Genomic DNA, 47929 nt, shown 5'->3' on the forward strand with positions numbered 1-47929 from the left:
GTATGGACGACATCATCACCTTCACCCAAGGCCCCGCCACCGCAGCCGACGTCATCGTCGCCCTGTCCACCGGCACCTCGTTCGGCCCACCCCAGAAATGGCACGACCTGTTCGCCGTCGGCACCGAACAACCCCGCGTCGCAGACATCAACGGCGACGGCCGCGACGACATCATCACCTTCACCTGCAACACCGACGCCGACGTCTACGCCGCCACCTCCACCGGCACCACCTTCACCGGCACCACCATCAAATGGCACGACTTCTTCTGCCTACCCGGCGAATTCCCCTACCTCGCCGACGCCAACGGCGACGGCAAACACGACCTCATCGTCTTCACCAAGAACACCACCAACGACGTCTACGTCGCCCTGTCCACCGGCACCACCTTCGCCCCCTCCACCAAATGGCACGACTACTTCGGCCTCACCGGCGAAACCACACTCTGACGGCCGACAGCGAGCGACGCCGGCCCGATCCGGGGGCCGGCGTCGCTCGTCGCCGTTCGCCTACCGCTTCACCAGGTTGCGCAGCGCCCCGAGGATCGACCGGTGGCTGACCTCGGCGTAGATCTTCTTGTCCTGGCCGTACAGGACCACGTACGGGCAATGCTGGTCGTCCCCGCCCATGGTCTTGTCCAGCAGCTGGCGACCGGTCGCCACCTCGTACACCCGCAGGCGGTAGGTGGCCTTCAGCAGCGTCAGCGTGTCCGGCTCCGGGTCGTCGTAGCGGCACTTGCGGATCGTCGCGCCGGTGCTCGTGCGATCCAGGCAGGCGACCATCTGCACGACCTTCGGGTCCTCCGACGCCCAGGTCCGCTCCACCCGCTTCGACAGGCCCTCGTCGTAGTAGTAGACCTGGTCGTGGCGGCGGCTGCCCGTGCCCAGGTCGGTGCCGACGAGCAGTGCCACCGGGTGCGGCGCCGCTCCGGTGCGCTTCGGCGACTGCGGGAAGTAGAGAACCCCGTCGCACACGTCGTTCAGATCGGAGATCTGCGCCGCCGGGAAGTCGCTCGGCTGCGGCCCGCGCGCCGACGGCTCCGCGCTCGCCGTCGCACCCGGCGTGGGCGTCGCGCCGGACGACCGCCAAGGCGCCGCCGGTGGCGCGGCCGGCTCCCGCTCGGCCACCTCGCGGGGCGAGGAACCCAGCAGGAACGCGCCGCCGATCAGGCCCGAGCACGCCACCAGCAGCAGCACGCTCAGCACCGCGACGGCGACGACCAGAGCGCGGCCGGATGACGGCGGGCCGGGTGGCGGGTACGGCCCGTACGGCGGACCAGCGGTGGGCGGCCCGTGACCCGGATCGGGCGACCCGTGACCCGGCCCGGTGGCGGGCGGTGGTGGCGGCCCGGGAACGCCGGGCGGCTCGCCGGCCGGCCGCATCCCGGCGGTCTCTCCCCGCTGCTCCGCGTCCCCCGCCGGTCCCTGCTCGGATCCGGCCCCCGTGTCGGACATGCGCATTCCCCCGTCGAACCCGTGCGGAGCGCGCAACCTATCAGCCTCGCCGGGCCGGAGGAGGCCCACTAGATGGTTGCGCTACCTAGATGGCGGCGCTACCGTCATCGCCGGATGTCGTCCGATCGGGACAGTGCGGAGCGGAATGAACCAGGAACGGCGGGCGCAGTGGTTGCGCGGGGTGCTCGACCTCTGCGTGCTCGCGCTGCTGAGCCGCGGCGAGTCCTACGGCTACGAGCTGTCCCAGGCGCTGCGGGCCCACGGGCTGGGCACCGTGCAGGGCGGCACCCTCTACCCGGTGCTGCTGCGGTTGCAGCGCTCCGGCCTGCTCACCGCGCACTGGCGGGAGGGCGGGACCGGGCCCGCGAGAAAGTACTACCGGATCAGCCCGGCCGGCAGCGCGGCGTTGCGGGCCGCCGCGATCGACTGGAGCGCCTTCGCGTCGAGCGTGGGCACGATACTGCGCGAGGAGCCGAAGCGGTGAACCACGAACCCTGGCTCGCCGCCCTGACCGGCGAGCTGCGCCGGCACGGGGTGGGGCCCGACCTGACCGGTCACGTCGTCGCCGAGGCGGCCACCCACCTGCTCGACAGCGGGGAATCGCCGCTGCGGGTCTTCGGCGCGCCGGAGACGTACGCCCGGGCGGTGGTCGACAGCCTCGGCGGCCCCGACGTGCGGCCGCCGCGCCGCCAGCCCGGACCGGTGCGGCTCGCCGCCCGGGGCGTCACCAAGCGCTACCGGGGACGCACCGTCCTGGACCGGGTCGACCTCACCGTCCGGGCCGGCCAGATCGCGGCGGTGGTCGGCGCCAACGGCGCCGGCAAGAGCACGTTCCTGCGGATCTGCGCCGGTCTGCTGAGCCCGGAGGCGGGCACCGTCGAGGTGCACGGCACGCTCGGATACTGCCCGCAGGACGGCGGCACCGCCGAGTTCCTCAGCCCGGACGAGCACTTCGTGCTGATCGGCGCCGGCCGAGGGCTGGGCCGGACGGCGGCGCGGCGGGCCGGGCGCGCGGAGGCGGCCGGGCTGGAGTGGACACCGCCGCGGCGCACCCAGGCCCGGCACCTCTCCGGCGGCACGCGACAGAAGCTCAACCTGGTGCTGGCCCGGCTCGGCGAGCCGGACGTGCTGCTGCTCGACGAGCCCTACCAGGGGTTCGACCGGGGCACCTACCTCGACTTCTGGCACGAGGTGTGGCGGTGGCGCGACGCCGGCAAGGCCGTCGTGGTCGTCACCCACCTGCTCAACCAGCTCGACCGGGTCGACGTCGTGCTTGATCTTTCCGGGGAGCGGAACGCATGAGCCGGACCCTCGTGGTGGCCGAGGCCGCCCTGCGCGAGCTGCTGCGCCGCCGTACCGTGCTGGTCATCCTGCTGCTGATGCCGCTGGCCTTCTACCTGAGCCGCCGCGGCGACTTTCTCGGGCAGTCGATCCGCTTCGTCTGTCTCGGCCTGGCCTGGGCGCTCAGCACCGCCGCGCTGTTCGCGGGCAGCGCGGCGCGGGGCATGGAACCCCGCCTGCGGCTCTCCGGCTACGGCAGCCGGCACCTGGTGCTCGGCCGGCTGCTCGCGCTCTGGACCGTCGGCGTGCTGCTCTCCACCCCGTACTTCCTGCTCGTCCTGGCCGACCAGCGCGACGTGCGGTACGGCGCGATCGCGCTGATCATGGCGCTGACCGTGTTCGTGTCGGTGCCGTTCGGCCTGCTGCTGAGCGCCGTGCTGCCGCGCGAGCTGGAGGGCACGCTGGTGCTGCTGACGGTGGTCGGTCTCCAGATGGTGATGGACCCGGCGGGCAGCGCCACCCGGGCGCTGCCGTTCTGGTTCAGCCGCGAGCTCGCCACGTACGCCGTGGACCACACTGACGGCGGCTACCTCGTCCGGGGCCTGACCCACGGGCTGGTCTTCGCTGTCGCGCTCACGGTGCTGGTCGTGGTGGCCGCAGCGGTGCGACTGCGGCAGCGCCGGCATCTGCGCCTGGCCACCTGACCGGCGGGGGCGGCGGACCGGACCGGGGCGCCGGCCGTGGCAGGATCGGCGCGTGCAGATCGGGTTGCTCGGGCCGTTCCAGGTCACCACGGACGGCGGCCTACCGGCCGACGTGCCGGGCGCACGGCTGCGCGGACTGCTGGCCGCCCTCGCGCTCCAGCCCGGCCGGGTGGTCCCGAAGGCGACGCTCGTCGACTGGATCTGGGGCGAGCAGCTGCCCGCCGACGCCGCGAACGCGCTGCAACGGCTGGTGTCCCGGCTGCGCAAGGCGCTGCCGGCGGGCGCCGTCGACGGGCTGCCGGACGGCTACCGGCTCGCCGTCGAGCCCGACGCCGTCGACGCCGTGCGGTTCGAACGTCTCGTCCGGCGGGCCCGCGACGGCGACGGGCCGCAGCGGGTACGGCTGCTGCGCGAGGCGCTGGGCCTGTGGCGCGGCGACGCGCTGCGCGACGTCGGCCTGCCCGACAGCCCCGCGCTCGACGCGGCGGCGACCCGGCTGGAACGGCTGCGCCTGACCGCGACGGAGGACCGGTACGACGCCGAGACCGGGCTCGGCGGGGAAGCGGACCTGATCCCGGAGCTGACCGACCTGGTGGCCGCCCATCCGGTACGCGAGCGGCTCGCCATGGCACTGATGCGTGCGCTCGTCGCGGCCGGCCGGGACACCGAGGCGCTGCTGGTCTACCAGCGCACCGCCGACGCGCTCGCCGACGCGCTGGGCGCCGACCCGTCGCCGGAACTGTCGGCGCTGCACGTCGCCCTGCTGCGGGGCGAGACGGCACGCCGCGACGACACCCGCCGGACCAACCTGCGCGCCGAGCTGACCAGCTTCGTCGGCCGGGACGCCGACCTCACCGCCGTCGGCGCGCTGGTGGCCGAGCACCGGCTCACCACGCTCACCGGCCCGGGTGGCTCCGGGAAGACCAGGCTGGCCACCGAGACCGGACGCCGGATGACGGGCGACCTGCCGGACGGTGTGTGGCTGGTGGAGTTCGCCGCGATCAGCGCCGACGGGGACGTGGCACAGGCGACGATCTCCGGGCTCGGCCTGCGCGACGCGCTGCTGGGCGACGCGGGCAGCGCGGAGCCGGACGACCGGCTCGTCGCGGCGATCCGGGACCGGGAGATGCTGCTGATCCTGGACAACTGCGAACACGTCGTGGAACAGGCGGCGGCGCTGGCGCACCGGCTGCTCGGCGAGTGCCGGCGGCTGCGGATCCTGGCCACCAGCCGGGAACCGCTCGGCATCACCGGGGAGGTGTTGTGGCCGGTCGCGCCGCTGGGCCTGCCGGACGGCGACGCCGCGGTCGCCGAGGTCGAGTCGTCGCCCGCCGTCCGCCTGCTGCGGGACCGGGCCGTCGCGGTCCGCCGGGACCTCGCGTCCGACGCCCGCACGGCGATGACGATGGCGCGGATCTGCCGCGCGCTCGACGGCATGCCGCTGGCGATCGAGCTGGCCGCGGCACGGCTGCGCGCCATGTCCGTCGACCAGCTCGCCACCCGGCTCGACGACCGGTTCCGGCTGCTCACCGGTGGCAGCCGGACCGCCCTGCCCCGGCACCGGACGTTGCGCGCGATGGTCGACTGGAGCTGGGAACTGCTCACCGACGCCGAACGCGCGGTGCTGCGCCGGCTGTCGGTGTTCTCCGGCGGGGCGGGCCTGGACGCGGCCGAGCGGGTCTGCGCCGGCGGCGCCGTCGAGCCGGGCGACGTGCTCGACCTGCTCACCGCGCTGACCGAGAAGTCGCTGCTGGTCGCCGCCGGCGACGTCGCGCCGCGCTACCGCATGCTCGGCACGATCAAGGAGTACGCCGCGCAGCGGCTCGCCGAGGCCGGGGAGGAGGACCTCGCCCGCCGCGCGCACCTGGCGTACTTCACCGAGCTGGCCGAGACCGCCGAGCCGCGGCTGCGCCGCGCCGACCAGCTCACCTGGCTCGCCCGGCTCGAAGCCGAGCACGACAACATCACCGCCGCGATGCGCGGTGCGCTCGCCGCGGGTGAGGGGCGCGAGGCGATGCGGCTCGCGGCCGGTGCCGGCTGGTACTGGTGGCTCGGCGGCCACCGGACCGAGGGCATGGAACTGATCATCGCGGCCACCGAGGCGCCCGGCGACGTGCCCGACCACATCCGCGCCGTGGTGTACGGACTCGTGGTGCTGTTCCTCAGCTCCGGCCCGGGCGACGCGCAGCACGCGGCCGAGTGGATCCACAAGGCGTACCGGTTGAGCGGGGAAGGCCGTGGCGGTCACCCGGAGCTGGCCCTGGTCGTGCCGATGGAGCGCATGCTGCGGGAGCCGGACGCGCTGCTGCCCGCCTGGGAGTCGCTGCTCGACCACGAGGACCCGTGGGTACGCGCGCTGGCCCGGCTGCACCTGGGCAAGCTGCGGGTCATCCTCGGCATCGAGGCGGCGCAGGCGGAGGCGTGCCTGCGGCATGCGCTCGCCGAGTTCCGGGAGGTGGGCGAACGCTTCGGGATCTCGTTCGCGCTCAGCGAGCTGGCCGAGCTGATCGCCGTACGCGGTGACGTCGCCGCCGCCTGCGCGTACTACGAGCAGGCCGTCGCGGCGGTCACCGAGGTCGGCGCCGTCGAGGACGTGATCCGGATGCGGGCGCGGCTGGCCTGGCTGTACCGGCTGGGCGGCGAGGAGGCCGCGAGCGCCGCCGCCGTGGCCGAGGCGCACCGGCTCGCCGCCCGGGTCGCCTGGCCGGGCGCGCTGGCCGAGCTGGCGCTGGTCCGGGCGTACCTGGCCCGCCACGACGGCGACGCGGACGAGGCGTACGCGCAACTGCGGTCCGTGTCGGCGCTGCTCGGCGACGAGGCGGACCTGGCCGGCGTCCGGGCGGGCACCCAGGATCTGCTGGGCTACCTGGCCGAGGACGTCGAGCAGGCCCGTACCCATCGGGCGGCGGCGTGCCGGGCGGCGCGCGAGGGCGGCTACGCGCCGCTGACCGCGCAGGTGCTCGTCGGTGTCGCCGACCTGGCGGTGCGGCTCGACCGGCCGGACCAGGCGGCGCGGCTGCTCGGTGCCGCCACCGCGGTACGCGGGCTGCCCGACCGCGCCCACCCCGACGTGCCCCGGATCGAGGCGGCAGCGCGCGACCGCCTCGGCGACGCGGGGTTCGCCGAGGCGGTCGCACAGGGCCGGGAGACCGGCTGGGAGCGGCTGGTCGAGGTCACGCTCGCTTCGTGAAGGTGGACCGCGCCCACAGGTAGCCGATCACCGCGATGCCGGCGCACCAGGCGATCGCGGGGACCACGTCGCCGGCCGACGGCGCGCCTTCGAGCAGGCCGCGCAGCGTCTCGATGATCGGCGTGAACGGCTGGTACTCGGCGAACTGCCGCAGTCCCGGCCCCATCTTGTCCGCCGGCACGATCGCGCTGCTGAAGAACGGCAGCAGGACCAGCGGCACGGCGGCCATGCCCGCCGACTCGGGTGACTTGGCGAACAGGCCCAGCGCGACGGTGAACCAGCTGACGGCGACGCTGAGCAGCACCACCATGCCGGCCGCACCGAGCCAGTGCAGGGGATCGGCGGCCGGGCGGAAGCCGAGCAGGAACGCCACCCCGACCAGGGCCGCGACCGCGAGGACGTTGGTGAGCACGGTGGCGACGACGTGGCCGGTCAGCACCGCGCCCCGGGAGACGTGCATGACCTTGAACCGGTTGATGATGCCCTTGGTCATGTCGGAGCTGACCGAGGTCGCGGTGCCGCCGAGGCCGTAGCAGACCGCCAGCAGCATCAGGCCCGGCGTCGCGTAGTCGACGTAGTCGACGCCGACGGAGAACGCGTCGCCGAGCATGTAGACGAACATCAGCATGACGATGATCGGCATCAGCACCGCGTTGAACACCGAGGTCGGGTTGCGGCGCAGGTGCGTCAGGTTGCGGCGCAGCATGACGACCGAGTGGTTCCTGCTCATTTCGCGGCCACCTCCGGGGCGCGGCCCGTCAGGGCCAGGAAGACGTCGTCGAGGTCGGGGGTCTGGACGGACAGGTCGCCGGCGCTGATCGCGTGCGCGTCGAGCCGGTCGAGCAGGGCGCGCAGCGCCGCGGTCCCGCCGTCGGTGGGCACACTCAGTGCCAGCGCCTCCTCGTCGCGTACCGCGTCGGGCAGCACGAGCGCCGCCGCGTCGAGTTCGGCGACGGTGCCGAACCGCAACCGCACGTGCGTGCCGGGGATCCGGCGCTTCAGTTCCTCCGGCGTGCCCTGGGCGACCAGCCGGCCCTGGTCGAGCACCGCGATCCGGTCGGCGAGGCGGTCGGCCTCGTCGAGGTACTGGGTGGTGAGGAAGACCGTCACGCCGCCGGCCACCAGCTCCCTGATGATCGACCACATGGTGCGCCGGCTGCGCGGGTCCAGCCCGGTCGTCGGCTCGTCCAGGAAGATGATCCGCGGCTCGCCGACCAGCGTCATCGCCAGGTCCAGCTTGCGGCGCATGCCCCCGGAGTACGTCGACACCAGCTTGTCGGCGGCCTCGACCAGGTCGAACCGTTCCAGCAACTCGGCGACGACCCGCTTGCCGGTAACGCGGTTGCGCGGGCCGAGGTCGAGCATGAGTTGCAGGTTCTCCCGCCCGGTCAGCAGTTCGTCCACCGCCGCGAACTGCCCGGTCACCCCGATCGCCGCGCGCACCGCCCTGGCCTCGGTGACCACGTCGTGCCCGGCGACACGTACCGACCCGGCGTCGGCGCGGATCAGGGTGGTCAGGATGTTTATGGCTGTCGTCTTGCCGGCCCCGTTCGGGCCGAGCAGCGAGAAGATCGTCCCGGCGGGGACGTCCAGGTCGATGCCGTCGAGCACCACCCGGTCCTTGTACGCCTTGCGCAGTCCGGAGACCGCTATCGCTGAACTCGTCATGCGCCCACCATGGGCGGCCGTACCGCCACCGCCCTGACACGGCGCTGACACGGCCGCTGACAGCTTGTCGGTGGGGCGGCGTACGGTCCCGCCGTGGATCGGGAGACGTTCTGGGACATCGTGGAGCGGGCGCGCCGTGCCGCGGGACGCGAGACGGTCACCGCCGAGGGGGCCGACGTCGTGGCCCGGCACCTGGTCGCGGAGCTGTCGGTGCTGAGTCCGGCGGCGATCGTGGGCTTCGAGCAGGCATACGACGACGTGACCGAGGAGGGGTGGCGCTGGGACCTGTGGGCGGCCGCCTACCTGATGCGCGGCGGCTGCTCGGACGACGGGTTCGACTACTTCCGCGGCTGGCTGGTCGCGCAGGGGCGGGCGGTCTGGGAGCGGGCCGTCGCCGATCCCGACTCACTCGCCGGGGCCGGCGTCGACCCGGACGACGACGCGGTCGAGTGCGAGGCGGTACTGAGCGCGGCGGGCGACGCCTACGCCCAGGCGACCGGCGGCGGCACCGACGCGTTCTGGGAGGCGCTCGACGCCGCCGACCGGGCTGCTCCCGTCCAGGCGCCGGCCGACCCGGCCGGTGAGGACTTCGACTTCGACGACGACGAGCAGATGCGCGCCCGCCTGCCGCGCCTGAGCGCGATCTACCGGCCGGTGGAATGAGGCGTCACGGCCCGCCGCCGAACCGATCCGGGTTAACCGCTGGTCCGCCGCGGGCCGGGTGGGCGAGCATGGTCGGCATGGCCGGGTCGACGGGTGCGAGGCTGCCGCTCCAGGGCGGGCTGCCACCCGGCGAGGCGCTGACCGGTGCGGTGCTGGAGATCGCCTGCGACGAGTCCGGCTTCTCCGGCACCAACCTGCTCGACCCGGCCACCCCGGTGATCGTCCACGCCAGCGTCGACCTGAGCCGTGACGAGGCGGCCGCGTTGATCGGTACGCTGCGGTCCGGGTTCCGGTTCTCGCCCGACGAGGTCAAGTCCCGGCAGTTCCTGCGCCGCCGCGAAGCCGCCGAGGCGGTGGAGTGGTTCCTGTCGGCGCTGCGCGGCCGGGCGCACGTGCACCTGGTCGACAAGGAGTTCTTCCTCGCCACCCGGGTCGTCGACCTGCTGCTGGCCGAACCGTCGTACGCGGCGGGCACCCGCCTCGCCGGTGACCGGCGTCCGGCCGCGACGGCGCTGCACCGGGCCGGGCGGGCGGCCGGACCCGACTGGGCGGTCTTCCTCGCCGCCGTGGTCGAGATGCTGCGCACCAAGCGGCGGGACCGGGCGGACGACCGGAGCGTGGCACGATTCTTCGCCGCGCGGGACGCGCTGCGGCGCCACGTCCGCGACGACGCGCAGGCCGGCGCGGTTCTCGACGCGCTCGACCCGGCCCGGGTGGCAGCCGTGCAGGCCCGGTTGTACGCGGGCGACCGGACGATCCCGCCGCCGCTGGAGCCGCTGCTGCCGGCGCTGGCCGAGACCGTCCTGCACTGGAGCGGCGGCCGCCGGCGGGTGCTGGTGATCCACGACGAGCAGAGCGCGCTCACCGAGGACCGGCTGCGCCGCCTGCAGGCGGCACTGGCGGCCGGCGATCCGGCCGGCCCGTCACCGCTGGCCGGGCTGGTGATGACCGATTCGCGCGACGACCCGCGCGTCCAGGCCGCCGACCTGCTCGCCGGGGTGGCCCGCCGGATGCCCGGCGTCCCCGGCGACGGGCCGCTGCGCCCGCTGCTCTCCCCGGCCCCCGGCCACGACCCGGGCGCCGCAGCCGTGGCGCACGACCCGAACGCCGTGACGGCGGAACAGGAGTCGACGTGATCCTCGACGACGTGACGCCGACCGGTGGGGCGCACTGCGAGACCACCACGCTCGGCGTGCTGACGCGGCACGCCGGCCTGGACCTGTCCGAGCCCATGCTGTTCGGCCTCGGCGAAGGGCTCGGCTTCGTCTACTGGGACGCCAAGAGCATGGACGTGCCGTTCCTCGGCGGGCGCACCAAGCCGCTGTGCGTGACCCGGGCCGCAGCCGGCCGCCTCGGCCTGGACCTGCGCGTCCGCGAGACGACGTCGGCGGCCAAGGCGTGGCGCGACGTCACCGACGCGCTGGACGCCGGGCATCCGGTCGGCCTGCAACTGGACTCGTACCACCTGGACTACTTCACGACGAAGGTCCACTTCGGTGGGCACACGGTGGCGATGTACGGCTACGACGACACCCACGCCCACCTGGTCGACACCGCCCAGCAGGGCGGTGCGGTGACCACCACGCTGGAGAGCCTGGCGCGGGCGCGCGCCGCGCGCGGACCGATGACCGCGCGCCACCTGTCGTACACGCTCACCGCGCCCGGCGCCCCGCCGGACCTGGACGCCGCCGTCCGCGCGGCGGTACGCGCCAACGCCGGGGCGTTCCTCGACCCGCCGATCGCCAACCTCGGCCACCGGGGGATCGCCACCGCCGCCGCCCGGGTGACCCGCTGGCTGGACCGCGCCGCCGATCCGGCCCGCGACCTTCCGCTCGCCGCGACGCTCATGGAACGTGGTGGCACCGGCGGCGCGCTGTTCCGTGCCGTGTACCGCGACTTCCTCGCCGAGGCCGCCGCCGTCACCGGCGACGCGCGGGTGCGGCGGGCACAGCGGATGTACGCCGACATCGCGCCGCTGTGGACCGCCGTCGCCGACCACGTCGCCACCGCCGGCCGGACCGGCGACGCCACCCACCTGACCCGCGCGTCGGCGGTCCTGGCCGACCTGGCCGTCCGTGAACGGGAGGCGATGACGGTGCTGGCCGCCGTGGACGCCGGGTAGCCGTCAGCCGAGCTGCTCGGCCAGCGCCACGATGACGCCCGCCGGGCCGCGCAGGTAGCAGAGCCGGTAGACGTCGCCGTAGTCCGCCACCTCACCGATCAGCTCGCCGCCGTGGGCCCGCAGCCGGGCCACCGTGTCGTCGACGTCGTCCACGGCGAACATGACCGATCGCAGGCCCAGCGTGTTCGGCGGCGCGTCCACCGGTTCGGCGGCGACCAGCGCCGGCGCCCGGAACCGCGTCAGTTCGAGCTTGCCGTGGCCGTCCGGCGTACGCATCATCGCGATGTCCACCCGTACGCCGTCCATGCCGTTGACCCGGTCCACCCAGGCGCCCTCGACCGGCATCTCGCCCTCCACCTCCATGCCGAGTTCGGTGAAGAAGGCGATCGCGGCCGGCAGGTCGTCCACCACGACGCTGACGTGGTCCATCCGCTGAAGCGTCACGCCCCGAGCATAGGGCGACGTCCGGCGTGGTCAGCTCATGTCGAGCGTGTACGCGGCCTCCCGCACGTCGGCGTCCGGGTGCCGCCGCAACCCGAGTAGCAGCTCCCGCCACGGCGTCTTCCAGCCGAACTCCGACCCGTGCGCGACGAGCGCCACCGCGAACAGCCCGCCGGCCAGGTCGCCGCGCCCGGCGAGGCGGGCCACCGTGCCGGCGAGGGCCGCCGGGTCGGGCCGCCGCCGCGTGGTGAGCAGGCGATCGCCGACGCGTTGCGCGGTGCGCACCGCGACCACGGGCCGGCCCGCGCAGAGCGCGGCGACCTCGTCCAGGTCGTCGAGGCGGCCGAGATCGACGAGCAGCCCGGTGGCCGTACCCAGGAAGGTGTCCCGGCCGGCGAGCCACCGCGCGGCCTCGACCAGCCCGGCCCGGTCGGCGGCGGCCGGGCGGCTGTCGGACCACAGGGCCGCGCCCTCCGCGAGCAGCTCGACGCGCCGCCGGGCGGGCCGGTCGGCGGCCGGACCGCCCGGGTCGTCGTCGGCGGCGTCCCGCTCCACCAGCCGGGTCAGCGCGGCCCGGAACGCGGCGTCGCCACCGGCCCGCAGCAGGTTCGCCACCCCGATGCCCGGCGTCGTCTCGTCCGGGTCGGTGAGCCGGTCCACGACCAGGTCGGTGACGCCGGTCAGCCACGGCCACCACTCGCCGAGCGCGTCGAACGCCGCGCGGCGGACCTCCCGGTCGTCGGCCCGGCACGCCTGCACCACGAGCGCGGCGTAGGTGCGGCGGTGGCGCTGCGAGATCCCGGACGGGTACGCGCCGAGCACCGCCCGCCGCTCCTCCCGGCCGGCGTGCACCGCCGCGCGCAGGACCGCCCAGCCCGCCTCGGAGCCCAGCCGCTGCCGGGCGGCGGAGACGATCGCCGCGCGCACGTCGCGGTGCGTGCCCGGATCGGCGTACGCCTCACCGAGCGCCGCCATCACGTCCACGTGCGCGTAGCGGGCCAGGAGCCGGGCGGCCTCCTTGCGGCTGGTGACCTTCGCGGCGCCGGTCAGCACCCCGCCCAGCAGCTCGGCCAGCCGGGCCGGTGGGACGTACCGGGCGGCCCGCCCGGCGGCGTACAGCGCGACGCGTGCCCGATCGCCGTCGGCGTACCCGAGCAGCACCGGGAACGCCTCGTCCGGCCGGTCGGTCCAGACCAGCGCGCCCAGCGCCGCCTCGGCGACCGGCACCTCGGACGCGTCGACGTGGCGCAGCACCAGCTCGCGTCCGGCCGGGCCGGCCCCGGCGGCGGCCTGGATCGCCGCCGCCCGCTGCCACACCCGGTGACCGGAGTCGGCGACGACGCGCGCCTGGAGCGCCACGAAGCGTTCCTGGTGGCGCGGGAGCCACCGTTGCGCGTGCCGCGCCGGGCCGGGGACCCACCGCTTCCCGTTCTCCACGAACCGGCCGCGCGGGGGCCGGTCCAGCACCCGGTCGAGCAGGTCGGTGCGGGACGTGCAGACGATCGCCCACACCTCGCCGATCGCGATCGCCGACGCGTCGATGTCGAGCACCTCGGCGACGCGCCGCGAGCGGGTACGCGGATCGGCGAGCCAGAGCCCGGCCGCCGTACGGGCCACCGAGGGCAGGGTGTCCGGCCCGATGGTCCGGCGCAGCATGTCCTGCAGGTCCGGCAGACGCCAGGCCCGCCGGCCGAGCGCGTGGGTGAACGCGAACAGCAACCCGTACCGGCCGCGCGCCATGCCGGCCTCGATCCGGCCGCGCAGCCGGTCGAACACCACCGCCTCCTGGCCGTGCCGCAGCACGGTGTCGAGCCGGCGCAGCACCGGCACCGTCGCGTCGCTGCTCACCACGTCGATCGTGAGCAGTGCCCACTCGACCAGCTCCGGCACGTCCACGTGATGCGTGAGGACGTCGACAGCGAGCCGGCTCAACGCGGTGGTGGTGGTCGCCGAGGTGTCCCGGGCGTCGACCGCGTCGGTGGTGAGCCCGGTCAGCCCACCGGCACTCGTGGCGGTGAGCAGCGGCGCCACAGTGGCGAGCGCGGTGAGCGCGGCCGCGCGTACCGGGTCCTGCTCGTTGCGCAGCCGGCCGAGCCGGACCACCACCTGGGCCACCGTGCGCGGGTCGCGGGAGCGTCGCGCGGCCGCCACCAGCAGCCGCCAGCCGTCCGCCCGTTCGTCCGCGTCACCCGAGCGCAGCGCCGCGCTCGCCGACGCGGACGCCTCCGGCCAGGGCAGGTACGCGCTCCAGAACCGCACCTGCTCCTCCCGCTCGCGGACCGACGGCAGGGTCAGCACCCGGGCCGCCTCGCGCGCCCGTACCGCCGCCGGCAGCACCTCCATCACCTGGGCGCCGGGCAGCGACGCCGTGGTGTCGGTGTCGGCCAGCGCCCCGTCGTACAGCTCGGCGCGGCGGCTCGGTGCGACGGCGCGCAGCAACGCGGCCAGCGCGCGATCGTGCTCCCGCAGCCGGGCGGCCAGCGGGACCAGTTCGCCCGTGGGCAGCGCGGCGAGGCGGTGCAGCAGCGCCCGGGGCAGCGTGGTCCGTGCCAGCCAGGCCGCGCGGGCGGGCGACGTGAGCAGGCGTACGACCCGGCGCGCGTCGTATGCGGCGAGCCGCCCGTACGCGACGAGCGGGCCGGGCAGCGACTCCTCGGGCGCGTACCCGTCGAGCAGGTCCAGCGCCCGCGCCGGATCGCCGCGCAGCACCGCGCCGGCGACCTCCGCCCAGATCCGCCCGCGCGACTCCGGCGGGGCCACGGCCATCCGCTCACCGGTGCGCGCCAGCACGATGTCGGAGTGCGACCGCATCAGCCGTTCGGCGTTCAGCGCGTGCTCCAGGTCGGGCAGCCAGGCCCGTACCGTCTCGGGGCCGCAGGCCGGCAGCAACGCGGCGGCCTCGTGGTCACCGAACCGCTCGCGTACCCCGATGATCAGCGCGTCGGCGACGGCCGGCGCCGGGTTGCGGCGCAGCGCCCGGTAGACGCACCGCCGCGCGTTCGCCGGCCGGTCGGTCAGGTCGGAGGGCGTTACGCCGGCCCGCACGGCGGCGCTCAGCGCGGTGGCGGCGATCGACGGATCCGGATCGAACGTCGCGGCCAGGACGGCCGCGGTGTCCCGGGTCGCCAGCGCGGCGAGCAGCGCGAGACGCCGCTCGTACGGTCCGTGCCGGCGCAGGTCGGCGCAGACCTGCGCCCGTTCGGGCGCGGTGCGTGCCCACGCCACGAGGTGCCGCGTCCGATCACGGTGGGGCAGCGGGTCGAGGGCGGTCAGCAGATCACGGGTGGCGGTGAGCACGGCGCTCATTGTGCCGGTGTGCGGGCGGGCGCTGCTGTCCCTCACGCTTATTCCGCAATTCCTATGGAAATTGTAGATTTTCAGCTTTCTCCCAGCTGTCCGGGATTGACATCAATCGGACCGTCGGGGATATTCCTAGCGGCGCGTCGGGGCGCGGGGCGGAGCAGGCGAGGTCTGCGGACTTCACCTGCGTGACGTGCGGAAAGGTGTTCGTGCTGCCCCTGCTCCGCGGGGTCCGGATGAGGTTGGGAAATGATTAATCGGGCCGTCGAATTCGCCAAGCACAATTCGCCGAATTCTCTGCGGGTCAAGGCCCGGCGGGCACAGATGGAAGCACGCAACGCCCGAATGCGACTCACCGTTCCGGTGGTGGAACGCAGCGAGTTCGACAACATCTTCCACTGCACCGTCCGCAAGACCGGCAGCCAGTGGATCAAGGCGCTGTTCAGCGACCCGGCCGTCTACCGCCACTGCGGGCTGCTGCCGTACGACCCGCGCTTCTACTCCGGCGGCGCGACCGCGCCGGTCCCGGCCGGGCGTGTGGGCCTGGCCATCTTCCTCTCCCACAAGCGGTTCGAGGCCGTCCCCAAGGCCGGCAGCTACCGCGCGTTCTTCGTGATCCGCGATCCGCGCGACGTGGTCGTGTCCAGCTACTTCTCGCTGCGCAACTCGCACGCCCCGATGGGCGACATCCCACAGGCGCGCAAGGCCCTCCAGGAACTGCCGAAGAAGGAGGGCATGCTCTACGTCATCGACCGGCTGCGCGACAAGAAGCAGTTCGCACAGATGCGGTCCTGGGGGGTCGCGCCGAGCGACGAGACGTTCCGGCTGTTCCGCTACGAGGACCTGACCGGCGAACGGCAGACCGAGGAGGTCGACCAGCTCATGCGGCACTGCGGCATCACCCTGCCGCCGGCCGAGCTGGAGGCGCTGCTGACCCGCTACAGCTTCACCAAGATGAAGAAGTCGAAGGAGACGCCCGGGCGGATCTCCCACTACCGCAAGGGCGCGTCCGGCGACTGGCGCAACCACTTCGACGACGACATCTACGCCGCGTACACGGCCGCCGCCGGCGACCTCGCCGAGATCCTCGGCTACCCCGCCCGGGACGAGGAGCGGAACGGGCAGGAGTCCGCCGCCCGGTAGTGCGGCCGACAGGGCTGGGTGAGAAGAATGCCGAACCGGGAGAGGATCATTGCTTCCCTGGATACCGCCGGGGTGGAGGTGGTCGACTTCCATTGGGACTCCGCCGGGCTGCCGGCCTCGGCGGCCTGGATGCTCTCCGCCTGCTCCACCGAGGACGGCAGGGAGGAGGTCGGATTCATGTTCGACGACTCGTCTCTGATCGAGGGCGCCAACGCGGCTTGGTGGGACTTCGCGTACACGGGCCGGTTGTTCGACGAAGAGGGGTGCTTTCTCGTCTCGGTCGGGCCGGTCGATGGAGAGCCGTCAGCGGGGCCGCACTGGGCCCGGGTACGGCTGCGCGACGCGTGGGATGTCATTGGCAAGGGAGTGGACTGGGGTGTACTGGGGGGCCCTCCTGGGCGACCTGGCTTCGTCATGATGGCGCTGGACGAGCGTGTGGTCATCGGCGCGACCACCTGGAGCGGATTCATCAGCGTCATGAGGCTGGCAGATCCGACGACGGCCGAGCCGATCCGCCGGGCGATGGGTTTGCACAGCTGAGTCGGAGAGTCAGACCGGCCGTTCCTCAGGCGCCCGGCTACTCGTACCCCGCGGCCGCCGTATGCTCCTGCCGTGGAGCTGCGGTTCACCACGCGGGCGTCCGACTCGGCCTGGATCGACACCGTGTGGACCTGCACCAGCGATCGGGTCGACGAGATGACCTCGGTGGCGACGCCGTGCTGGGGACTGGTGTTCTGGCAGCGCGACGGGCGCTCGTACGCGGCCGTGTCCGGCCCCGAGACCGCTACCGGCACCGCGCCGGTGCCCGAGGGCGCGACATTCGTCGGCATCGAGTTCGCGGTGGGCACCTCGCTGCGGGCCGTACCCACGCCCGCGCTGGTCGACGGCGGCGCCGAGCTGCCCGACGTGGGCCGCCGGACGTTCCGCCTCGACGGCGGCCGGTGGGCCACGCCCGGCCCGGACGACGCCGAGGCCCTGGTCGACCGGCTGGTCCGCGCCGGCGTGGTGGTCCGCGACCCGCTCGTCACCGAGACCCTGCGCGGCGGCCGCCCACCGGCCTCACCGCGGACCCTCGAACGCCGTTTTCGCGCGGCGACCGGGCTGACCCGGGGCGCGGTGCGGCAGATCGACCGCGTGCGCCGCGCCGCCGTGCTGCTGGCCGCCGGCGGCCAGCCCGCCGACGCGGTCACCACCTTCGGGTACGTGGACGAACCGCACCTGGCCCGCGCGCTGCGCCGGTACGTCGGGCGGACGGCCGGTGAGCTGCGCGCGGGCGCCGGTGGTGCGATAGCGCTGGACCCCGCTCAGCGGGTCACGTCGTAGATCAGCTTGACGACACCGTTGGGGTAGGCGGCGCAGTCGCGCAGCCGCAGCGCCTGCTTGTCCCGGTCGGCCTGGCTGAACAGGCTCTTGCCGGCGCCGAGCAGCACCGGGAAGACGAGCAGGTGGTACCTGTCGATCAGGTCCGCCTCGGCGAGACGGCGGGCGAGTTCCGCGCTGCCGTGGATGAAGATGTCGCCGCCGTCGCCCTGCTTGAGCGCGGCCACGTCGGCGGTGGAGCGCAGGACCGTCGTCGGCCCCCAGCCGTCGACCAGGGCGTCCTCGGGCAGGCTGGACGACACCACGTACTTCGGCAGGTCCCGGTAGGCGGCGTGGTCCTCGGAGTCGCGCCAGGTCGGCGCGAACACCTCGTAGCTGCGTCGGCCGAACATCAGCGCCGTGGTCTGTTCCAACTCCTCGCCCTTGAGCGAGAACGCCTCCGGCAGGAACTCGACGTCCTTGACGACCCAGCCGCCGCTGCGGTGCTCCTCGCCCGGCCCGCCGCCGGGGGAGTCCAGCACGCCGTCGAGCGACATGAATCCGGTGTAGACAAGATCACGCATGCGGCCATGCTAGGAACGGCCGTCGGCCGGCGTCTTGTACGGAACCGACACGCCTCAGCAGCCGCACGACGCGCCGGCCGGCGCGGTGAGGTCGTCGGCGGGCCGCCGCACGAGTCCTGCCTCGGTGCGTACCGGGAAGCCCTCCCGCACCCAGTACTCGTACCCGCCGATCATCTCCTTGACCGGGCGGCCGAGCCGGGCGAACTCCAGCGCCGCGCGGGTGGCGCCGTCGCAGCCCGGCCCCCAGCAGTAGGTGACCACTGTGGCGTCCGGCGGGACCAGCTCGCCCGCCCGGACGGCGATCTCAGCGGTGGGCAGGTGCACGGCGTCGGGGATGTGCCCCTGTCGCCACGCCGGAAGGGAGCGCGAGTCGACCACGACCAGGCCCGGGACGCCCGCCTCCAGGTCGGCGTGCACGTCGCTCACGTCGGCCTCGAACGAGAGCCGGGCCGCGAAGTGGGCGAGGGCGTCGGCGGGGCGGGCAGGGGGAGTACGCAGAACGTTCGCCATGGCACCCATCGTGGTGGCCGCCGCCGGGCCGCTCCAGTGGCGCGAGCGACACCCTTCGCTAAGATCCCGCCATGAACCGCACCACCGTGTCGGTGCTGGCGTACGAGGGCATGTCGGTGTTCGAGACCGGCATCGTCACCGAGGTCTTCGGCCTGCCCCGCCCGGAGTTCGACGTGCCCTGGTACGAGCTGACCGTCTGCGCGGAGACCCCCGGCGTGGTGCGGCTGGTGGGCGGCGCCACGCTGCACACCGGCCACGGCCTCGACGCGTTCGCCGCCGCCGGCACGCTGATCGTGCCCGGGGTCGCCGACGTGCACGCCGACCCGACACCGGCGCTCACCGGCGCGCTCCGTGCGGCCCACCGGCGCGGCGCCCGGATCGTGTCGATCTGCTCGGGCGCGTTCGCCCTGGCCGGCGCGGGCCTGCTCGACGGCCGCCGCGCCACCACCCACTGGCGGTACGCCGACCTGCTCGCCCGGCGCCACCCGACGGTACGCGTCGACCCGGACGTGCTCTACGTCGACGACGGCGACATCCTCACCAGCGCCGGCAGCGCGGCCGGTCTCGACCTCTGCGTCCACCTGGTACGCCGCGACCACGGCCCGACGATCGCCAACGCGGTGGCGCGCCGGCTGGTCGTACCGCCGCACCGCGAGGGCGGCCAGGCGCAGTTCATCGAGGCGCCGGTGCCCGGCGACCCGGAGGACGACCGGCTCGCCGCGAGCATGTCCTGGGCGCTGGCGAACCTCCATACCCCGATCACCGTCGACCGGCTGGCGAGGCAGGCCCACATGTCGGCCCGTACCTACCTGCGGCACTTCGCGCGGGCCACCGGCACCACACCGATCCGGTGGCTGATCGACCGGCGCGTGCAGGCCAGCCTGCCGCTGCTGGAGACGACCACCGCGCCGGTCGAGGAGGTCGCCACGACCGTCGGGTTCGAGACGGCGGTGACGTTCCGGCACCACTTCACCGCCGCGATGCGGACCTCGCCGTCGGCGTACCGCCGGGCCTTCACCCGGCCCGGCGTCCGCCGCTCTCAGGACCCGGCGGCCCCCAGCGGTACGACGTAGGAGTCGACGCGGGCGATGAGCCCGTCCCGGAACGTGAACAGGTCGTTGAAGGCGAAGCGGAACGGCCCGTGCTCGACGCTGACGCCCCGGCCCTCGCCGGTCACCACGACGACCGGCCCGTCCTCGTGCACGCGCTCGACGTCGAGCCGCGGGCTGCCGGTGAACGCCGGATTCTCGATCTCGCCGTCGAACTCCGCCCGGCCCCGCGTGGTCCGGTGGCCGTGGATGACCCACTCGACGTCGTCGGTGAGCGTGGCGAGGATGCGCTCGTGGTCGCCGGCCCGGAAGCCGGCGAAGTATTCGGCGACCAGGTCACGCTGGGTTGCTCGGGTCACTGTGGTCTCCATCGTCGTGGTGTCGGAGGTGGGCGGCGAGGGCGTCGAGGATCGAGGCGAGCCCGTCGGCGGCCTGGTCGGTGCGCAACTCGGGCGGGAGTTTGCGCTGGTGCACCGTCAGGTCGGTGCCGTCCCCGGCGGGCCGCAGCGTGACTGTCGTGCGCAGCCCGGTGACCGGCTCGTCGAACACCAGCTCACGTGGCCTGTCGATGCGTACATAGACGAACCGGAGCCGCCCGGTCCGGCCGTCCGGGGCGCGGGTGCCGAGCGCGAACTCCCCGCCCGGTCGCAGGTCGACAGTCACCGACGCCCGCGGCACCGTGGCGTGCGAGCCGCCCCAGAACGCGGCGATGCCCGCCGGCGAGGTGAAGGCGGTCCACACCCGATCCGGGCCGGCGGGCAGGTGGCGCCGGGCGATCAGCTCGTCCCCGTGCCGTTCGGTGCGCGCCCTCACCGGGTCGCCTCCGGATCGGCGAGGTGGGTTTCGAGTGCGTCGAGACGGTCGTCCCAGGCACGGCGCTGCTCGTCGATCCACGTACTCAGCTGCGCGAGCCGGTCGACGCGCAGCCGGCAGGGTCGCCGCGTGCCCTCCCGTCGCTGCTCGACCAGGCCGCACCGGCGCAGCACGCCGACGTGGTGGGAGATGGCCTGCGGCGTCAGGTCGAACGGCTCGCCCAGCTCGCCCACAGTGGCCTCACCCTGGGCCAGGCGGGTCACCAGGGCGCGGCGGACCGGGTCGCCGAGGGCGGCGAAGGCGAGGTCGAGGACCGGATCGGAGCGCATGCCCCGCACACTATCGCAAACACGCGCTTGCACAAACAATCCTTTGCGAATACCTGACCGGCGAGTGACCTCCGCGCCGGAACGTGGCAGGGGGTGTGGGCGTTGGGGAAGCAGGGGGACGGGAGGTGCCGTTTCGGGTGGCGTGGCATCGGGAACGTCGTCGGGACGGGCACGGGACGGAGGTCGACGTGAGGACACCGAGCCGCCGTAGGCGGATGCTTGGCGTACCCCTGCTCGTCACCGCGCTGCTGGCCGGCGCGTGTGGCGACGGCGGTGAGGACGACGGCGGCGGCGACGCGGGCCCGGGCGCGACCTCGGCGGCCGCGGCGCCCACGGCCGCCACGCCGTCGGCGTCGCAGTCGTCCGGCGGGCGCGTGACGATCCCGAAGTCCGCCTTCGCCGACCTGCCGCCGGAACTGCGCAAGTCCGACGCGCAGCCGATGGAGGTCACCGACGCGCTGCCCGGGTTGTGCGACCAGGAGTTCCGCAGCGGCGGACGGTCGGTCACCGCGAGCGCCGCCATGACGAGCGCCTACAAGCAGCCGAAGGACCCGCCGGAGAACGTCCCCTACGGCACGCTGCACCAGACCGTCTTCGCCTTCGAGGGCACCGGCGCGGCCGACTACCTGCGCCGGGTCCGCGGCGCGGTGGCGGACTGCCGGTCGTTCCAGGCCTCGGGCGGCACCGTCACCGTCCGGTCCCAGCCGATGGCCGGGACCGGGGACGAGGCACTGCTGGTCACAGTGAGCCGGCCGGCGACCGGCCTGGACGGCAGCCCGGCCGAGGGCCGGACCACCAGCCAGATCCTCGTGATCAGGGTCGCCGACGCGGTCACGGTCGTGCACGACCAGGGCTGGGAGGGCACCAGTAACGACCCCGGCCTGGCCGACGACGTCGCCCGGGCCGCGGTCCGCGGCCTCGACTCCTGGCAGCGTTAGCGACGGCGGCGCGCCACCCGGCGTACGAGCAGGAACGCGACGCCTCCGGCCAGCACCCAGGGCGCGGCGACCACGACCGGGTCGAGCGGGTGGTGCACCTTGTCGACCCGGTTGCCGCGCCGGGACGACAGCCCGTGGTGGGTGAACTCGCTGCGTACGCCCGTCTCGGCCACCGGGTTGTCCGGGTTACGGCTGAACAGCGACCCCAGCCTGCTCTCCGCGGTGTCGACCCGGTCGGCGGCGAGCAGCAGCAGCCAGTGCGCCGCACGGCCCTCGCTGAACCGGCGGTACGAGTAGCGGCGGATCACGCCGGAGAGCCCCTTGGGCGGGCACGAGGTGCCGAAGACCGGGGTGAGGAACTTGTGCTCGATCGACCGCTCGCGCGGCCACTTCTCCGGCTGCCGCTCGGGGAACTCCCAGTGCGCGCCGGTGATCTCCGGGGCGAAGCGCTCCTTCGGTACGGCGGGCCGGTCCGCCGGGTCGAGGTCGGCGCCCCACCCGGGGATACGGGCACGCAGCTCGTCCGGGGACTCGGCGAGTTTCGGCTTGTCCGGCGTGTACGGCATGGTCGGCACCCGGTCCTCTCAGGCGGCGTTCGGGACGATGAGCGGCTTGATGCAGCCGTCGAGCTTGGCGGAGAAGATGTGGTACGCCTCGGCGACGTGCTCCAGCGGGATCCGGTGGGTCACGATGTCGCTGGGCTTGAGGTAGCCGTTGCGGATGTGCTCGAACAGGCGCGGCCACTGCCGCTTCACCGGGCACTGGTTCGTCCGCAGCGTGAGCCCCTTGTTCATCGCGTCGCCGAACTTCACCGCGCTGAACATCGGCCCGTACGCGCCCATCACCGAGATCGTGCCGCCCTTGCGTACCGAGTCGATGGCCCAGTTCAGCGCCACCGGCGAGCCGCCCTGCAACTTCAGCTTCGCCGCGGTGACGTGCTGGAGCAGGTTGCCGTCCGCCTCCGCGCCGACCGCGTCGATCGCGACGTCCGCGCCCAGGTGATCGGTGATCTTCTTCATGTGTACGACGATGTCGTCGTACTCGGCGAAGTTGTACGTCTCGGCGTGGGCGAAGGAGGCGGCCTTCTCCAGCCGGTAGTCGAGGTGGTCGATGACGATGACCCGGCCGGCGCCCATCAGCCACGCCGACTTGGCCGCGTACAGGCCGACCGGCCCGGCGCCGAAGACCACCACCACGTCGCCCTCGGCGATGTCGCCGAGCTGCGCGCCGAAGTAGCCGGTGGCGAGCGCGTCGGTGAGCAGCACAGCGTCGTCGTCGTCCATCCACTCCGGAATCGGGCTCGGCCCGACGTCGGCGAACGGCACCCGGACGTACTCGGCCTGGCCGCCGTCGTAGCCGCCGCAGGTGTGCGAGTAGCCGTAGATGCCGCCCACCGCGGTGGCGTTCGGGTTCACGTTGTGGCAGTTGCTGTAGAGGCCCCGGGCGCAGAAGAAGCACGACCCGCAGTACACGTTGAAGGGCACCATCACCCGGTCGCCGGGCTTGAGGTTGCGCACCGACGGCCCGACCTCGTCGACCACGCCGACGAACTCGTGACCGAACGTCATCCCGACCCGGGTGTCCGGCATCATCCCGTGGTAGAGGTGCAGGTCGGAGCCGCAGATGGCGGCCCGTGTCACCCGTACGATCGCGTCGTTGGGGTGCTCCACGACCGGCCGGTCCTTCTCCTGCACCCGCACCCGGTACGGACCGCGGTAGACCATTGCTCGCACTCGACGCCTCCCGGATGCCCGTGCCGCTGTTCGACTCGCCCCGGATCGTCCGGCGCAAGAAAAGGCCTACCCGCGAGGATCGGGGACAAACAGGCGGGTCCGCCGGGTGCAGAAGGGGCCGGCGGCCACGATCGTCGAGCGGATGGAGCCCGCGATGACCACACGCCCGGACGTTCTCGTCATCGGCGCCGGGGTCAGCGGGCTGAGCACCGGTCCGGCTGCCACTGGTCGACATGCCGGTCTACCTCGCGTACCTCCTGGAGCGCTTCCGCGACGCCGGCGGCGAGGTGCGGGTCGCGCCGGTGGGCTCGCTCGACGAGGCGCCGACATGGGCGTCGATCTTCCCGCACGGCGACCACGTGGTGCTCGGCGGCGGGCAGCGGCGCAGCGACGACACGACTCCCGACCCGGCCGAGGAGGCTGACGTGATCGCCCGGTGCGCCGCGATCGAACCTTCCCTGGCCGGTGCCGAGGTCCTCGAACACCGCGTCGGGTTGCGTCCCGGCCGGGCAGCGCCACGCGTGGCGGCCGAGTGGCGTGGTGACGCGCTCGTCGTGCACAACTACGGCCACGCGGGCAACGGCGTGATGCTGTCCTGGGGCTGCGCCCGCGACGCCGCGGCGCTCGCCCTCGGCGCGGCGCCCGCCGCCTGACGGGGCCGCCGGTCCGGCGGCACGGTCAGGAGACGGCGGCCCGCACCAGCTCGGTGATCCTCTTCTCCACCTCCGGGCTCCACTTCACCAGCGCGAACGACGCCGGCCACATGTCGCCGTCGTCGAGCTTCGCCGCCTCCTGGAAGCCAAGCGTCGAGTAGCGGTACTTGAACTTCCCCGCGTCCTGGAAGAAGACGACGATCTTGCCGGCCGCGTCGGCGTACGCGGGCATGCCGTACCAGGTCTTCGGCGCCAGCTCCGGCGCGGCGGAGGTGATGGTCATGTGCACGCGCTCGGCCAGCTCGCGGTCCTCCGGCGCCATCTGCGCGATCCGGTCGAGCACCGCCTGGAGGTCGTCGGCCTTCTTCGCGCCCTTCTTGCCCTCGGCGCGCAGCTCGGCCGCACGCTCCTTCATCGCGGCGCGTTCCTCGGCGCTGAAACCGTCGGACATCTCGATCCCCCTCGTGGCTCGCGGTCCGCGTGGTGCCGACCGCCCGGGGACAACGCTATGGCGCGGCGGTGACGGTGCGCTTCTCGATTCCTGATCACCTGCCGGGCACACGCCGACGCGGCCAGGGTCCTAACATCGCGGCCATGGCAACCCGGCTCGTACAGATCAACATGAAGGCGCACGACGAGGTGGCGCTGGGTGACTTCTGGGCGAAGGTGCTCGGCTGGGAGATCTCCAGCGAGGCACCCGGCGTGACGAACCTCGAACCCGTGGGCTTCAACTACCCGGACCCCAGCGCGGTCTGCATCGACCTCGTCGTCTCCTCCGCACCGAAGACGGCGAAGAACCGCGTACACGTCGACCTCGCGACCACCTCGGCCGCGCACCACGCGGAGGTGGTCGCGCGCCTGACCGCGCTCGGCGCCACCCCCGCCGACGTGGGCCAGGGCGACGTGCCGTGGACGGTCCTGGCGGACCCGGAAGGCAACGAGTTCTGCGTACGGGAGCCGGACCCGCGGCACGCGGACACCGGGCCGATCGCCGAGGTGGTGGTCGACTGCGCCGAGCCGCGCGCCATGGCCGGCTTCTGGAGCCGGGCCACCGACTGGACCGTGCACGAGGTGACCGACCAGCAGGCCGTGCTGCGCTCCGCCAAGGGCGTCGGGCCGTACCTGCGGTTCGCCCGCAGCACCGACGCGAAGACCGGCTGGAACCGCGTCCACCTCGACGTCCGCCCCTACCCGGGCGACGACCTGGACGCCGAGGAGGCCCGGCTGCTGGCGCTCGGCGCCACCGCCGCCGACGTGGGTGGGGCCGACATCCACTGGCGGGTGCTCGTCGACCCGGAGGGCAACGAGTTCTGCCTGCTCACCCCGGGCTGACCCGCGGACCGCGGCGCCGGGCGGGTACGACCGCCCGCCCGGCGCCGGTCAGGCCGGCCGATTCTCCGCCCGGAACTCGTGGACCACCTCGATCGGCCCGACGATGTGCCGATTGAACTCGTCGAGCTCCTCGGCCGGCACCCACAGCTCCAGGATGTCCCGGCCACCCACCTGCCGGACCGGGTAGCGGGCGGCGAACGCGCGCTCGACGTGGAAGCGCGTCACGTAGCCGGCGCCGGACGCCGGCACGTTCCAGTCCCGGGCGATCATGACGGCGTACTGCTCGTTGAGCACCGGATAGAAGATCGGCTGGTCCGGCAGGCGCGGTGGCCAGGCCCGCCAGCCGGAGGCACGGACGAGGTCGAGTTCCCGTGGGCCGGTCGGGCGCCACAGCGTCGTCGTCTCCGTCATCACGTACCCCTCTCGCGTCCGTCCCGGGCACCGTACCGACGGACCGTCGCCGCCCCCCACGGATTTCGCCGGCTGCCTATGCTTCGGCGATGGACGACGCGACCACCGAGACCGAGGCCGAGGCGCTGCTGGCCGTCCTGGAACGCAACCGGCGGACCTTCGCCTGGAAGACCGACGGGCTCGACGAGGCGGGCCTGCGCGCCGTCACCGCCGCCAGCACCATGACGCTCGGTGGCCTGATCGCGCACATGGCCCTGGTCGAGACGGACTGGCTGGCCGTGAAGGTGGCCGGTCAGGGGTACGGACCGCCGTGGGAGGGCATCGACTTCGACGCCGAACCCGACTGGGAGTGGCGTTTCGGCGCGCAGGCCGCGCCGGACGACGTGTACGCGCTGTGGCGAGCCGCGGTGCAGCGGTCGCGCGGGCTGATGGATGCCGTCGTCGCCGAACGTGGACTGGCCGGGCCGTCGTCGTTTACCTGGCCCGACGGGCGTTCCCCCACCGTCCGCAAGATGCTCCTCGACGTGATCGAGGAGTACGCCCGGCACACCGGGCACGCGGACCTGCTCCGCGAGGCGGTCGACGGGCGGGTGGGCGAGGGCGCTCCGCCGGATTTCACGTTCTGACGCCGGTGACGTCGTCGCGGGTCGATGAGTTTGACACGGTGCGGCGGTCAACCCGTCGAACCCACTGACAAGGAGCACCGCGATGGCCAAAGTCATCTCCACGCTGTTCATCTCGGCCGACGGTGTCGCCGAGATCGACCCCGACTGGCACTTCCCGTACTTCGACGACAACATGGGCCGCGCCGTCACCGAGGACTACGACACCTCCGACGTGCTGCTGATCGGCCGGGAGACGTACGACAGCTTCGCCGGGGCCTGGCCCGACCGGGAGGCCGCCGGTGGCGAGGACGCCGGATTCGCCAAGCAGCTCGGCGACATGCGCAAGGTGGTCGTGTCGCGCCAGCCGCTGGAGTTCTCCTGGCGCAACTCCGAGCTGATCCAGGGCGACCTGACCGACGCCGTGCGCGCGCTCAAGGCGGACAGCGGCATCAAGGGCATCCTCATCCCCGGGTCGATCTCGGTGGTGCAGCAGTTGCTCGCCGCGGGTCTGGTGGACGAGCTGCGGCTGCTCGTGCACCCGGTCGCCGCCCGCAAGGGCCGCCGGCTGTTCGACGAGGGCGACGCGCCGTACCACCTGCGGGTGGCCGCGACCGAGGCGTACCCGACGGGCGTGATCCGGGTGATCTACACCCCCGCGCCGGCGCCGGGCGCTGTCGGCTACGACGACGTCAAGGATCAGGTGCCGGCCGGAAGCTGACGATCACGGGGCGGCGACGGGCCGGTGTGTCGTGAAAGGATCCGCCGGTGCGTCGCGCTCCGCTGCTGCTGATCCTCGCGGCGGTGTCCGCCGTCGCCCACGTCGTCGGCGTCCTGGTGGCCGCTCCGCTCTGGCGCGGCGCCGAGGTGCTGAGCCTGGCGCTGCTGCTCGGCTACGCCGTCGCCGCCGGACTGCCGGTCCCGCGCTGGGCGGTGCCGGCGGCGCTCGTACCGCTGCTCGTGGACGCGGTCCGCGCCATGCCGGCCGAGCCGGGCGCCGGGGACTTCGGCTGGACGGTGTACGGCAGCGGCGACAGCGGCTTCGACGTCACGGCCGGCTTCGACGCGGCGTTCGCCGGGAGCTGGGCGGCGCTGGTCGCGGTGGCGGTGCTGCTGGTCGCGTTCCGGGGCCGTGGACGGCGCCGGCACCTGATCGCCGCGACGGTCGCCGCCACGCCCGTCGTCGGGTATACGGCCGTCCGGGTCGCCGACGTCGGCGCCGCCGTGGCCGCCAGCACCCGGGTCGTGGAGGTCCGCTCCGAGACCACGCTGACCCGGGTGGGCGGCCCGGGGTACGACCGGGCCGAGGTCGTGCCCGCGCTCGTCCTCGCGGTGCTGCCGCCGCTGGCGCTCGCACTCGCCGCGCTGGTGCTCGCCGTGCTGCTGGCCGGGCGGGGCCGGCGGCTCGCCGCGACCGGCGCGGCACTGCTGGCGGTGCTCGCGTTGCCGCTGCTCGACGCGGCGCTGGCCGCGGTGCCGCATCCGTTCGAGGCCGACGGCACCGCCCTGTTCGCCTGGTACGCCATCACACCCACCGCGGCGATGCCACAGCCGGTGGCGGCGCTGACGGCGGCGGTGGAGCTGGCCGCGTACCTGCTGCTCGTCGCCGGCCTGACCGGTTCGCACCGCGCGGCGGTGCCCGCCCCGGCGGCGGCCGGTTGACGTCAGGCGGTCGACTCCAGCTCGTCGAAGGCCATGTTCCACCACGACTCCGGATCCGCGAACGCGGCCGGGTCGACCGGGCGCAGGTCGTCGCGGATCGCCGCGGCGCGCGCGGCCCGCTCCCGCCCGCCCGGGTCGGTGGCGATGAGCTGCCCGAGCCGGTAGAGGAACTCCACGAACGCGGCGAACGTGCTGTTCACCGTCTCCAGGTTCGGTGTCTCCAGGTCCAGCAGGATCACCGCGCCGGTGCCGGCGTCCAGGCAGAACAGCAGTGCCGGGTCCTCCGGGGAGGCGCCGAGCACGACGTACGGGCGAGGGCCCTGGTCGCCCAGCTCGATCGACAGCGTGGAGAACAGCTCGACGTCGGGGACCGAGACGTCGACAGTGAACAGGATCGGCACCTCGACCGGCAGCGCCCCGTCGGGCGGGAAGACCTCCGGCCCGAGCGGCCCGAGGATCGCGTCGAAACGCTGGTCGGGGAAGTAGATGACGCCCCGCTCACCCCAGAGTGCGGTGAGCTGCTCCCGGGTGACGGTCACGGCTGCGCCTCGTCCTCGTCCACGTCGTCCGACTCGTCGAGCAGACCCTGCCGGTCGAGGAACGCGTACCACCCGTCGTCGTCGGTGACCAGCTCGGCGTAGCCGGGGCCGAGCACGTAGTAGTGCACGAACGAGTCGAGGTCGGGCGCCAGCTCCTCGAACGCGTCGCCCATGAACCACTCGGTGCCGGTCGGCGGGAAGTACCAGACCGCGCCGGTCGCCCGCTCCAGGAAGATCGGCTCGTCGCTGCGGGTGCCGACGACCAGCCAGCCGGTCTTGTCCTGCGGGATGGGGGAGAAGTCGGGCGCGTAGTCGAGGAAGTACTGCACGCCCGCGAGCCGGCCTGCCGAGGCCAGCTCGAACGCGCCGGCCCGCAGGCCGTCGGCGGCGAGCAGCAGGTCGCGCAGGCTCGCCGGCAGCTCCGCCGGCACGTCACCGTCGTCGGCCGGGTCGCCGATCTGCGCGTACGCGAGACTGGCCGGCTCGTCGGCGGCCAGGTCGGCGCGGAGTTCGGCGAGAAGCTGCGCGAGATCGGAAGTCAATCCACTACCTCTATTCGGATCGGGGTTCCGTCCGGCAGATTCTGGATCTGGCCCCAGATCTGGGAGCCGATGTCCGTGTTGGTTCTACCATGCAGCAGCTTGAGGTTGTCGACGGTGTCCGGCCCGCCGAGCTGCAGTTCCCATACGTGGTCGGGATGGTAGTCGCTGAGCCGTTGACTGAGCCGGTTGGCGAGGTCCTTGTCGTGCGGCCAGTACTTGTCCCAGATCTTCTGCCGGATCCGGTCCTTGTACCCGTCGGTGATGCTCTTGTCGCGCTGCACCGGGTTGGTGGCCTTGTAGAGCTTGCCCTCGTCGCTGAGCTTCTTCAGCGCGGCCATCTTGCGCCGGAACTGGGCGGTGGCGTGGAAGTTCTTGCGCTCCACCCGCACGACCTTGGTGGGCAGGCTGTGGTTGGGCCCGGTGACCCGGACGATCGGCTTCTCCAGCTTCTCGACCGCCTTGCGGACGATCTTGCCGGCCGCCGGTTTCGCGGCGGCGCCCCGGCCGCGCTTCGGGCTAGGCATCGAGCAGTCTTCCGATGACCTGGTCGATCAGCGCGCCGACGATCTCCCGGGTGATGATCTGGAAGATCGGGATCTCGGCCAGCGAGGCGCCGAACGTGACCACGGCGGTGGCGATGGCCTGGGCGACCTCGAACGCGAGGATGGCGAGCTGCACGATCACCGCGATCTTCAGCGCCAGCACGATCGCCGCGCAGATGATCAGCCCGGCGCCGAGCAGCATGGCCGCGGGCATGCTGTCGTGCAGCACGAGCGGCCCGTTCTGCTCGCCGCCCCACCACTTCTGGAACGCCGCGATCGCCGGACCGACGTTCTGCGTCCAGACCTGTGCGGCCGCCGCGTCCACCTCACCGGCCGCCGACCCGATCCGGCCGCCGAACTCGAGCCACGCCTGGCCCATCTCGAAGAGCTTCTCCTCGTCGGCCTGCGGCCAGGTGTAGCCGATCCAGCCGAGCGCGGTGATCAGCTCACCGGGTAGTTGCAGTCCCACGGCTCACCCCAGCCCGCCGGCGAGCGAGCGCATGGTGCCCGCGCCGTCCTCGTCGACCCGCTCGTACGCGTCCGCCATCCCGGTGATGTCGGCGCCCGCCGAGGTGAACTCGTCGGCCGCCATGCCGACGCAGTCGAAGATGTAGTTCGCCACCTCCGTGTAGGCGATGCCGATCAGCGAGCCGATGTCGTCGGCGCCCCACGGTTCGCCGTAGCCCTGCATCCGTGCCTCGAACGCCTCCAGCTCGCCGTTGAACCGCTTGGCGAGGTCGGTGACGCCGCGCCCGGCGGCCCGGATCAGCGGCGGGTGCACCTCGAAGCCGTCGCCGCTCATCGCTGCCCGCCGCGCGCCAGCCGCTCCTGCGCCTCGGTGAGCGCGTCGAGGAACGACCCGAGCCGGGGTACGGCGGTGTCCCGTACCTCCTGCAACTGCTCCCGCAACTGCGACGTGTCCGCGACCTGCGGCGCCGGGCCGGTCCGCAGCCCGTCGATCGCAGCGTTGACGGCGGTGACGATGTGCGCGGTCAGCTCCTCGGAGCCGAGCCGCATCAGCCGCGGCTCGACGTGCAGCGACTGGAGCTTGCCGTCGCGCCCCATCTCGGCGCGTACCTGCCCGTCGGCGGCCTCGCCCACCGCCGGCGTCTCCGCCTCTTCCGCCGGCGGCGGACCGACCGTCCGAAGTGCCGCCATCGTCGCGTCGAGCATGCGGGTGAAGTCGCCGCTCATCGAAGGATCCGCACTCATGAGCCCTCCCCAAGGCCAAACGCCACGAGCGTAACCGAGAGGGACAAAGCGATTCCGCCCCTGTATTGCCCGACGGCGCCCGATCCGTCTTGGACACCGGGCACGTGGGCAGCGACGATCGGCGGGACGACTGCGGTACGGACGAGGGAGCGGATCATGACGAAGGCGGACGTGGTGGTGGTCGGCGGCGGGGTGATCGGGATGACGACCGCGCTCACGCTTCAGCGGCGAGGTGCCCGGGTCACCGTGCTGACCGCCCACGACCCCGCCGACACGGTGTCGACGGTGGCCGCGGCCGTCTGGTACCCGAGCCACACCGAGGAGGATCCCCGGGTGCTGCGCTGGGCTCGGGACACCCACGCCGAGCTGCGCCGCCAGGCGGCCGACGGCGTGCCGGGCGTGGTCGACCGGCCCACCCGGATGTGGCTGCGCCACCGCTACGCCGGGCCGCCCTGGTGGGCCGACGCCTGCGGGGACCTGGTGGCCGAGCCGGCGGAGCCGCCGTACACCGCGCTGCTGCGGTTCACCGCCCCGTCGGTGGAGATGACCAGCTATCTCACCTGGCTGCGGAAGCGCCTGGAGGCGGGCGGCGGCCGGATCGTCAGACGCGCGCTGGGCGCGCTCGCCGAGGCGTACGAGGTCGCGCCGGTCGTGGTGAACGCGACCGGCCTGGCCGCCGGCCGGCTCGCCGCCGACCCGGCCGTGTACCCGGCGCGCGGGCACGTCCTGCTGGTGGCGAACCCCGGCCTGACCGTCTCGGTCCGTGACGAGGACGACCCGGCCGGCATCACGTACGTGCACCCGCGCCGCCACGACGTGGTGCTCGGCGGCACCTACGAGGCCGGAGTGGGACACACCCGCCCCGACCAGGAGGAGTCGGCGGCGATCCGGCGCCGGTGCGTGGCGCTGGTGCCGCAGCTCGCGGACGCGCCGGTGCTGGGGGAGCGGATCGGGCTACGCCCGGCCCGGCACGGCGGCCCCCGGGTCGAGGTGGACGCGGCGGACCGGCGGCTGGTGCACGCGTACGGGCACGGCGGCGCGGGGGTGACGCTGTCCTGGGGCTGCGCCGCAGAGGTCGCCGATCTCGCCCTGAGTGTCTGACCGTCTCGGCGCAGGCAGGCCGGCGGCCCACCGCTGGAGCGCGCGGGCGGTAACCTCGGCCCGGTGTCCGCCCGCCGCGCCGCACTGTCCGCCCTCGTCGCCCTGATCGCCGTCCACATCGGCTGCACCCTGGTCGCGCTCGCGGCCTACAGCCACCGCATCGGCGTGGTGACCCACGACGGCGCCAGTTTCCCGGTGGAGCTGCTCGACGCCGTGGTGCCCCTCCGCGACCTGCTGCCCGCCGTGCTCTGGCTGCTGCCGGTCACGCTGCTCGTCACGTTCGCGGCCCTCGGCTCCTGGGCCGCCCGGCGGACCGTCCGTCCCGACGACGAGCGGCTGCCGAGGGCGGCGTGGACCGCCGGCATCGCCGCGGTGCTGCTCAACCCGCTCGCGGCCGTGCGCTACGCGTCCGCCACCGCGAACGGCGGCGAGTACATGCGTACGGTGCAGGTGGAGACCACCCTCCTGGTGCTCGCCGCCGCCGTGGCCACCACGATGAGCGCGCTCGCCGTCGCCGGGTTCGTGCGGCGCTCCGACACGGCGAGCCCGGCGTCGCGGCGGATGCGGGACTGGTCCGCGGACCCGGCGGAACGCGAGTGACCTGCCGCTCAGGCGCGCGGGCTGGCGGCTGACTGACCAGGAGCAGCGCGGCGTGGACCGGTCAGGAATCGAGAAGCATCGCGCGGGCGGGCGGACCTAGCGTTTCCGGCACGGGCCACCCGCCGGGGCGGCCACCGGGGAAAGGTCGCCGACCCATGGACGCACGCATCCGTCAGCTGCACCGCTGGTTCTCCGTCGCCTTCACCGTGACCGTCGTGGTCACGTTCGTGGCGCTGGCCCAGAAGGACCCGATCGTGTGGGTCTCCTACGTGCCGCTGCTCCCGCTCGCCCTGCTCCTGATCAGTGGCCTCTACCTGTTCGCGCTGCCGTACCTGCGGCGTCGCCGCGCCGCCGCACGCCCGCGCTGACCTGGGGGATTACCGGGGCCGGTCAGCGGGCAACACTGGCGGATGGACCAGAAGGTGATGGTGTTCGCCCCGGCCCCGCTGCTGACAGTGACCATCGAGCAGCAGGGGGAGGCGACCGAGCTGCATCTGCACCCGGGCGGGCAGGGGGTGTGGCAGACCCGGATGATCGCTGCGCTCGGTGTGCCGGTGACCATGTGCGTGGGCCTCGGCGGCGAGGTCGGCGACGCGGTCCGCAAGCTGCTCGACGACGAGGACGTCACGGTACGGGTGGTGCGGCGGGAGTCCGGCACCGGCTGGTACGTGCACGACCGGCGCGACGGTGAGCGGACCGAGATCGCCGAGCACCCGGGCGCGCCCATGGTGCGGCACGACATCGACGAGCTGTACACGGTGACGCTCACCGAAGGGCTGCGCGCGCCGGTCAGCGTGCTCAGCGGACCGGCCGATCCGCAGGTGGTGGATCCGGACATCTACCGCCGGCTCGCCGCCGACCTGAGCGCCAACGGCGGGACGGTGGTGGCCGACCTTTCCGGGCCGTACCTGGAAGCGGTGCTCGACGGCGGCGTGAGCGTGCTGAAGGTCAGCCACGAGGAACTGCTCGACGACGGCCTGGCCAAGGACGACAGCGTCGAGGCGCTGCGCGACGCCGGCCGCCGCTGCCAGGAACGGGGCGCGCGGACGGTGCTGATCAGCCGGGCGGGGGAGCCGGCGCTGGCGCTGCCGGAGGACGGCGAGGCGCTGCTGGTGCACGCCCCGCCGCTGGAGCTGGCCGACCACCGGGGCGCCGGTGACTCGATGACCGCCGGGGTCGCCGCCGTGCTGGCCCGGGGCGGGGACATGCGGGAGGCGCTGCACGTCGGCGCCGCCGCCGGCGCGCTGAACGTGACCCGGCACGGGCTCGGCACCGGCCGGGCCGAGGCGGTACGCGAACTGGCCGGCCGGGTGCGGTTGACCCCGCTGGACGGTGGCGACGATGACGGCTGACCGGCCACCCCGGGTGCTGGTGACCAACGACGACGGCGTGCACGCCCCCGGCATCCGCGCGCTGGCCCGGGCCGCGTACGAGCGTGGGCTGGACGTGGTGGTCGCCGCGCCGGAGGCCGAGGCGAGCGGGATGAGCGCGGCGCTGTCCGCGGTGACCGAGGACGGGCGGCTGGTGTTCCGCGAGACCGAGCTGGACGGCCTGCCCGACGTGCCCGCGTACGCGGTGGCCGCCTCACCGGCGTACATCGCGGTGCTGGCCGGCCTCGGGGTGTTCGGGCCGGTACCGGACCTGCTGCTGTCCGGCATCAACCGGGGCGCGAACGCGGGCCACGCGGTCCTGCACTCCGGCACCGTCGGCGCGGCGCTGACCGCCGGCAACAACGGCATCCGCGCGCTCGCCGTGTCGCTCGACGTGCTCACCCCGGCGGCGGCGAGCGCCGGCAGCGGTGGCGCGGCGATCGCGGTGCTGGACAGCGTGGACGACGAGTCCCGCCACTGGTCGACCGCCGCCGAGCTGGCCGCGACGCTGCTGCCCTGGCTGGCCGCCGCGGATCCGGGCACCGTGCTCAACCTCAACGTGCCCGACCTGCCGGCCGATCAGGTGGCCGGTCTGCGCCAGGCGACGCTGGCCCCGTTCGGTCAGGTACAGGTGTCGGTCGCCGAGCGCGGTGAGGGCTTCGTGCGTACGGCGGTGGAGGAGAATGCGGTCCGCGCGGTCCCCGGCACCGACATCGCGTGGCTGGCCGAAGGGTACGCCGCGGTCACAGCGATCCGGGCGCTCGGGCACCTGCCCGACGTGGAGCTGCCGGTCGACGGCTGAGGACGGCTCCGCCCCGCCACCGTGACACGGGTGGCGGGGCGGAACCGGTCGTTCACTCGCCGGCGGCGCGGCGGCGGTCGGCCTCGGCGTCGGCGGCGCCCACCGGGGTGCCGTCGCTGTCCCGGTCGGCCCGGGACAGATCCACGTCGGCGCCGGCCCGGGCGGCGTCGGCAGCCGCGTCGTCAGCGCCGACGACCTCACCGCCGCCGGTCTGCCCGTCGTCCGGGACCAGCTGCCCGGCAGTGGCCAGCCCGATCGGTGCGTACCTGGGGTCGGTCATCTCGTCCTCCTCACCGGTGCTCCTGGTGAAGCGGTACCCCGGGACGGGACGCGGCAACCGCGCGGGGCCGGCGTCAGCGGTCGAGGAAGGCCAGGGTGACCGCGGCGAACAGCGGCGACTGGTCGATGTCGTAGTGGGTCAGGCCGGGCAGGATCGCCAGCGCGTGCCCGCCCGCGGGCCGGCCCTCGCCCGCCCAGCCGCCGTCGCGCAGCCCGCCGTCGAGCAGCCCGAACACCTCGACGAAGTGGCTCGGCGGGGCCATGTCGGCGTCGGCGGCGACGACGAGCGTCGGCACCCGCAGGGCGCGTACCTGCTCGGTGAAGTCGAAGTCCTTCCGCATCGCCTCGCCGATCTTGTCGAGCAGCCGGGGAAAGTCCTCCGGGCGGGGCGCGACCCGCTGGTACAGCTCGTACATCGGGGTGTCCTTCATGTACTCGGCGGCCGCGGCGTTGACCTGGCCCTGCTGCGCCAGCAGCTCCGGGTAGACGGCGTCGCGGCGGATGTGCGCGGACGCCGCGACCAGCCGCCCGACCTTTTCCGGGTGCCGGAACCCGGTGTGCAGGGCGACGCCGCCGCCGAGGGAGAAGCCGACCACGTCCGGCCGGTCCAGGCCGAGGTGGTCGATCAGCGCGGCGACGTCGTCGGCCATCAGCGCCATGTCGAGCGGCCGGTCCACGTCGGCGGTGCGGCCGTGGCCCTGGAGGTCCACCAGGATCACCTGGTGCTTAGCGGTCAGCGCGGGCAGGATCGGCGCGAACATCTCGCCGGAGCAGAGCCCGCCGTGCAGCAGGATCATCGGCCGGCCCTCGCCGTGCGTCTCGTGGTAGAGATGAACGCCGTTTACGTCGGCGTACCGCCCCGGGGCGTGGGTCTCGTCGCGCTGCGCAGTGGTCATCGGTGCTCCTCGGACGTGGTGACCTGACGACTGTCGGACCGGGCGGGCGGGGCGTACTCATCGGCACGGGCTCGAACGTGCTCGCGTCGACGCAGCATGTGGGCTAGTTTCAGCCAGGTGAGCGAGGTGGCGAGCGTCCCCGTCGAGGCGCAACTCGAGGCGTACCGGTCGGAGCTGACCGGTTACTGCTACCGGATGCTGGGTTCGGCCTTCGAGGCCGAGGACGCGGTGCAGGACACGTTCGTCCGGGCCTGGCGCAACTTCGACAAGTTCGAGGGGCGGTCCGCGCTGCGGACCTGGCTCTACCGGATCGCCACGAACGTCTGCCTCACCATGTCCACCAGCGCGCAGCGCCGGGTCCGGCCGATGGACCTCGGCCCGGCGGGCATCGGCACCGCCACCCATCCCGGCGAGCCGCGCCCGGAGCAGATCTGGCTCGGCCCGGCGCCCGACGGCCGGGTGCTGCCCGAGGTCGCCGACCCGGCCGAGGTCGTCGCCGGCCGGGAGTCGGTCCGGCTGGCGTTCGTCGCGGCGTTGCAGCACCTGCCGCCGAAGCAGCGGGCCGTGCTGATCCTGCGCGAGGTGCTGGCCTGGTCGGCCCAGGAGGTCGCCGACCTGCTCGACACGTCGGTGGCGAGCGTCAACAGCGCGCTGCAACGGGCGCGCGCCACGATCGCCTCGGCCGACACCGGGGCCGACGTACGCCGGCCGCTGGACACCGAGCAGCAGGCGCTGCTCGCCCGCTACGTGCGCGCCTTCGAGGCGTACGACCTGGCGGCGCTCACCGCGCTGCTGCACGAGGACGCGACGCTGTCGATGCCGCCGCTGCCGCTGTGGCTGCGCGGACCCGAGCACATCGCCGCGTGGATGGCCGGCACCGGTAGCGGCTGCCGCGGCTCCCGCCTGGTGCCGACCGCCGCCAACGGGATGCCGGCGTTCGGGCACTACCGGCGCGACCCCGACGGCTCAGGCCACGTGCCCTGGGCGCTGATCGTGATCGGCGTCTCCGGCGGCCGGATCACGTCGCTCAACAACTTCCTCGACGTCGACCGCCTGTTCCCGCTGTTCGGGCTGCCCGCCCGGCTGGAGGAGGGCGCCGGCCAGCCCGAGCAGGCCCGCGAGCTCGCGTAGGTCGTCGCCCGCGCCGCGTACCTCCAGCCGCCAGCCGAACCGCCGGGCGGTCAGGCGCATCCGGGCCAGCACCTCGACCGTGACGAGGTCGGGCGCGGTCACCGCGGACACGTCGCACACCACCACGCCCCGGTCGCGGCCGCGCAGCGCCTCGGCCAGTTCGGCGCAGCGGGCCGCGATGTCCGCGCGGGTCGGCGTCCCGTCGCCCAGGCAGAGCATGTGGGTGATCACACGCATTGGACCGCCGTACGTCCCGGCTCTCATCGGTACGCGCGATGCCCGCGCAATTTGCCTCGAACACCTTGTTGCAGGCCGTTACATCGACGTTAACTGCTATACCAATCATCGGTGCTCGGCTATATGATCCCGGTAGTTCACCCCGAAGCCTCACGAAATCGCAGCTCCCGCACCCCTCGGGTCGAACTCCGCAAGCCAGGCGCCTCCGCATCGTCGTGCCTGGCGACCGCCCGGCGTTGTGGTTCGGCCTGCCGGAAAGGTGGGAACGGATGACAGGGCTCCCGTCCTTGGTCATCGGCATCGCGTCCTCGTCGGCCGAACGCCGGCAGCTCGCCCAACTGCTCGGCGGCACCGAGTCGTTCCTGATCGTGTCCAGCGCCCATCAGGCCCGCCGCTTCCTCGACCTGGTACGCCGGCCCGCGCTCGCCCCGGCGCCGCATCCGCCCGTGGCCGACGAGGCGCCGGCCGAGCCGCCCGGGCGGGGGCTGGCCGTCGACTCCGACCGGCGGGTGCTGCGCTGGCGGGAGCGGGAGATCGGGTTGACGCCGCTGGAGCACGACCTGCTCGTCTGTCTCACCGGTACGCCCGGCCAGGTGTGGACGTACGCCCGGCTGCACCGCGCCGTATGGGGCAACGACCACCTCGGGCGGGGCTCGGACATGCACTCCGTGGTACGCCGCCTCCGCCGCAAGCTGGGTCGCCTGGACGCCCCCGCCACCATCCACGCGGTGAGAGGCGTAGGTTTCCGCCTCACCCCCTGACGCGCCAGCTCTCCCCGTCGATCTTGCACTTGCGGCCCTCAGGGTGGGGCATTTATGTGCCTTGTCCGGGCAGTAAGTGCAAGATCAGCGGGAGCGGGAGCGGGAGCGGGAGCGGGGGCCGAGAACGTGGGGCGGCCCGCCCGGTGCGCTTGCGCCGGGCGGGCCGTCCTCGTCGGGTGCCGGGTCAGCAGCGGGTGGGGGAGAGGGTGAAGTCCTCAACGGTGGGCGTGCTGCTGTTGATCTTCGTCTGGCGCGTCTGGGGCTTCCAGCCGTCCTTGGCGACGATCAGCGTCAGCGGGTTGTTGCGCCGGTCCATCCAGTAGGCGTACCGGCCCTGGGCGTCGGTGGTGAAGGTGTACGAGCTCGCCCAGGAGTCGACCTGCACGGTCACGCCCGCCAGTGGCGCGGTGGCGCCCTGGCAGCTCTTGCCGGAGACCGTGCCGGACAGCTTGCCCCAGGTGGTCGGCGGCTGCGCGATCATGGTCACCGCCACCGGCTCCACCGTGTACGGCGTGTTCTCCTTGATCACCACGGACGCGGAGTACGTGCCGGGCTGGTCGACGTTCGCGGTCATGCCGACCGTGACGGTGACCTTCTCACCCGGCGCCAGCGTGACCTTCGACTTGTCGACGGTCAGCCAGCTCACGTCCGCCGCGCCCTCGGCGCACTCGCCGAAGCCGGGCAGGACCTCGCTGTCCTTGGTGGCCGTGAAGCCGCCCGACGAACCGCCGACCTTGTAGAACCCGCAGGCCGCGCCGCCCCGGTAGCGGGGGGCGTTGGCGTTGGGCAGGTTGGCCCACGAGTTGGTCGCCGGGTCGAAGGCGAAGCCGGCGTTGGTGATGGCGCCCCCCTGCGACCCGCCGACGACCAGGAGCTTGCCGTTCGCCACCGCGTACGAGGCGGCCCAGCTGTCGGCCGGCGCGTCCGGGATGGCGGTCCAGGCTCCTGCGCCCGGGTCGAAGGCGTAACCGACCTTCTGCGACGTGGTTCCGTCGTTGCCGCCGGTGCAGTAGACGGTCCCGTCGATCCCGCCGCAGGACAGGAACGCCACCGACTTCGGGTACGCCGGCAGCGTCTCCCAGGCGTCGGCGCCCGGGTCGTACCGGACCACCGAGTTGGCCATCGGCGTGCAGCTCGCCGTGGTGCAGCCGCCGATCGCGTACAGCTTGCCGTCCGCGACCGCCTGGCCGGCCGCCGCGCGCGGCACCGGGTTGTCGGCCTTGCGGGTCCAGGTGTTCGCCGCCGGGTCGTACGAGAAGGTGGCGGCGTCCGGACCGGCGGCACCCCAGCCGCCGGTGGCGATGATCTTGCCGTCGATCACGCCGACCGTCATGGCGTTACGCGCGCCGGGCAGGTCGGCGATCCCGGTCCACGTCTGGGCGATCGGGTCGTACTTGTAGTTCTTGGCGCTCGACGCGGTGCCGTCGCCACCGGCGATGGAGTAGACGGTGCCGTCGACGTTGACGACCCGGTTGTCCATCACGTTCGCCGGGTAGCCCGGGATGGTGGTCCAGGGGTCCGCCTGGGGTGCGGCGGCGGTGATCGCGTTCGACGACTTGCCGGACGAGCGCGCCGCGAACGACGTGGCGGCGGTCAGCCGCTGGACCGGCGCGCCGGTGGAGCCGAGCAGCGCCTGCTCGGACAACTGGGTGCCGTCGGCCCGTTGCAGCACGAAGCCGCCGTCGCGCTCACTGAACTCGGCGGTGACCGGGGCCCCGCCGGTGTTGGTCACGGTGAAGGTCTTGCTGACCTTCCCGCTGGGCATCCGGACCGTGCCGGTGATCGAGGTCGGCTTCACCGACAGCCGGCCGGCGGCGAGCTGGAAGTTGGCCGCTGTGGCCCAGTCCTCCTCGACCGCCACCTGCTTGGTCTGGCTCACGTAGTTGCCGGCGCTGGCGGTGAACGGGTGCGTCCCGGTCAGCGACGAGAACATCCAGTAGAAGCCGTCGGGCAGCTCGGTGTCGTCCGGCGTGGCGACGGTGGTGGCCTTCTCCGCCGGGCGGTCCTTGCTGGTCACCGTGGCGCCGTTGACGTAGCCGTTGTCGTTCTTGTCACGGACGTGGCCGAGGACCAGGCCGCCCTTGACCGGCTTGCAGACGAGCTTGCTGCCGATGAGCACGTTGTCGACCTGCCACCACCATTCCCAGCTCGCCTCGTAGTAGTGGAAGCGCACCCGCACCTGCGACTGGTCGGCCGCCTGCGGGATCGGCACCTCGGTCACCCGCGGGCCGCGTACGTCGGCGGCCTGCCGGAGCACGTTGCTCCACGTGGTGCCGCCATCCAGGCTCAGGTCGACGTCCGCGCGGTCGCTGTTGAGCCAGTTGTAGTCCTGGTTGAACCGGATCACCGGCGTGGTCACGCCGGTCAGGTCGACCACCGGGCTGACCAGCGACGTGTCCTGCCGACCGCCGCTGCCGTAGTTGTCGCTGTCGATGATGGCGAAGTTGCCGCTGCCGCCGGTCAGGTTGCCGCGCTCACCGGCGTCGGTGAACTCCCAGACCTGACCGGTGCCGGCGTTGTCCACCACGGTCCAGCCGTCCGGTACGCCGGTGCCGTCGAACGTCTCGTACTCGCCGTCGGAGCTGACGGTGTAACCGGGGGCGGTGGTGCACGCCTCCGGGTTCGCCTGCACCGCGATGTTGGCGGTCACGTTGGCCGTGCCGACGGTGACCTCCTTGGTGGTGGTCAGGTAGCCGGCGTACTGCGGCTCGACCTTGAGCCGGTAGGTCGCCCCGGACGGCAGCGACAGGCTGTAGCGGCCGGTCGACGGCGTGGTGTAGTCGGAGATCGGCGTGCCCTCGACGCTCACCTTCGCGTACAGCGGCCAGCCGTGCCCGGAACCGTCGGTGACCTGCCCGCTGACCGTGACGCTCGCCACCGCGGTGAGCGCGACGTCGAGCGTGCTGGTCGTGTTCGCGGTGATCGTCGCCGACAGCGTGCGAGTCGCGTACCCGAACGCCGAAACGACCACCTGGTAGTCGCCGGCCGGCAGGAGCGAGGAGTACGTCCCGTCCGCGCCGGTGGTCAGCGTGCGGTCCGTCGGGCCGGTCAGCGTGACGGTCGCCCCGGCGATACCCGCGCCGGTGGCGGCGTCGGTGACCTTGCCGGCCAGGGTGCCGTTGTCCCCGATCGGGGCGGCGGCGAGCAGCGCGAGCGCGTCCAGGCGGCCCTCACCGTAGACGTTGTTGTCGTCGGTGGTGCCGCCGCACTGCGAGTCGCCCTTGTCGATCGCCGTGTCGTTGAGCAGCGCGCGGGTCGCCGTGACGTCGCCGACCAGTGTGGGCGCCGCCGACCAGAGCAGCGCGATCGCGCCGGCCAGGTGCGGTGCCGCCATCGAGGTGCCGCTGATGCTGGCGTACGAGTTGGTCGGCACGCTGGAGCGCACGTTCACACCCGGCGCCGAGATGTTCGGCTTGATCTCGCCGTTCTGCCCGGTGCCCCGGGACGAGAAGCTGGCGATGTTGTTGTTGACGTCGTACGCGCCGGCCGAGTAGTTGCTCGCCAGGCTGCCCGGTGAGCCGCTGGTCTGGCAGGACGGGCCGTTGTTGCCGTTGGACCAGACACCGAAGATGCCGGACGCGGTCCAGGCGTCGGTGACGTCCTCCATGAACGGCTCGTTGGACGGCGCCGTGGTGCCCCACGAGTTGTTGATGATGTTGGGCCGCTTGCTGGCGTCCGGGTTCTGCCCGTTGAGGTCGGTGGGCTCCAGCATCCACTGCCCGGAGGAGATGAGCGCGGCGTCGGACGGGCAGCACCCGTTCGCGGCGATCCACTTGACCTCGGGGGCGACACCGATCTGGTTGGCCCCGTCGGCGCCGGCCATGGTGCCCATGGTGTGCGTGCCGTGGCCGTCGGAGTCGCACGGCGCGGTGGCGCACTCGCCGGCCGCGTCGAACCAGTTGTAGTCGTGGTCGAAGGTGCCGTCACCGTTGTTGCCGCGGTAGGCGTTCACCAGCGCCGGGTGGTTGAACTGGACGCCGCTGTCGATGCTCGCCACGGTGATCCCGGCGCCCTTGACGCCGTACTGGGACCAGACGTCGTCGGCGTTGATGTTGGCGATGCCCCACTCCAGGGCGTTCGCCGACTTCTCGTCGGTGCCCGGAGTGGTCTCCGGCAGCTTGTACTCCACCGGCGCGTACAGGCCGTCCACCTCGGAGTGGGCGGCGAAGTTCTGCGCCATGGTCAGCGAGCCGTCGGTGACCTTGATGGCGTTCGTCGCCCAGAAGGTCCGGTACTTCGTGCCCGAGCGGTCCAGCTCGGCGCGGATCTTCGACTGGCTGTCGGCGGCGGTCTTCTTCAGCGCCGCCGCGACGGCGGCGCCGCGCTCGTTCCAGTCCTTGATCGCGGTGGCCTTGCTCAGGTCCGCCTTGGCGGCGAAGTGGATCCAGAAGTCGCCCTCGCTCTTGCCCTGGAGCTGACGGGTCAGCTCGGGACGGATCTTGTCGCCGGTCGACGCGCCCGCGCCCGTCTCGGCCTGTGCCGCCGTGCCGGTAGCGGCCAGCGCGGTGGCAGCGAGCACCAGGGCGGCGCCCGCGCTCACCAGCCGCCGGGCCGGGCCCCATCTGTGTGGACGTCTCAGCATCGGTGCTGCCTCCTGTTCCGATGACCCGCGGATGATCGAGCCATGGCAGAAGGGCCAGGAGACATGCTCTCCCGACTGCTACACCGGTGTGAAAAGAACCCCCCAGGCCCCCTAGGCGCCGTGCGGGTCTGCGCCGGACGCCTGAGTGGACACTATGATCGACAGTAAGGAACGATCAATAACCGTACGTGAGCAACATGTCACCAACAGGCCCCCGGATCGGGCGGCCTGTTGACAGTTTTTGTCACGGTGGGGCGCGGTGACGACTGACGGCACGAACGCGGCGAACTCCGGCACCGACCCGCCGGAGCGCCCCTTCTCGCTCGTCATCGGGGTGACGTCGTCCCCGGCCGAGCGGCTGCGGCTGACCGAGCTGCTGGACGGCGTCGCACCCCTTCTGATGGTCGCCGATCTGGACGAGCTGCGCGAGTTGATCACGGAGGCGCCGGCCCCGGCCGACGCGCCGGCCCCGCCCGTACCCCGGGACAGGCCCGCGCCGGACGGCGCGCTGGTGATCGACGCGGCCCGGTCGACCGCCCGGTGGGGCAACCGCGAGACCGCCCTGACCCGGCTGGAGCGTGACCTGCTGACCTGCCTGACCGCCGAGCCGGTACGGGTGTGGAGCTACGCCGAACTGCACCACGCGGTCTGGCACGACGCGCCGACGCACGGCCGGGCCGACGTGCAGTCCCTGGTCAAGCGGTTGCGCCGCAAGCTCGACGAGCTGGGCACCGGCGTCACCATCGCGGCGGTACGCGGGGTCGGCCTGCGGCTCACCGACCACCGCCACCCCCGGGTGCGGGGCGACTGACCCGCCCCTGGGTCCGCTGTGGAACACCGCACGTCGCGGCCCGGGGCGGCGCGTACGGCCGGACGGTGACAGCCGGTGACCCGATCGGCGGAGCCGCGCTGCCGGTGTGGCCGGAATTGATGGCAACCGGTCGATTACCGGTGCGGCACGTATCGCGAGATGTCTTTGCCTCCTACGGTGGCGTCCGGCACGCGGACGGAGGGGACTCGGGAATTCACCCGAGGGGGCCGTCCCGGCGGACAGGGAGAGTTGTCTCGATGCGAGTTTGGCTTCGCGCGGTGGCGGTGCTCGCCGCCGGCGCGGTCGTGGTGGCGGGAGTGCCGGCGCTCGCCGCCACCGTCACCGTGCGGGACGCCGGCGTGGCCGGCCAGACCGGCGCACAGGCGACGGGAAGCAGCGCCGCGCTGGGCGCCGCGCGCACCACCGCGACCCGTGCGCTGGTCACCCCCGGGGACACCCGGCTGATGCCGACCACGCCCCGCACCGACACGCCGCGGATCAACAACGGCGAGATCACCGACATCGAGGTGATCGGCAACCGCGTCTTCATCGCCGGCACGTTCACCTCGATCGCGAACGTCGGCGGGTCCACGATCGCGCAGCGGTCCCTCGCCTCGTACAACCTGGACACCGGCAAGGTCGACACCGCGTTCAAGCCGACGATCGACGGCGCGGTCGCCGCGGTGGAGGCGTCGCCGGACGGCTCGTCGCTCTACATCGCCGGCTCGTTCAACACGATCAACGGCGTCACCAAGCGCAAGATCGCCCGGCTGAACCCGGCCACCGGCGCACCGGTCGCCGCGTTCACCGCCACCGCGAACGCGCGGGCCACCGCGCTCGCCGTGAGCACGAACGCGGTCTACGTCGGCGGCCAGTTCGCCACCGTGAACGGCGTCAGCCGCAGCGGCCTGGTCGCGCTCAACCCCACCACCGGTGCCGTCGACACCGGCTTCAACCTGCCGCTCACCGGCGGCATCGGCGTCGGCGGCATGCTCACCGTGCAGCAGCTCAAGCTCACCCACGACCGCAGCAAGCTGCTGGTCGTGCACACCGGCCGCCAGATCGCCGGCCAGGACCGCTACGGCGTCGCCCTCATCGGTACGGCGAGCAAGGCGCTGCTGCCCTGGCGTACCCGGCTGTGGGAGGACAACCTCTCCTTCGTCGGCGGCATCCAGCGGGTCTTCGCCGGAGACATCGCGCCCGACGACTCGTACTTCGTGGTCACCAGCGGCTCGGGCGGCGACCGCCCGCCGATCAACGACACCGCCATCGCGTACCCGCTGACCGGTAACGACCACGTCGAGCCGCTCTGGATCTCCCGGCACTTCGACAGCATCTACTCGGTGGCGATCACCGACACCGCCGTCTACGTCGGCGGCCACTTCAGCTGGCAGGAGTCGCCCACGTCGAACGTGCCGTGGCCCGGCCTGGACAACGTCGGCTACGGCACCGGCCAGGGACTCAGCGGCTACGGCCTCGGCGACCAGGTGGTCCGCCGTGACCACCTCGGTGCGCTGGACCCGCTCACCGGCACCGCGCTGGAGTGGAACCCCGGCTCCAACTCGTACGAGGGCGAGAAGGCGATGCTCGCCACCTCGCGCGGCCTGCTCGTCGGCGGTGACGGCAACGTCAAGGGCGGCAAGACCACCGGCCGGGTGGCCTTCTTCGACCTCTCCAAGGAGCCCGCGCCCGCGCCGCTCGACACCACTGTCACCACGCCGATCGAGGGTGCGGTGAAGTCGGCCGGCGAGTCGTTCACGATCAGCGGCCAGGCGCTCGCCCCGGCCGGCGTGGCCCGCGTCCAGCTGGAGATCCAGGACCGCAACAGCGGCAAGTACCTCCAGGCCGACCTGACCACCTGGGGCGCGTTCAAGGCGATCAACACGACTGTGGCCGCGCCGAACGCCACCTCCACCACGTGGAGCCTGCCGGTGACGCTGCCGGCCGGGATCTACCAGTTGCAGGCCAAGACGTTCGACCGCAACGGGGCCGGCGACACCACCAAGGCGGTCAAGAAGATCGAGGCGTTCCGCTTCGACGACCTGCCGCCGACGACCCGGATCAGCTCGCCGTCGGCCGGCCTGCTCGCCACGCAGACGTTCGTGGCCTCCGGCACCGCCACCGACGACAAGGGCGTCAACTCGCTCATCTACTCGTTCCGCACGGCGGACAACCGGTACCTCCAGGACGACGGCACCGTCGCCGCGGTCTACAACACCTTCCGCGGTGAGCCGGACGTGATCGGCGCGACGTCCACCACCTGGCAGTACGAGGTCACGCTGCCCGTCGAAGGGCAGTGGAAGATGACCGCCACCGCCGTCGACACGACCGGGCAGAGCGACCTGCGCGGCGACACCCGCGACTGGACCGTCTCCGCCAACGGCGTACCGCCGACAGTGGCGATCACCTCCCCGGTGGCGATGACCCCGCCGGGCAACCCGGCGCCGTTCACCGTCGCGCCCGGCGGCACGATCACGTTCGCCGGTACGGCCAACGACGACGACGCCCTCAAGTCGGTCGAGATCTACCTGCGCAACAACACCACCCGCGAGGCACTGGCCAGCGACGGCACGTGGGGCGCCGACTCGGTCGCCGGCTACCACCGGATCTCCCCGGCCAACCTCGACGCCGCGACGTTCGACTGGTCGTTCACCACCGTGCCGCTCACCCCCGGCGTCTACGACTTCCGGGTACGGGCGACCGACAAGCTCGGCCTGACCACGTCCAGCAACAACATGGGCCGGCTCACCGTCACCGCCCAGGTACCCGGTGACGCCTTCCCGAACGGGCTGCTCAGCTTCACCGGCACCAACCAGGACATCGACCGGCTGCACCTGGACCTGACCGGCACCGCCACCGACGACAAGGGGGTCCAGGCGGTCCGGATCGCGCTGCGCGACCTCGACACCGGCCGGTACGTGCAGCCCAACGGCACCATGGCCGCCGCGTTCGCCACAGTCGACGCGACGCTCGCCGCGCCCGGCGCGACCAGCACCGCGTTCACGCTCTCGATCGACCTTCCCACCCGGGGCACGTACAGCGTCGAGGCGTGGGCCGTGGACACCGCGGGCCAGCAGGACAACTCGACGAACGGCGCGACCGCCCGCTACCTCGTCTACCCGGGTGACACCGACCCGACGCTGGAGCCGAGCATCACCCCGGTCGAGGGGCAGGCGTACACCGGGGGCCGGATCGTGATCACCGGCCGGGCGGTGGACGACGGCGGGATGCAGAAGGTCGAGGTGCAGATCGGCAACAGCGCCGGGCAGGGCATGAACTCCGCCGGCACGTTCGGCCGCGCGGGCGCGCCGAGCAGTTGGCCGTGGATCGCCACGTTCCTCACCAGCCCGGGCTCGCCGGGGTCGAACTTCGCGTACACGTCGCCGGTGATCCCGGCCGGCACGTACACGGTGACGGTCCGCGGCATGGACAACCGGGGGCAGTACCAGCAGCCGCCCCGTACCGTCACGGTGACCGTCACCGACTGATCGGGCAGGCTCGCGGGCCGGTCCGCGCCGGGTCTCCCGGCGGCGGGCCGGCCCGTGCCCGTTCAGGGACGGATCAGGCACATCCCGGCGGTGGCCGGCCGGTCCATGGTGGCCAGCGCGTCCGGCGCGGCGGCCAGGTCGACGGTGCGGGTGACCAGCTCGGCCGGGCGCAGCACCCCGGCGGTGACCAGCCGCAGCATCTCCGGGTACGCGTGAGCCGGCATGCCGTGGCTGCCCCGCAGCTCCAGCTCGTACGCGATCACCAGGTCCATCGGCAGCGCCGGGCGGCCCTGCGCGGCCGGCAGCAGCCCGACCTGCACGTGCCGGCCGCGCCGGCGCAGGCCCTCGATCGACGCCACACAGGTGGCGTGACTGCCGAGCGCATCCAGCGACAGGTGGGCACCCCCGCCGGTGGCCTCCCGGATCGCGGCGGCCACCTCGCCGGGACCGCCCAGAGCGCTCGCGTCCACGCCGACCGCGGCGCCGCAGCGGCGGGCCAGCTCCAGCGCGCCGGGCGAGACGTCCACCGCCACCACCCGCGCCCCGCTCGCCGCCGCGATCATCACGGCGGACAGACCGACCCCGCCGCAGCCGTGCACTGCGACCCACTCGCCGGCAGCCACCCGGCCCTGCGCGATCACGGCCCGGAACGCGGTGGCGAACCGGCAGCCGAGCGCCGCGGCTGCTGCCTCGTCCAGCTCGTCCGGGAGGCGCACCAGATTGACGTCGGCGTGCCGCACCGCGACCAGTTCGGCGAACGAACCCCACCCGGTGAAGCCCGGCTGGGTCTGCCGCTCGCAGACCTGCTGGTCGCCCGCGAGACACGACGGGCACCGCCCGCAGGCGCAGACGAACGGCGCGGTCACCCGGTCGCCGGGCCGCCAGCCGCGTACGTCCGCGCCCACTGCCACGACCACACCGGCGAACTCGTGCCCCGGCACGTGCGGCAGGCGGATGTCCGGGTCGTGGCCCTGCCAGCCGTGCCAGTCACTGCGGCACAGGCCGGTGGCGCCGACCCGGACGACCACCCCGTCCGGCGCCGGCGCCGGGTCGTCCACCTCCCGGACCTCCGGCCGCACCCCGAACCGCTCGAACACCACCGCACGCATGCCCCCGATCCTCACACCAACCCCACCCGCCCTCCCCCCGCCCCCC

51 protein-coding genes and 1 pseudogene are annotated in these 47929 nt (G+C 73.3%); 27 read left to right on the forward strand and 25 right to left on the reverse strand.

What is annotated here, in order from left to right; translation table 11 throughout:
• On the forward strand, window positions 1-449 hold a 449-nt coding region (locus GA0070562_RS18115), incomplete at its 5' end, for an FG-GAP-like repeat-containing protein (protein WP_338060916.1).
• A 60-nt stretch (window positions 450-509) separates the two neighbouring features.
• On the opposite strand, the gene GA0070562_RS18120 is transcribed toward GA0070562_RS18115, so the two are convergent.
• On the reverse strand, window positions 510-1454 hold the full coding sequence (locus GA0070562_RS18120; protein ID WP_091423361.1) for a hypothetical protein: 945 nt from the start codon (window positions 1452-1454) through the stop codon (window positions 510-512).
• Window positions 1455-1587: 133 nt separating this feature from the next.
• On the opposite strand from GA0070562_RS18120, the gene GA0070562_RS18125 reads away from it, so the two are divergent.
• Genes GA0070562_RS18125 through GA0070562_RS18140 form a run of 4 tightly spaced genes read left to right on the forward strand, consistent with a single transcriptional unit; the run spans window position 1588 to window position 6629 of the window.
• Window positions 1588-1938 (forward strand): PadR family transcriptional regulator, encoded by a 351-nt coding sequence (locus tag GA0070562_RS18125; RefSeq protein ID WP_225853239.1) that lies wholly within the window; start codon window positions 1588-1590, stop codon window positions 1936-1938.
• The gene (locus tag GA0070562_RS18130; protein WP_091423366.1) at window positions 1935-2756 is read left to right on the forward strand and encodes an ATP-binding cassette domain-containing protein; all 822 of its coding nucleotides are present in this window, start codon (window positions 1935-1937) and stop codon (window positions 2754-2756) included. The genes GA0070562_RS18125 and GA0070562_RS18130 overlap by 4 nt, the downstream gene beginning before the upstream one ends.
• Window positions 2753-3439 carry an ABC transporter permease gene (locus tag GA0070562_RS18135; RefSeq protein WP_091423369.1) on the forward strand — a complete coding sequence of 229 codons (687 nt, stop codon included), beginning with the start codon at window positions 2753-2755 and terminating at the stop codon, window positions 3437-3439. The genes GA0070562_RS18130 and GA0070562_RS18135 overlap by 4 nt, the downstream gene beginning before the upstream one ends.
• A 52-nt stretch (window positions 3440-3491) precedes the next feature.
• Window positions 3492-6629: an ATP-binding protein gene (locus tag GA0070562_RS18140; RefSeq protein WP_091423372.1), complete on the forward strand. Its 3138-nt coding sequence runs from the start codon at window positions 3492-3494 to the stop codon at window positions 6627-6629.
• Here the strand turns inward: GA0070562_RS18140 and GA0070562_RS18145 are convergent.
• Complete coding sequence (locus tag GA0070562_RS18145; protein WP_091423376.1) at window positions 6613-7359, reverse strand: ABC transporter permease; 747 nt, start codon at window positions 7357-7359, stop codon at window positions 6613-6615. The genes GA0070562_RS18140 and GA0070562_RS18145 overlap by 17 nt on opposite strands.
• The gene (locus GA0070562_RS18150; protein WP_091423379.1) at window positions 7356-8297 is read right to left on the reverse strand and encodes an ATP-binding cassette domain-containing protein; all 942 of its coding nucleotides are present in this window, start codon (window positions 8295-8297) and stop codon (window positions 7356-7358) included. The genes GA0070562_RS18145 and GA0070562_RS18150 overlap by 4 nt, the downstream gene beginning before the upstream one ends.
• A gap of 93 nt (window positions 8298-8390) precedes the next feature.
• On the opposite strand from GA0070562_RS18150, the gene GA0070562_RS18155 reads away from it, so the two are divergent.
• The 3 genes from GA0070562_RS18155 (at window position 8391) to GA0070562_RS18165 (ending at window position 11082) form a co-directional block, all read left to right on the forward strand.
• Complete coding sequence (locus tag GA0070562_RS18155) at window positions 8391-8960, forward strand: DUF4240 domain-containing protein (RefSeq protein WP_091423382.1); 570 nt, start codon at window positions 8391-8393, stop codon at window positions 8958-8960.
• Window positions 8961-9037: 77 nt separating this feature from the next.
• Window positions 9038-10096: a hypothetical protein gene (locus GA0070562_RS18160; protein WP_091424484.1), complete on the forward strand. Its 1059-nt coding sequence runs from the start codon at window positions 9038-9040 to the stop codon at window positions 10094-10096.
• Complete coding sequence (locus tag GA0070562_RS18165) at window positions 10093-11082, forward strand: BtrH N-terminal domain-containing protein (RefSeq protein ID WP_091423385.1); 990 nt, start codon at window positions 10093-10095, stop codon at window positions 11080-11082. Before GA0070562_RS18160 ends, GA0070562_RS18165 begins: the two co-directional genes overlap by 4 nt.
• A gap of 3 nt (window positions 11083-11085) precedes the next feature.
• Here the strand turns inward: GA0070562_RS18165 and GA0070562_RS18170 are convergent, their stop codons facing one another.
• Window positions 11086-11511, reverse strand: coding sequence for a VOC family protein (locus GA0070562_RS18170; RefSeq protein WP_091423387.1), 426 nt, complete (start codon window positions 11509-11511; stop codon window positions 11086-11088).
• Between the two features lie 45 nt (window positions 11512-11556).
• A complete protein-coding gene (locus tag GA0070562_RS18175; RefSeq protein WP_254663821.1) occupies window positions 11557-14865 on the reverse strand; it encodes a hypothetical protein in 3309 nt (1102 codons plus the stop codon).
• A 207-nt stretch (window positions 14866-15072) separates the two neighbouring features.
• Between GA0070562_RS18175 and GA0070562_RS18180 the strand changes: the two genes are divergently transcribed.
• From GA0070562_RS18180 to GA0070562_RS18190, 3 genes are all read left to right on the forward strand, one after another.
• The gene (locus tag GA0070562_RS18180) at window positions 15073-15966 is read left to right on the forward strand and encodes a sulfotransferase domain-containing protein (RefSeq protein ID WP_091423395.1); all 894 of its coding nucleotides are present in this window, start codon (window positions 15073-15075) and stop codon (window positions 15964-15966) included.
• A gap of 27 nt (window positions 15967-15993) precedes the next feature.
• Window positions 15994-16506, forward strand: a complete 513-nt coding sequence (locus GA0070562_RS18185; protein ID WP_091423399.1) for a hypothetical protein — start codon at window positions 15994-15996, stop codon at window positions 16504-16506.
• A gap of 72 nt (window positions 16507-16578) precedes the next feature.
• Window positions 16579-17289 carry a helix-turn-helix domain-containing protein gene (locus GA0070562_RS18190; protein WP_091423402.1) on the forward strand — a complete coding sequence of 237 codons (711 nt, stop codon included), beginning with the start codon at window positions 16579-16581 and terminating at the stop codon, window positions 17287-17289.
• On the opposite strand, the gene GA0070562_RS18195 is transcribed toward GA0070562_RS18190, so the two are convergent.
• Both GA0070562_RS18195 and GA0070562_RS18200 read right to left on the reverse strand, forming a co-directional pair.
• Window positions 17271-17849 carry a dihydrofolate reductase family protein gene (locus GA0070562_RS18195; RefSeq protein ID WP_091423406.1) on the reverse strand — a complete coding sequence of 193 codons (579 nt, stop codon included), beginning with the start codon at window positions 17847-17849 and terminating at the stop codon, window positions 17271-17273. The genes GA0070562_RS18190 and GA0070562_RS18195 overlap by 19 nt on opposite strands.
• Window positions 17850-17903: 54 nt before the next feature.
• Complete coding sequence (locus GA0070562_RS18200) at window positions 17904-18368, reverse strand: rhodanese-like domain-containing protein (protein ID WP_091423409.1); 465 nt, start codon at window positions 18366-18368, stop codon at window positions 17904-17906.
• Between the two features lie 62 nt (window positions 18369-18430).
• Here GA0070562_RS18200 and ftrA point away from each other — a divergent pair, with 62 nt between their 5' ends.
• Window positions 18431-19432, forward strand: coding sequence for a transcriptional regulator FtrA (gene ftrA, locus GA0070562_RS18205; RefSeq protein WP_091423413.1), 1002 nt, complete (start codon window positions 18431-18433; stop codon window positions 19430-19432).
• Here the strand turns inward: ftrA and GA0070562_RS18210 are convergent.
• The 3 genes from GA0070562_RS18210 to GA0070562_RS18220 are packed head-to-tail and all read right to left on the reverse strand — an operon-like array spanning window position 19399 to window position 20550.
• Window positions 19399-19767 carry a nuclear transport factor 2 family protein gene (locus GA0070562_RS18210; protein ID WP_091423416.1) on the reverse strand — a complete coding sequence of 123 codons (369 nt, stop codon included), beginning with the start codon at window positions 19765-19767 and terminating at the stop codon, window positions 19399-19401. The two genes, ftrA and GA0070562_RS18210, sit on opposite strands and share 34 nt — an antisense overlap.
• Window positions 19745-20221: an SRPBCC family protein gene (locus GA0070562_RS18215; protein ID WP_091423419.1), complete on the reverse strand. Its 477-nt coding sequence runs from the start codon at window positions 20219-20221 to the stop codon at window positions 19745-19747. The genes GA0070562_RS18210 and GA0070562_RS18215 overlap by 23 nt, the downstream gene beginning before the upstream one ends.
• Entirely contained in the window at window positions 20218-20550 is a 333-nt protein-coding gene (locus GA0070562_RS18220) for an ArsR/SmtB family transcription factor (RefSeq protein ID WP_091423421.1), read from the reverse strand. The genes GA0070562_RS18215 and GA0070562_RS18220 overlap by 4 nt, the downstream gene beginning before the upstream one ends.
• A gap of 215 nt (window positions 20551-20765) precedes the next feature.
• On the opposite strand from GA0070562_RS18220, the gene GA0070562_RS18225 reads away from it, so the two are divergent.
• Window positions 20766-21488: a hypothetical protein gene (locus tag GA0070562_RS18225; protein ID WP_091423424.1), complete on the forward strand. Its 723-nt coding sequence runs from the start codon at window positions 20766-20768 to the stop codon at window positions 21486-21488.
• Here GA0070562_RS18225 and GA0070562_RS18230 read toward each other — a convergent pair.
• Both GA0070562_RS18230 and GA0070562_RS18235 read right to left on the reverse strand, forming a co-directional pair.
• Complete coding sequence (locus GA0070562_RS18230) at window positions 21485-22054, reverse strand: hypothetical protein (protein ID WP_091423426.1); 570 nt, start codon at window positions 22052-22054, stop codon at window positions 21485-21487. The genes GA0070562_RS18225 and GA0070562_RS18230 overlap by 4 nt on opposite strands.
• Before the next feature lie 18 nt (window positions 22055-22072).
• Window positions 22073-23212 (reverse strand): zinc-dependent alcohol dehydrogenase, encoded by a 1140-nt coding sequence (locus tag GA0070562_RS18235; RefSeq protein WP_233585374.1) that lies wholly within the window; start codon window positions 23210-23212, stop codon window positions 22073-22075.
• 242 nt (window positions 23213-23454) lie between these two features.
• Between GA0070562_RS18235 and GA0070562_RS18240 the strand changes: the two genes are divergently transcribed.
• Window positions 23455-23874 carry an FAD-dependent oxidoreductase gene (locus tag GA0070562_RS18240; RefSeq protein ID WP_244255069.1) on the forward strand — a complete coding sequence of 140 codons (420 nt, stop codon included), beginning with the start codon at window positions 23455-23457 and terminating at the stop codon, window positions 23872-23874.
• A gap of 25 nt (window positions 23875-23899) precedes the next feature.
• Here the strand turns inward: GA0070562_RS18240 and GA0070562_RS18245 are convergent, their stop codons facing one another.
• Entirely contained in the window at window positions 23900-24325 is a 426-nt protein-coding gene (locus tag GA0070562_RS18245; protein ID WP_091423431.1) for an iron chaperone, read from the reverse strand.
• 143 nt (window positions 24326-24468) lie between these two features.
• On the opposite strand from GA0070562_RS18245, the gene GA0070562_RS18250 reads away from it, so the two are divergent.
• Complete coding sequence (locus GA0070562_RS18250; protein ID WP_091423434.1) at window positions 24469-25206, forward strand: VOC family protein; 738 nt, start codon at window positions 24469-24471, stop codon at window positions 25204-25206.
• A 48-nt stretch (window positions 25207-25254) separates the two neighbouring features.
• Here the strand turns inward: GA0070562_RS18250 and GA0070562_RS18255 are convergent, their stop codons facing one another.
• Window positions 25255-25617 carry a hypothetical protein gene (locus GA0070562_RS18255; RefSeq protein WP_043325166.1) on the reverse strand — a complete coding sequence of 121 codons (363 nt, stop codon included), beginning with the start codon at window positions 25615-25617 and terminating at the stop codon, window positions 25255-25257.
• Between the two features lie 89 nt (window positions 25618-25706).
• Here GA0070562_RS18255 and GA0070562_RS18260 point away from each other — a divergent pair, with 89 nt between their 5' ends.
• The 3 genes from GA0070562_RS18260 (at window position 25707) to GA0070562_RS18270 (ending at window position 27881) form a co-directional block, all read left to right on the forward strand.
• Entirely contained in the window at window positions 25707-26243 is a 537-nt protein-coding gene (locus GA0070562_RS18260) for a mycothiol transferase (protein ID WP_091423436.1), read from the forward strand.
• Between the two features lie 82 nt (window positions 26244-26325).
• A complete protein-coding gene (locus GA0070562_RS18265; protein WP_091423438.1) occupies window positions 26326-26940 on the forward strand; it encodes a dihydrofolate reductase family protein in 615 nt (204 codons plus the stop codon).
• 47 nt (window positions 26941-26987) lie between these two features.
• Complete coding sequence (locus GA0070562_RS18270; protein ID WP_091423440.1) at window positions 26988-27881, forward strand: hypothetical protein; 894 nt, start codon at window positions 26988-26990, stop codon at window positions 27879-27881.
• Between the two features lie 2 nt (window positions 27882-27883).
• On the opposite strand, the gene GA0070562_RS18275 is transcribed toward GA0070562_RS18270, so the two are convergent.
• The 6 genes from GA0070562_RS18275 to GA0070562_RS18300 are packed head-to-tail and all read right to left on the reverse strand — an operon-like array spanning window position 27884 to window position 30716.
• Complete coding sequence (locus GA0070562_RS18275) at window positions 27884-28420, reverse strand: SUKH-4 family immunity protein (RefSeq protein WP_091423443.1); 537 nt, start codon at window positions 28418-28420, stop codon at window positions 27884-27886.
• A complete protein-coding gene (locus tag GA0070562_RS18280; protein WP_091423445.1) occupies window positions 28417-28962 on the reverse strand; it encodes an SUKH-4 family immunity protein in 546 nt (181 codons plus the stop codon). Before GA0070562_RS18280 ends, GA0070562_RS18275 begins: the two co-directional genes overlap by 4 nt.
• Entirely contained in the window at window positions 28959-29486 is a 528-nt protein-coding gene (locus GA0070562_RS18285) for an endonuclease (RefSeq protein ID WP_091423446.1), read from the reverse strand. Before GA0070562_RS18285 ends, GA0070562_RS18280 begins: the two co-directional genes overlap by 4 nt.
• The gene (locus GA0070562_RS18290; RefSeq protein ID WP_091423448.1) at window positions 29479-29973 is read right to left on the reverse strand and encodes a WXG100-like domain-containing protein; all 495 of its coding nucleotides are present in this window, start codon (window positions 29971-29973) and stop codon (window positions 29479-29481) included. Before GA0070562_RS18290 ends, GA0070562_RS18285 begins: the two co-directional genes overlap by 8 nt.
• A 3-nt stretch (window positions 29974-29976) precedes the next feature.
• Window positions 29977-30306 carry a hypothetical protein gene (locus GA0070562_RS18295; RefSeq protein ID WP_091423449.1) on the reverse strand — a complete coding sequence of 110 codons (330 nt, stop codon included), beginning with the start codon at window positions 30304-30306 and terminating at the stop codon, window positions 29977-29979.
• Window positions 30303-30716 carry a YbaB/EbfC family nucleoid-associated protein gene (locus tag GA0070562_RS18300; protein WP_091423451.1) on the reverse strand — a complete coding sequence of 138 codons (414 nt, stop codon included), beginning with the start codon at window positions 30714-30716 and terminating at the stop codon, window positions 30303-30305. The genes GA0070562_RS18295 and GA0070562_RS18300 overlap by 4 nt, the downstream gene beginning before the upstream one ends.
• A gap of 156 nt (window positions 30717-30872) precedes the next feature.
• Here GA0070562_RS18300 and GA0070562_RS18305 point away from each other — a divergent pair, with 156 nt between their 5' ends.
• The 5 genes from GA0070562_RS18305 to surE all read left to right on the forward strand — a co-directional run bounded on the left by GA0070562_RS18305 (window position 30873) and on the right by surE (window position 34589).
• On the forward strand, window positions 30873-31817 hold the full coding sequence (locus GA0070562_RS18305) for an FAD-dependent oxidoreductase (protein ID WP_091423453.1): 945 nt from the start codon (window positions 30873-30875) through the stop codon (window positions 31815-31817).
• Window positions 31818-31880: 63 nt separating this feature from the next.
• Entirely contained in the window at window positions 31881-32417 is a 537-nt protein-coding gene (locus tag GA0070562_RS18310) for a hypothetical protein (protein WP_091423455.1), read from the forward strand.
• Window positions 32418-32572: 155 nt separating this feature from the next.
• The gene (locus GA0070562_RS18315) at window positions 32573-32785 is read left to right on the forward strand and encodes a hypothetical protein (protein ID WP_091423456.1); all 213 of its coding nucleotides are present in this window, start codon (window positions 32573-32575) and stop codon (window positions 32783-32785) included.
• 42 nt (window positions 32786-32827) lie between these two features.
• Window positions 32828-33769: a 1-phosphofructokinase family hexose kinase gene (locus GA0070562_RS18320; RefSeq protein ID WP_225853242.1), complete on the forward strand. Its 942-nt coding sequence runs from the start codon at window positions 32828-32830 to the stop codon at window positions 33767-33769.
• Complete coding sequence (surE, locus tag GA0070562_RS18325; protein WP_091423458.1) at window positions 33759-34589, forward strand: 5'/3'-nucleotidase SurE; 831 nt, start codon at window positions 33759-33761, stop codon at window positions 34587-34589. Before GA0070562_RS18320 ends, surE begins: the two co-directional genes overlap by 11 nt.
• Window positions 34590-34641: 52 nt before the next feature.
• On the opposite strand, the gene GA0070562_RS18330 is transcribed toward surE, so the two are convergent.
• Together GA0070562_RS18330 and GA0070562_RS18335 are read right to left on the reverse strand one after the other, a co-directional pair.
• Window positions 34642-34869, reverse strand: a complete 228-nt coding sequence (locus GA0070562_RS18330) for a hypothetical protein (protein WP_091423461.1) — start codon at window positions 34867-34869, stop codon at window positions 34642-34644.
• Between the two features lie 73 nt (window positions 34870-34942).
• A complete protein-coding gene (locus tag GA0070562_RS18335; protein WP_091423464.1) occupies window positions 34943-35764 on the reverse strand; it encodes an alpha/beta fold hydrolase in 822 nt (273 codons plus the stop codon).
• A gap of 96 nt (window positions 35765-35860) precedes the next feature.
• On the opposite strand from GA0070562_RS18335, the gene GA0070562_RS18340 reads away from it, so the two are divergent.
• On the forward strand, window positions 35861-36895 hold the full coding sequence (locus GA0070562_RS18340; protein WP_091423466.1) for a sigma-70 family RNA polymerase sigma factor: 1035 nt from the start codon (window positions 35861-35863) through the stop codon (window positions 36893-36895).
• Between the two features lie 30 nt (window positions 36896-36925).
• Here GA0070562_RS18340 and GA0070562_RS30695 read toward each other — a convergent pair.
• Window positions 36926-37159: pseudogene (locus GA0070562_RS30695) on the reverse strand (hypothetical protein); the annotation flags it as partial.
• A 242-nt stretch (window positions 37160-37401) separates the two neighbouring features.
• Here GA0070562_RS30695 and GA0070562_RS18350 point away from each other — a divergent pair.
• Window positions 37402-37893 carry a winged helix-turn-helix domain-containing protein gene (locus tag GA0070562_RS18350; RefSeq protein ID WP_091423469.1) on the forward strand — a complete coding sequence of 164 codons (492 nt, stop codon included), beginning with the start codon at window positions 37402-37404 and terminating at the stop codon, window positions 37891-37893.
• Between the two features lie 184 nt (window positions 37894-38077).
• Here GA0070562_RS18350 and GA0070562_RS18355 read toward each other — a convergent pair whose 3' ends face one another.
• Window positions 38078-42475, reverse strand: coding sequence for a S8 family serine peptidase (locus GA0070562_RS18355; RefSeq protein WP_091423472.1), 4398 nt, complete (start codon window positions 42473-42475; stop codon window positions 38078-38080).
• Window positions 42476-42734: 259 nt separating this feature from the next.
• Between GA0070562_RS18355 and GA0070562_RS18360 the strand changes: the two genes are divergently transcribed.
• Together GA0070562_RS18360 and GA0070562_RS18365 are read left to right on the forward strand one after the other, a co-directional pair.
• Complete coding sequence (locus tag GA0070562_RS18360) at window positions 42735-43286, forward strand: winged helix-turn-helix domain-containing protein (protein WP_091423474.1); 552 nt, start codon at window positions 42735-42737, stop codon at window positions 43284-43286.
• Between the two features lie 257 nt (window positions 43287-43543).
• The gene (locus tag GA0070562_RS18365) at window positions 43544-46774 is read left to right on the forward strand and encodes an Ig-like domain-containing protein (protein ID WP_091423476.1); all 3231 of its coding nucleotides are present in this window, start codon (window positions 43544-43546) and stop codon (window positions 46772-46774) included.
• A gap of 62 nt (window positions 46775-46836) precedes the next feature.
• On the opposite strand, the gene GA0070562_RS18370 is transcribed toward GA0070562_RS18365, so the two are convergent.
• Window positions 46837-47883, reverse strand: a complete 1047-nt coding sequence (locus GA0070562_RS18370; protein ID WP_091423479.1) for a zinc-dependent alcohol dehydrogenase family protein — start codon at window positions 47881-47883, stop codon at window positions 46837-46839.
• Window positions 47884-47929 lie beyond the last annotated feature (46 nt).

The sequence above is a fragment of the Micromonospora tulbaghiae genome, assembly GCF_900091605.1.
Taxonomy (GTDB): Bacteria; Actinomycetota; Actinomycetes; order Mycobacteriales; family Micromonosporaceae; genus Micromonospora; species Micromonospora tulbaghiae.

Excerpts from the sequence above, each read along its gene's own strand:
- GA0070562_RS18350 (WP_091423469.1), top strand. The coding sequence starts at position 37,402 with ATGACAGGGCTCCCGTCCTTGGTCATCGGCATCGCGTCCTCGTCGGCC.
- GA0070562_RS18240 (WP_244255069.1), top strand. The coding sequence starts at position 23,455 with ATGCCGGTCTACCTCGCGTACCTCCTGGAGCGCTTCCGCGACGCCGGC.
- GA0070562_RS18170 (WP_091423387.1), bottom strand. The coding sequence starts at position 11,511 with ATGGACCACGTCAGCGTCGTGGTGGACGACCTGCCGGCCGCGATCGCC.
- GA0070562_RS18335 (WP_091423464.1), bottom strand. The coding sequence starts at position 35,764 with ATGACCACTGCGCAGCGCGACGAGACCCACGCCCCGGGGCGGTACGCC.
- GA0070562_RS18235 (WP_233585374.1), bottom strand. The coding sequence starts at position 23,212 with ATGGTCTACCGCGGTCCGTACCGGGTGCGGGTGCAGGAGAAGGACCGG.
- GA0070562_RS18370 (WP_091423479.1), bottom strand. The coding sequence starts at position 47,883 with ATGCGTGCGGTGGTGTTCGAGCGGTTCGGGGTGCGGCCGGAGGTCCGG.
- GA0070562_RS18185 (WP_091423399.1), top strand. The coding sequence starts at position 15,994 with ATGCCGAACCGGGAGAGGATCATTGCTTCCCTGGATACCGCCGGGGTG.
- GA0070562_RS18300 (WP_091423451.1), bottom strand. The coding sequence starts at position 30,716 with ATGAGTGCGGATCCTTCGATGAGCGGCGACTTCACCCGCATGCTCGAC.
- GA0070562_RS18250 (WP_091423434.1), top strand. The coding sequence starts at position 24,469 with ATGGCAACCCGGCTCGTACAGATCAACATGAAGGCGCACGACGAGGTG.
- GA0070562_RS18265 (WP_091423438.1), top strand. The coding sequence starts at position 26,326 with ATGGCCAAAGTCATCTCCACGCTGTTCATCTCGGCCGACGGTGTCGCC.
- GA0070562_RS18315 (WP_091423456.1), top strand. The coding sequence starts at position 32,573 with ATGGACGCACGCATCCGTCAGCTGCACCGCTGGTTCTCCGTCGCCTTC.
- ftrA (WP_091423413.1), top strand. The coding sequence starts at position 18,431 with ATGAACCGCACCACCGTGTCGGTGCTGGCGTACGAGGGCATGTCGGTG.
- GA0070562_RS18160 (WP_091424484.1), top strand. The coding sequence starts at position 9,038 with ATGGCCGGGTCGACGGGTGCGAGGCTGCCGCTCCAGGGCGGGCTGCCA.
- GA0070562_RS18180 (WP_091423395.1), top strand. The coding sequence starts at position 15,073 with ATGATTAATCGGGCCGTCGAATTCGCCAAGCACAATTCGCCGAATTCT.
- GA0070562_RS18340 (WP_091423466.1), top strand. The coding sequence starts at position 35,861 with ATGTGGGCTAGTTTCAGCCAGGTGAGCGAGGTGGCGAGCGTCCCCGTC.
- GA0070562_RS18145 (WP_091423376.1), bottom strand. The coding sequence starts at position 7,359 with ATGAGCAGGAACCACTCGGTCGTCATGCTGCGCCGCAACCTGACGCAC.
- GA0070562_RS18220 (WP_091423421.1), bottom strand. The coding sequence starts at position 20,550 with ATGCGCTCCGATCCGGTCCTCGACCTCGCCTTCGCCGCCCTCGGCGAC.
- GA0070562_RS18330 (WP_091423461.1), bottom strand. The coding sequence starts at position 34,869 with ATGACCGACCCCAGGTACGCACCGATCGGGCTGGCCACTGCCGGGCAG.
- surE (WP_091423458.1), top strand. The coding sequence starts at position 33,759 with ATGACGGCTGACCGGCCACCCCGGGTGCTGGTGACCAACGACGACGGC.
- GA0070562_RS18245 (WP_091423431.1), bottom strand. The coding sequence starts at position 24,325 with ATGTCCGACGGTTTCAGCGCCGAGGAACGCGCCGCGATGAAGGAGCGT.
- GA0070562_RS18255 (WP_043325166.1), bottom strand. The coding sequence starts at position 25,617 with ATGACGGAGACGACGACGCTGTGGCGCCCGACCGGCCCACGGGAACTC.
- GA0070562_RS18135 (WP_091423369.1), top strand. The coding sequence starts at position 2,753 with ATGAGCCGGACCCTCGTGGTGGCCGAGGCCGCCCTGCGCGAGCTGCTG.
- GA0070562_RS18295 (WP_091423449.1), bottom strand. The coding sequence starts at position 30,306 with ATGAGCGGCGACGGCTTCGAGGTGCACCCGCCGCTGATCCGGGCCGCC.
- GA0070562_RS18120 (WP_091423361.1), bottom strand. The coding sequence starts at position 1,454 with ATGTCCGACACGGGGGCCGGATCCGAGCAGGGACCGGCGGGGGACGCG.
- GA0070562_RS18305 (WP_091423453.1), top strand. The coding sequence starts at position 30,873 with ATGACGAAGGCGGACGTGGTGGTGGTCGGCGGCGGGGTGATCGGGATG.
- GA0070562_RS18320 (WP_225853242.1), top strand. The coding sequence starts at position 32,828 with ATGGACCAGAAGGTGATGGTGTTCGCCCCGGCCCCGCTGCTGACAGTG.
- GA0070562_RS18365 (WP_091423476.1), top strand. The coding sequence starts at position 43,544 with ATGCGAGTTTGGCTTCGCGCGGTGGCGGTGCTCGCCGCCGGCGCGGTC.
- GA0070562_RS18225 (WP_091423424.1), top strand. The coding sequence starts at position 20,766 with ATGCTTGGCGTACCCCTGCTCGTCACCGCGCTGCTGGCCGGCGCGTGT.
- GA0070562_RS18355 (WP_091423472.1), bottom strand. The coding sequence starts at position 42,475 with ATGCTGAGACGTCCACACAGATGGGGCCCGGCCCGGCGGCTGGTGAGC.
- GA0070562_RS18260 (WP_091423436.1), top strand. The coding sequence starts at position 25,707 with ATGGACGACGCGACCACCGAGACCGAGGCCGAGGCGCTGCTGGCCGTC.
- GA0070562_RS18200 (WP_091423409.1), bottom strand. The coding sequence starts at position 18,368 with ATGGGTGCCATGGCGAACGTTCTGCGTACTCCCCCTGCCCGCCCCGCC.
- GA0070562_RS18230 (WP_091423426.1), bottom strand. The coding sequence starts at position 22,054 with ATGCCGTACACGCCGGACAAGCCGAAACTCGCCGAGTCCCCGGACGAG.
- GA0070562_RS18195 (WP_091423406.1), bottom strand. The coding sequence starts at position 17,849 with ATGCGTGATCTTGTCTACACCGGATTCATGTCGCTCGACGGCGTGCTG.
- GA0070562_RS18150 (WP_091423379.1), bottom strand. The coding sequence starts at position 8,297 with ATGACGAGTTCAGCGATAGCGGTCTCCGGACTGCGCAAGGCGTACAAG.
- GA0070562_RS18285 (WP_091423446.1), bottom strand. The coding sequence starts at position 29,486 with ATGCCTAGCCCGAAGCGCGGCCGGGGCGCCGCCGCGAAACCGGCGGCC.